Origin of the sequence: Massilibacillus massiliensis (assembly GCF_900086705.1) — a bacterium.
Classification (GTDB): Bacteria; Bacillota; Negativicutes; order FLKF01; family FLKF01; genus Massilibacillus; species Massilibacillus massiliensis.
The window spans coordinates 1,768,788-1,826,458 of record NZ_LT575483.1 but is presented as its reverse complement, the minus strand read 5'-3'; the positions used below and the strand labels follow the sequence as shown (position 1 = coordinate 1,826,458).

General features: G+C 39.6%; 52 protein-coding genes and 1 other annotated feature (2 of these 53 cut by a window edge). Of the genes, 46 read left to right on the top strand and 6 right to left on the bottom strand.

Annotated features, from left to right (window positions below):
* Positions 1-950: the 5' portion of a C4-dicarboxylate transporter DcuC gene (gene dcuC / locus BN6559_RS08820; protein WP_110954375.1), read on the bottom strand. 433 nt of this gene lie to the left of the window's left edge; the window shows 950 of its 1,383 coding nt (coding positions 1-950); it begins with the start codon at positions 948-950; its stop codon lies off the left edge, out of view.
* Between the two features lie 722 nt (positions 951-1,672).
* Here dcuC and BN6559_RS08815 point away from each other — a divergent pair.
* The 27 genes from BN6559_RS08815 to BN6559_RS08685 all read left to right on the top strand — a co-directional run bounded on the left by BN6559_RS08815 (position 1,673) and on the right by BN6559_RS08685 (position 32,015).
* Complete coding sequence (locus BN6559_RS08815; protein WP_110954374.1) at positions 1,673-2,536, top strand: LysR family transcriptional regulator; 864 nt, start codon at positions 1,673-1,675, stop codon at positions 2,534-2,536.
* A 433-nt stretch (positions 2,537-2,969) separates the two neighbouring features.
* Positions 2,970-4,010: a 2-hydroxyacid dehydrogenase gene (locus BN6559_RS08810; protein WP_110954373.1), complete on the top strand. Its 1,041-nt coding sequence runs from the start codon at positions 2,970-2,972 to the stop codon at positions 4,008-4,010.
* A 134-nt stretch (positions 4,011-4,144) separates the two neighbouring features.
* Entirely contained in the window at positions 4,145-4,711 is a 567-nt protein-coding gene (locus tag BN6559_RS08805; RefSeq protein WP_110954372.1) for a glycerol-3-phosphate responsive antiterminator, read from the top strand.
* 152 nt (positions 4,712-4,863) lie between these two features.
* Positions 4,864-5,757, top strand: coding sequence for a class II fructose-bisphosphate aldolase (locus BN6559_RS08800; RefSeq protein WP_110954371.1), 894 nt, complete (start codon positions 4,864-4,866; stop codon positions 5,755-5,757).
* Between the two features lie 185 nt (positions 5,758-5,942).
* Positions 5,943-6,239, top strand: coding sequence for a PTS sugar transporter subunit IIB (locus BN6559_RS08795; protein WP_110954370.1), 297 nt, complete (start codon positions 5,943-5,945; stop codon positions 6,237-6,239).
* A gap of 90 nt (positions 6,240-6,329) precedes the next feature.
* Positions 6,330-7,604, top strand: a complete 1,275-nt coding sequence (locus BN6559_RS08790) for a PTS transporter subunit IIC (RefSeq protein ID WP_110954369.1) — start codon at positions 6,330-6,332, stop codon at positions 7,602-7,604.
* Positions 7,605-7,628: 24 nt separating this feature from the next.
* Positions 7,629-8,102 carry a PTS sugar transporter subunit IIA gene (locus tag BN6559_RS08785; protein WP_110954368.1) on the top strand — a complete coding sequence of 158 codons (474 nt, stop codon included), beginning with the start codon at positions 7,629-7,631 and terminating at the stop codon, positions 8,100-8,102.
* A gap of 185 nt (positions 8,103-8,287) precedes the next feature.
* On the top strand, positions 8,288-11,257 hold the full coding sequence (locus BN6559_RS08780) for a sigma 54-interacting transcriptional regulator (RefSeq protein ID WP_110954367.1): 2,970 nt from the start codon (positions 8,288-8,290) through the stop codon (positions 11,255-11,257).
* A 131-nt stretch (positions 11,258-11,388) separates the two neighbouring features.
* Positions 11,389-12,417 (top strand): 2-hydroxyacid dehydrogenase, encoded by a 1,029-nt coding sequence (locus tag BN6559_RS08775; RefSeq protein ID WP_110954366.1) that lies wholly within the window; start codon positions 11,389-11,391, stop codon positions 12,415-12,417.
* A gap of 15 nt (positions 12,418-12,432) precedes the next feature.
* Entirely contained in the window at positions 12,433-13,191 is a 759-nt protein-coding gene (locus tag BN6559_RS08770; RefSeq protein WP_110954365.1) for an SDR family NAD(P)-dependent oxidoreductase, read from the top strand.
* An 82-nt stretch (positions 13,192-13,273) separates the two neighbouring features.
* Positions 13,274-14,794: an FGGY-family carbohydrate kinase gene (locus BN6559_RS08765; RefSeq protein WP_110954364.1), complete on the top strand. Its 1,521-nt coding sequence runs from the start codon at positions 13,274-13,276 to the stop codon at positions 14,792-14,794.
* Between the two features lie 137 nt (positions 14,795-14,931).
* Entirely contained in the window at positions 14,932-16,629 is a 1,698-nt protein-coding gene (gene ilvB / locus BN6559_RS08760) for a biosynthetic-type acetolactate synthase large subunit (protein WP_110954363.1), read from the top strand.
* Positions 16,626-17,123: an acetolactate synthase small subunit gene (gene ilvN / locus BN6559_RS08755; RefSeq protein WP_110954362.1), complete on the top strand. Its 498-nt coding sequence runs from the start codon at positions 16,626-16,628 to the stop codon at positions 17,121-17,123. Before ilvB ends, ilvN begins: the two co-directional genes overlap by 4 nt.
* A 221-nt stretch (positions 17,124-17,344) precedes the next feature.
* Positions 17,345-18,706 carry a TrkH family potassium uptake protein gene (locus tag BN6559_RS08750; protein ID WP_199883868.1) on the top strand — a complete coding sequence of 454 codons (1,362 nt, stop codon included), beginning with the start codon at positions 17,345-17,347 and terminating at the stop codon, positions 18,704-18,706.
* A 125-nt stretch (positions 18,707-18,831) separates the two neighbouring features.
* Positions 18,832-19,821: a UDP-glucose 4-epimerase GalE gene (gene galE, locus BN6559_RS08745; RefSeq protein ID WP_110954361.1), complete on the top strand. Its 990-nt coding sequence runs from the start codon at positions 18,832-18,834 to the stop codon at positions 19,819-19,821.
* A gap of 227 nt (positions 19,822-20,048) precedes the next feature.
* Positions 20,049-22,076, top strand: coding sequence for a proton-conducting transporter transmembrane domain-containing protein (locus tag BN6559_RS08740; RefSeq protein WP_110954360.1), 2,028 nt, complete (start codon positions 20,049-20,051; stop codon positions 22,074-22,076).
* A gap of 4 nt (positions 22,077-22,080) precedes the next feature.
* The gene (locus BN6559_RS08735) at positions 22,081-23,022 is read left to right on the top strand and encodes a respiratory chain complex I subunit 1 family protein (protein ID WP_110954359.1); all 942 of its coding nucleotides are present in this window, start codon (positions 22,081-22,083) and stop codon (positions 23,020-23,022) included.
* 10 nt (positions 23,023-23,032) lie between these two features.
* Positions 23,033-23,668, top strand: a complete 636-nt coding sequence (locus BN6559_RS08730) for a hydrogenase (RefSeq protein WP_110954358.1) — start codon at positions 23,033-23,035, stop codon at positions 23,666-23,668.
* Between the two features lie 2 nt (positions 23,669-23,670).
* Positions 23,671-25,140, top strand: a complete 1,470-nt coding sequence (locus tag BN6559_RS08725) for a hydrogenase 4 subunit F (protein WP_110954357.1) — start codon at positions 23,671-23,673, stop codon at positions 25,138-25,140.
* Positions 25,141-26,724: a hydrogenase large subunit gene (locus tag BN6559_RS08720; RefSeq protein WP_110954356.1), complete on the top strand. Its 1,584-nt coding sequence runs from the start codon at positions 25,141-25,143 to the stop codon at positions 26,722-26,724.
* Between the two features lie 24 nt (positions 26,725-26,748).
* Positions 26,749-27,075: a 4Fe-4S binding protein gene (locus BN6559_RS08715; protein ID WP_110954355.1), complete on the top strand. Its 327-nt coding sequence runs from the start codon at positions 26,749-26,751 to the stop codon at positions 27,073-27,075.
* A gap of 15 nt (positions 27,076-27,090) precedes the next feature.
* A complete protein-coding gene (locus tag BN6559_RS08710; protein ID WP_110954354.1) occupies positions 27,091-27,558 on the top strand; it encodes an NADH-quinone oxidoreductase subunit B family protein in 468 nt (155 codons plus the stop codon).
* Position 27,559: 1 nt separating this feature from the next.
* The gene (locus tag BN6559_RS08705) at positions 27,560-27,889 is read left to right on the top strand and encodes an ArsR/SmtB family transcription factor (protein WP_110954353.1); all 330 of its coding nucleotides are present in this window, start codon (positions 27,560-27,562) and stop codon (positions 27,887-27,889) included.
* A gap of 225 nt (positions 27,890-28,114) precedes the next feature.
* A complete protein-coding gene (locus tag BN6559_RS08700; protein ID WP_110954352.1) occupies positions 28,115-28,792 on the top strand; it encodes a DUF2225 domain-containing protein in 678 nt (225 codons plus the stop codon).
* 99 nt (positions 28,793-28,891) lie between these two features.
* Positions 28,892-29,569, top strand: coding sequence for a hypothetical protein (locus BN6559_RS08695; RefSeq protein ID WP_199883867.1), 678 nt, complete (start codon positions 28,892-28,894; stop codon positions 29,567-29,569).
* Between the two features lie 18 nt (positions 29,570-29,587).
* Positions 29,588-31,156 (top strand): DUF4127 family protein, encoded by a 1,569-nt coding sequence (locus BN6559_RS08690; RefSeq protein ID WP_199883866.1) that lies wholly within the window; start codon positions 29,588-29,590, stop codon positions 31,154-31,156.
* Between the two features lie 235 nt (positions 31,157-31,391).
* Complete coding sequence (locus tag BN6559_RS08685; RefSeq protein ID WP_110954351.1) at positions 31,392-32,015, top strand: hypothetical protein; 624 nt, start codon at positions 31,392-31,394, stop codon at positions 32,013-32,015.
* Positions 32,016-32,055: 40 nt separating this feature from the next.
* Here BN6559_RS08685 and BN6559_RS08680 read toward each other — a convergent pair whose 3' ends face one another.
* From BN6559_RS08680 to BN6559_RS08665, 4 genes are all read right to left on the bottom strand, one after another.
* The gene (locus tag BN6559_RS08680) at positions 32,056-32,661 is read right to left on the bottom strand and encodes a hypothetical protein (protein ID WP_110954350.1); all 606 of its coding nucleotides are present in this window, start codon (positions 32,659-32,661) and stop codon (positions 32,056-32,058) included.
* A gap of 115 nt (positions 32,662-32,776) precedes the next feature.
* A complete protein-coding gene (locus BN6559_RS08675) occupies positions 32,777-33,457 on the bottom strand; it encodes a fructose-6-phosphate aldolase (RefSeq protein WP_110954349.1) in 681 nt (226 codons plus the stop codon).
* Positions 33,458-33,511: 54 nt separating this feature from the next.
* Positions 33,512-34,273, bottom strand: a complete 762-nt coding sequence (locus tag BN6559_RS08670) for a DeoR/GlpR family DNA-binding transcription regulator (protein WP_234407819.1) — start codon at positions 34,271-34,273, stop codon at positions 33,512-33,514.
* Positions 34,274-34,641: 368 nt separating this feature from the next.
* The gene (locus BN6559_RS08665; RefSeq protein WP_110954347.1) at positions 34,642-35,142 is read right to left on the bottom strand and encodes a flavin reductase family protein; all 501 of its coding nucleotides are present in this window, start codon (positions 35,140-35,142) and stop codon (positions 34,642-34,644) included.
* Positions 35,143-35,282: 140 nt separating this feature from the next.
* Here BN6559_RS08665 and BN6559_RS08660 point away from each other — a divergent pair, with 140 nt between their 5' ends.
* Entirely contained in the window at positions 35,283-35,501 is a 219-nt protein-coding gene (locus tag BN6559_RS08660; protein WP_110954346.1) for a hypothetical protein, read from the top strand.
* Between the two features lie 51 nt (positions 35,502-35,552).
* Here BN6559_RS08660 and serC read toward each other — a convergent pair whose 3' ends face one another.
* A complete protein-coding gene (gene serC, locus BN6559_RS08655; protein WP_456060588.1) occupies positions 35,553-36,641 on the bottom strand; it encodes a 3-phosphoserine/phosphohydroxythreonine transaminase in 1,089 nt (362 codons plus the stop codon).
* A 218-nt stretch (positions 36,642-36,859) separates the two neighbouring features.
* Positions 36,860-37,061: a binding site (T-box leader), on the top strand.
* 89 nt (positions 37,062-37,150) lie between these two features.
* On the opposite strand from serC, the gene serA reads away from it, so the two are divergent.
* From serA to BN6559_RS08560, 18 genes are all read left to right on the top strand, one after another.
* On the top strand, positions 37,151-38,737 hold the full coding sequence (serA, locus tag BN6559_RS08645; RefSeq protein WP_110954344.1) for a phosphoglycerate dehydrogenase: 1,587 nt from the start codon (positions 37,151-37,153) through the stop codon (positions 38,735-38,737).
* Positions 38,738-39,168: 431 nt separating this feature from the next.
* Positions 39,169-40,467 (top strand): hypothetical protein, encoded by a 1,299-nt coding sequence (locus BN6559_RS08640; protein WP_110954343.1) that lies wholly within the window; start codon positions 39,169-39,171, stop codon positions 40,465-40,467.
* Positions 40,468-40,500: 33 nt separating this feature from the next.
* The gene (locus tag BN6559_RS08635; protein WP_110954342.1) at positions 40,501-41,937 is read left to right on the top strand and encodes a hypothetical protein; all 1,437 of its coding nucleotides are present in this window, start codon (positions 40,501-40,503) and stop codon (positions 41,935-41,937) included.
* A 24-nt stretch (positions 41,938-41,961) separates the two neighbouring features.
* Positions 41,962-42,690 (top strand): hypothetical protein, encoded by a 729-nt coding sequence (locus tag BN6559_RS08630; protein ID WP_110954341.1) that lies wholly within the window; start codon positions 41,962-41,964, stop codon positions 42,688-42,690.
* A gap of 23 nt (positions 42,691-42,713) precedes the next feature.
* Complete coding sequence (locus BN6559_RS19665) at positions 42,714-43,442, top strand: peptidoglycan-binding protein (protein WP_199883865.1); 729 nt, start codon at positions 42,714-42,716, stop codon at positions 43,440-43,442.
* Between the two features lie 87 nt (positions 43,443-43,529).
* Positions 43,530-44,258 (top strand): hypothetical protein, encoded by a 729-nt coding sequence (locus BN6559_RS08620; RefSeq protein ID WP_110954340.1) that lies wholly within the window; start codon positions 43,530-43,532, stop codon positions 44,256-44,258.
* A gap of 24 nt (positions 44,259-44,282) precedes the next feature.
* Positions 44,283-44,999: a peptidoglycan-binding protein gene (locus BN6559_RS08615; protein ID WP_110954339.1), complete on the top strand. Its 717-nt coding sequence runs from the start codon at positions 44,283-44,285 to the stop codon at positions 44,997-44,999.
* A gap of 106 nt (positions 45,000-45,105) precedes the next feature.
* Positions 45,106-45,837 carry a hypothetical protein gene (locus BN6559_RS08610; RefSeq protein WP_110954338.1) on the top strand — a complete coding sequence of 244 codons (732 nt, stop codon included), beginning with the start codon at positions 45,106-45,108 and terminating at the stop codon, positions 45,835-45,837.
* A gap of 295 nt (positions 45,838-46,132) precedes the next feature.
* On the top strand, positions 46,133-46,483 hold the full coding sequence (locus BN6559_RS08605) for a DUF4280 domain-containing protein (RefSeq protein WP_199883864.1): 351 nt from the start codon (positions 46,133-46,135) through the stop codon (positions 46,481-46,483).
* A gap of 208 nt (positions 46,484-46,691) precedes the next feature.
* Positions 46,692-47,882, top strand: coding sequence for a pentapeptide repeat-containing protein (locus BN6559_RS08600; protein ID WP_110954336.1), 1,191 nt, complete (start codon positions 46,692-46,694; stop codon positions 47,880-47,882).
* A gap of 4 nt (positions 47,883-47,886) precedes the next feature.
* Positions 47,887-48,390, top strand: coding sequence for a hypothetical protein (locus BN6559_RS08595; RefSeq protein ID WP_110954335.1), 504 nt, complete (start codon positions 47,887-47,889; stop codon positions 48,388-48,390).
* A gap of 236 nt (positions 48,391-48,626) precedes the next feature.
* Entirely contained in the window at positions 48,627-50,501 is a 1,875-nt protein-coding gene (locus tag BN6559_RS08590; RefSeq protein ID WP_110954334.1) for a sigma 54-interacting transcriptional regulator, read from the top strand.
* Positions 50,502-50,661: 160 nt separating this feature from the next.
* Entirely contained in the window at positions 50,662-51,963 is a 1,302-nt protein-coding gene (locus BN6559_RS08585; RefSeq protein ID WP_110954333.1) for a four-carbon acid sugar kinase family protein, read from the top strand.
* 20 nt (positions 51,964-51,983) lie between these two features.
* Positions 51,984-52,994, top strand: a complete 1,011-nt coding sequence (gene pdxA, locus BN6559_RS08580; protein ID WP_110954332.1) for a 4-hydroxythreonine-4-phosphate dehydrogenase PdxA — start codon at positions 51,984-51,986, stop codon at positions 52,992-52,994.
* A 33-nt stretch (positions 52,995-53,027) separates the two neighbouring features.
* Positions 53,028-53,903: a 4-hydroxy-tetrahydrodipicolinate synthase gene (gene dapA, locus BN6559_RS08575; RefSeq protein ID WP_110954331.1), complete on the top strand. Its 876-nt coding sequence runs from the start codon at positions 53,028-53,030 to the stop codon at positions 53,901-53,903.
* 122 nt (positions 53,904-54,025) lie between these two features.
* Positions 54,026-55,003, top strand: a complete 978-nt coding sequence (locus BN6559_RS08570) for a hydroxyacid dehydrogenase (RefSeq protein ID WP_110954330.1) — start codon at positions 54,026-54,028, stop codon at positions 55,001-55,003.
* A 34-nt stretch (positions 55,004-55,037) separates the two neighbouring features.
* Positions 55,038-56,198, top strand: a complete 1,161-nt coding sequence (locus tag BN6559_RS08565; RefSeq protein ID WP_110954329.1) for an iron-containing alcohol dehydrogenase — start codon at positions 55,038-55,040, stop codon at positions 56,196-56,198.
* A 305-nt stretch (positions 56,199-56,503) separates the two neighbouring features.
* On the top strand, positions 56,504-57,671 hold the 5' portion of the coding sequence (locus BN6559_RS08560) for an MFS transporter (protein WP_110954328.1). 122 nt of this gene lie beyond the right edge of the window; only the first 1,168 of its 1,290 coding nucleotides appear in the window; its start codon is at positions 56,504-56,506; its stop codon lies off the right edge, out of view.

Below are 57,671 nucleotides of genomic sequence, written 5' to 3'. Positions count from 1 at the left end.
TCACCCATGCCTTTAAAGAAGATTTGAATACTTGCACAAACCTTTTTAAAGTCCCAGAGTCTAATAAATTCGCAAAGCATACTGATAAATAAACTTAAAAACATAGCTAATACAACATTCATTTTTATTGTTGCAATGGCATATTCACTAAAACCAAGTAAGAATACGAGTGGTAATAGTGGTAAAATAACATAATAAACAGGACCGGGCGGCGCCATGCCTTTCATTTGATTTTCTGAAATGACGGCCTCAAAATTCTGATCTCCGGAGTATTTTTCACTTTCTTTGCGATCTAAATATTTCTGCCAGAAATAGTGAGCCAAAGCAGCACAGATGCCAGTCGTGATATAGACGGGAATTTGATAGTCGGCAAAATATTGATTCACACTGATATCAGAGGTTTTAGCAATTAATAGACTGGTGGCTGAAGCAGGCCCAATATCCAATAGATGCCCTGTACTTACGATAGAAGCAGCTGCTATACGGCTGATACCTACCTTTACCAGGATGGGAAATACCGTAACCATCATCAACATCGCTAAGCCAGAAGCACTTGGAATAAATAATGCCATGAACATGCATAGCAAAAAACTCAAAGACATGACAAGATAAGGTGCATTGAGACGTCCTAAGGGTTTCATTGCAAGGTATACCAATGATGAACTCGCACCAATGTGATCCATGTATTTAGCAAAGCCGGTAACAGACATAATCATTAAGCCCAGCCCGGCAACATCTTTAGTAGCTAACTGATTAATGTGCTCAAACATGTCAAAAAAGAAAAAGCCTGTAGCAAATTTATCTGGTACGAATTTCGTTGTGTAGCCCATAACATATGCTAGCAGCATTAAGATAATGCCGCCTAGCAGTAACACAGTTTGGGGTTTATATTTTTTTATAACCAGCCAGCCAATTAAACCGATAACTGCAATTGCAAGTAATACATTCATAGAGCAACTTCTCCTTCTTTTTCTTTCTGAAAGTAAATACGTGTAAGGCATTCTATACAGCGATCATGATAGCCACGCCCCTTTACAGTAAAACGCTATATAATAAGTGAAATTATCTTATTATTGATTAAAATTATAGTATGGTTATTTCAAGAAAAAGAAATAGAAGATTTAAAAAGGGGGGGCATAAATTTATTCTATATGCGCTAAGTGACGTGAAGAGCAATTGGTAAAGTTGTACGCTATTTTAGAAAAATAACTATGGAGACAGAATTTGTAGATCGTTGTATTTGTTTCAGCGGTGATTAGCATTTAAATAAATTTATAGAAATAAAGTTAATTTGTGATGAATTCTATTGACAGTATTTTTAGCACAAATTAAAATATAGTTTATAAATAGTTAACAGTTGTTCGATTGGATTGAACATGCGTGTTTAATTTGGCAAAGGGGCCGTATAGTTTTTATACGACCCCTTTGTCATTGAAAGAGGAACTTTCACAAGAGTAAGTTGTTGTTTCGATATAATCTAGATGTTCAAACCTTTATCGCTAAACAGTGTAAATAAATTACAAAATAATGAAATTTAACGTATATTTTATAAGGTGTAAAAATTTCTTGGTGAATGCGATGATTTATAGTAGTATAATTAATTATTATAGAAGAATGGTGATTTCCAAAAAGGCTGTAGAGTTATTTTATATCGATTGGAGGAGCAAGAGGAATGAATACCAATGATCTAATCGCTTTAAAAATGGTTTATGAAGAAGGCAGCATCACAAAAGCAGCTGCTCGTCTTTACATTTCACAGCCATCGCTTACTTATCGGTTGAAAAGGCTAGAAACAGATTTTGGAGTTAAAATATTAAATCGACATTCTGACGGGTCGGTTTTAACTGCACAAGGTGAATATATACACCAATGCGCAGAGAAAATGCTGGATATGATTGCTTTGACAAAAGATTATGTCGGAAGTATGGAAGCCACCGTCCATGGAACTTTGCAGCTGGGGGTTTCTCACATATTTGCGCAATACAAACTTTCGCCTTTAATCAGAAAATTTAAAGAGCGTTTTCCTGGAATTGAAATTAATTTAAAAACGGAGCTAAGTTCGCAACTCGTTTCTCTCTTGGAAAAAGATGAAGTTGATGTGGCAATTTTGCGAGAAAAAAGGTCTTGGTTGGGTAAAGTGCATTTTCTTCAAAAAGAGCCTGTTTGTCTTGTTTCTTTACAACCCATTCGTATGGATGATTTGCCGTCGCAGCCGTGGATTCAATATAATGCAAGTATAGAAGCAAAGCTGGAATGGGAAAATTGGTGGAAGGAGCATTTTTCTTGTTCTCCTAGAGTTATAAAGGTTCATAATCGAGAAACTTGTCTGCAAATGGTATCCAATGGATTAGGATGGGCGCTGATTCCGGAAATCTGCTTAAAAAATCAGCGTGCTTTATTCAGTTGTTTAGCGACAGGGAAAAATGGAAGTATTATCTCAAGAAATACCTGCTTAATTTATAAAGATAGCTCGTTGGAACACCCAACAGTGGATACTTTTGTTAAATATATTTTAGATGAATATAAATGTGAATAATTTATATTTTTAAGATGGGATGGTTTCACATAGGTGCATTTACATGAGATATTATAGCGGTTGTTCCCGTATAAAAAGGCAAAGCGGAAGAAATGGAATTTCACGAAATTACAATTTGGAAAAATGGTGTGACGATGTAACAATTGGAATTTTCAGAATTCATATTGACAGGAATAAGGAAAAGCATATATAATCAAAGCATAATCAATGACAACAAAATAGTATGCATTTAAAATTACAACAAAATATCGTAATACGTTGAATTGAGATATGAATTCGACTAGAGGCTATTCGTTTCGAATAGCTTTTAGTCGAATTTTTTTTATTCGTAAATATAAAAGTAGTTGCTTTGCAGGTGCTTTTTATATAAAATTTGCAGTCAATATATGTGGGCGGCAAATAAAATTATGCGGTTAAGAGGGAGAGGGAGAAGATGAAAAAAACAAAAATCTTACTTGTGGCTGATGGTGGTATTACTCCGGAATTGATGCAGAAAATGTATGAACTAGAGCAATATGGTGCTGAGGTCAGTATGATCGAAGATCAAGATATGTATGCAATGGGTCCGATTACGGATCGTATGCTGCAAATTGAATTGGGTGGTGTTGATGCAGCACCTACGTACAAACCTCTGCTGGACGTTTGTAAAGACAAGGATATTATTGTGGTTCACGTTGCTTCGATTAATCGGGAAGTCATTGCTGCTTGTGAAAATTTGAAAGTAGCTGCAGTATTGCGTGGTGGGTATGAAAATGCAGATGTGGAAGAATTAACGAAACGTGGGATTAAGTTAATTAATGCACCGTGGCGCAGTGCGCATGCAGTAGCGGATTTTACCGTCGGTATGATGATCGCTGAAAACAAAAATATTGCGCGTGCGCATAAGTTGATCGCAGAGGGAAAATGGTGTAAAAAATTCGCCAATCAGGAATATATCCATGATATGAGAGCTTGTACGGTGGGCATAATCGGGTTTGGTTATATCGGCCGACGCGTGATTGAACGGTTACAAGGATTTGGCTCGAATGTAATTGTATATGATCCGTTCATGGATAAGAAAGTAATAGAGGATGCAGGGTATAAAGCAGTCACCTTCGAAGAGCTACTGGCGCAATCGGATTTTGTATCGGTACACATTCGCCTTTCGGAAAAGACTGCAAAGTTCATTGGGAAAAAAGAATTTGACCAGATGAAACCTACTGCATATCTCATAAATACAGCACGTGCTGGTATTGTAGATACGGCGGCTTTGATTGAGGCATTGCAAACGAAATCTATTGGCGGGGCGGCAATTGATGTATTTGATGAAGAACCTCTGCCAAAAGACAGCCCATTCCTTCAATTGGATAACGTTACGCTTACCTCACATTTAGCAGGTACTTCTTGTGATACGATGCGTAATTCTGTTGAAATCGGCTATGAAGATCTTAAAAATTATTTGCAAGGTTTACCGATGCAAAACGTAAGAAATTAAGGCTTTTTTAATCCATAGAGTTTGTTGCGGCACGATACCTTGCATGTTATAATTTACACGAATAGGCGGCTAAAAAATCCGTTTGTTTATGACCATAAGTGAAAGAATCTTGTGAAAAATGGTGGAATGTTTTTATGAATATGAAAAACGATAAATTTATCGTAATTCCTTCTATTCGAATGGTGAAAGATTTATCGTATGCATTGACACTTCATAATGATTATGTATTATTGAGTGAAATTCATATTGGAAATTTAAAATCATTTGTAGATATGTGCCATAAAGCAAATAAGAAAGTAGTGGTAAATGCTGAATTGATCGGCGGTTTGAATTTGGACAAGATCGGTATACATCTGTTGAAAAATTTGTATTCTGTCGATATGGTGATTTGTTCGAGTACGGCAAAACTGAATATGATCAAGGGCATTGGACTAGAGACTATGCATCGGGTTACGTTAATGGATTCTAAGTCTCTAGATGATTCGTTAAAAGCATTGGCTGATTCAAAGTGTGATTTTATAGAGGTACGTCCGGGATTCTATGGATTAAAATTTATTGAACAAATCAAAAAAGCAAAAAATGTGCCTGTATTTTTAGGCGGTTTCGTAGAAAATATAGAAATGATAGCAGCTGCGAAAAAGGCGGGTGTTATTGGAATTACCACAAGTTCTAAGGAATTGTGGCGATTAACAACAAAATAAACAAGTTGAATCGTGGCATAGAATTCGACGAACAGGCAGGAGGAATATATCCCTCCAGCTTGTTTTCGTCGAATTTTTTTATGGCGGCTAGACAGCTGAAGATCATAAAAAGATAAAGATTGAAGGAAAAATAAAGTTTGGAGGCGTTTAAAATGGCTTTGGTAAATTTGAAGACGATCTTAGAGGATGCAAGAAAAAATAAATATGCAGTTGGGGCCTTTGACGTAAGCAATCTGGATATGGCAATGGCGGTTGTAGAAGTAGCAGAGGAATTGAAAGCGCCGGTTATTTTAATGGGATTAAAGGTAGATTTAGAAGGAGACCGGTTAACCTATTGGACGAAAACTTTAAGTGCTATGGCAAAAAAAGCACAAGTTCCAGTTTGTTTGCATCTAGATCATGCAACAGATCTTGATTTTATAAAAAAATGCATAGATAATGGATTTACCTCAGTTATGTTTGATGGCTCGATTTTGCCATTGGAAAAGAATATAGAATTGACAAAAAAAGTTGTAGAATATGCCCACAAATTTGATGTGTCGGTAGAGGCAGAGCTTGGACATGTTGGAGACGGGATTGTTGGAAATTCTGAGACGGGGATTAAAAAAGAGAAGACGGATGTATTTGACAATCCGGATGACTTTTTGACGGATCCGAGTGAAATGGAATATTTCATTCAAAAGACAGGTGTGGATGCTCTGGCGGTTGCGGTTGGTACGGCACATGGAATTTATGTGAAGGAGCCAAAACTGCACTTTGACAGATTGGCTGTTTTAAATGAAAAATCAAGTGTACCAATGGTTATGCATGGAGGATCGGGAACACCGGATGAGGCAATTAAAAAATCCGTTGCTTTGGGTATTTGTAAATTAAATATATTCTCGGAAATGCTCACAGCTTTTTTCACGACGTTAAAAGAAGAATTGAATCAAAAGGAGCATATGGCGGTGTGGCCTTGTACAGCGTATGCAGAACCTTTAAAAGCGATGAAACAGGTGGTTAGAGAGAAAATGCTACTATTAAGTTCGGATGGCAAAGCGAAATAATTGTAGGAACTGAGTTTGTTAAAATTACAAAAAAGTTTTTTATTGTAATTTTACAGAGGAATTTGTGGCAGTTTGTAATTTTAGCAAACCGGTTTGATGTAGCGCTAGTATTTAAGCGGGGAAAAATCCTTTGAGTGTAATTGGCACGGTATTTGCAATTATAAATAGGCAGAGGGGGTGAAGGAATGAAAGACAATATTACGATATTATGTTGCTGCGGAGCAGGTATCTGTACGTCAAATTATTTAAAAGAAGAAATTGAAGACAGAATGAAAGCGGAGAACATCAAAAATGTGAAAGTTTTGATCTGCCGTGTTACAGATCTTGAAGAACAGATTGGTAAAGCAGACTTGGTTGTGACGACGGTCGAAATTAAGGCTGTGGAAGGAACGCCTATGGTAAGAGCTTTGGGTATCATGTTAGATGATGCTGCTGCGGAAAAAGCATTGAGTGAGATTGTATCTGTTGTAAAAAGTTTATAATTTATAAATTCAGTTTAATAGCGCTATTAAATGAATAGAGTCATGTACAAGGTGAGGCTAAGTATGTATTGCTAAGAGGGGAGTAAAAAAATGAATATAGTAAATGAAGTAACTGATATTCTATCCGCTTTTTTTGGATTCGATTCTTCGGTAACCATCATTGGTCTTTTTCTTATCATCGCTGCAATTGTAAAGGTACCGTTTAAAAAGGCGGTGCTTGGTGCGATCAAAGTTTCCATCGGGCTGCAGGGGATTATGCTGATCGTTAGTTTAATCCAGCAGGCGATGATCGGTCCTGTAAACAATATCATTCAAGTATATGGATTTAGTAAAAGTGTGATTGATATCGGGTGGGGCTGTTTAAGTTATGCATTTGGTAATACCTATGGATATTTTGGTGTACTGTTATTTTTGATATTGAATGTATTTTTGGTTTATATAAGATTTACCGATACTTTATATGTAGATGTGTTTAATACTTGGCGGGCGATGTTGTTAGGCGGCTTGATTGGCGTCGCATCCAACAATTTCTGGATTGCTACTTTAGCGGTTATTATATTTTTAGTAATTGATTTAAAAGCAGCCGATATTGCTGCACCGTATATTGAAAAAATCAATGGATTTCCACCAGGTGGATCGTGGCCGCATGGTAGTCATTTCTCATTTCAAGCCTGTATCGCCATTCCTTTAGTTTGGTTGTTGAGAAGAACTCCCGTGCTGAAAGATATTAATTTAAATGCAGAAACAATAGAGGGAAAATTCGGAATATTAGGAGAAAGTACAGTCATGGGGGCTGTCGTCGGAATCTTTATCGGAGCCTTAAGTCAAATCGGCGTTATGGGATCACTTTTATTGGGTGTTAAAATGGCAGCGGCATTTTTACTTTTGCCTAAAATGGCATCCATTCTTGTCGAAGGCTGGTTCCCGGTAATTCGAGTTGCGAAAAAGGCACTTACGAGCAGATTAAAACGCGATGACGTTCGGATTGCCCTGGATTGTTCAACGGTAATTGGTCATGCAGCCGTTACGCCGACAACTTTAATTATGTATCCAATCGCATTATTGATTTCTCTTGCGCTTCCGGGTAATCAAATGATTGCCACCGTGAGTCTCATCATCGTTCTTTGGGAAAGTGCCGCAGTAAACGCAATTACAGAGGGCAATATTTTTCATAATATCATCGTAGAATCCATTATTATTTGTTTATTCTGCTGGGGTGCAAGTTTGATGGCTGCACCAATGACGGCTTTGGCTGGAACGATGAAATATGATGTTGCGCAAGGTACAATCTCTGCTTGGGACGCAACTGGAACTCCGTTAGTCGTACTTGTATATCAAGCGTTTGGTTTTGTATTTGGATTTTAACGTATTTTTCAAGGGGGGAATCTTATGAATCGCGTAGTGGATGGAATTTATTATGATGTATTAATCGCCGAAAATTTAAATACACAAGAAGAAGTAATTGCGCATATTGCGGACTATTTGAAAGAAAAAGATTTTGTAAATGATCAATATGCTGCGGCTACGATTGCTAGAGAGCGTGTGTTTCCTACGGGTTTGAATACAAAGCCGATTGGCATTGCTGTGCCGCATTCGGAAGCTGAAAATGTATTGCGTCCAGCTGTTATTTTGTGTATCTGCAAAAATCCAGTCGAGTTTTATACAATGGAAAATAATCAGACGAAAATAGAGGCAGGCGTTATTTTTTTGCTGGCCTTGAAAGGCGAGAATAAGCATCTAAATTATTTAAAAAATATCGTGAATTATTGTAAGTATGAAGAAAATTTAGAAGCTTTATATCATGTTGCATCTAAGGAAGAAGCGCAGCAAATTTTCATGTCGAAGATCTTGCAGTTAGGTTGATGTTAAAAGAGCTGATACAGTGAAGAGACGGTGAGTGCAACGGAATTTTTAGGCTTTGATTGGAGAAAATATAAAAATTCGGATGCACTTAGCCGTTATTGTGCTTGTAGGTAAAACTATGGATGGATTGGCAGCAAATATTTGATAGCTGGGTTGTATAAGGTATAGTATAATTACAATCAGAAATGACGTCGGGATACTTTTTCAATTCGGACAAGGTACGCGTGGATTCAAGATATAGTAGGGATGGTGGAAATACCATGAATGCAAATACCTTAAATAAAATCAAAGAAATTATTGAACGTGAAGATATTACGCAACCCTTGAGCGATGAAGAAATCGCTCGGAAAATTTCTGTATTACGAGAGACGGTGACCAATGTTCGAAATGAATTGCAAATTCCCAATTCAAGAGAGCGAAAGAAAATCGCAATTTTTCATATTATAGAGGCTTTAAAGCAGAAAAACAGCAAAATAAATGCCAAACAAGTAAGCATGGAACTTGCTAAGCATGGTTTTGATGTTTCCATCTCGTATATTCATAGAGCACTTACAAACTATGAGACTGAATGCAAATTGCAAAAAGCTCCAATTGGTCAGTTGCAAGCAGAAAAACCGGATATCTTTCATCATCTGGTTGGCTATGATAGAAGTCTGAAAAATTGTATTAAGCAGGCAAAAGCTTCGGTACGATATCCACCGTTTGGCTTGCCGACACTCATTATAGGAGAAAGCGGAACGGGAAAAACACTGTTTGTTGAATATATGCATAAATATGCCATGCAAGAAAAAATCATTGCTGAAAATAGTCCATTTATCGCATTGAATTGCGCCGATTATGCAGATAATCCACAGTTATTACTTTCTATTTTATATGGTTATAAAAAAGGTGCCTTTACTGGTGCAGATACAGATACAGAAGGATTGGTAGAAAAAGCGGATCATAATATACTTTTTTTGGATGAAATACACAGACTGCCGCCCAAAGGGCAAGAAATTCTTTTTTCACTCTTAGATAAGGGGACATTTAGAAGACTAGGAGAAACCTCTGGAGAAAGAAAAGTTCGCGTTTTTTTCATCGGAGCAACTACGGAGGATATAGAATCAACTTTGCTTACGAGTTTTCGGCGTAGAATTCCGATGATTATTTCAATGCCGGCGCTCGAACATCGTTCTGTCAGTGAGAAGGTACAGTTGATTTATTCTTTTTTTCAGGCAGAGGCAAATCGAATTAATTCTAAAATTTTTTTAAGCAAGAAAATTATCAAATCCTTTGTATTAAAAAACTATCAGGGAAATATCGGTCAGATTAAAAGTGAAATACAAGTCACCTGTGCGAATGCGTATATTGATAAGATCAATTCAGAAAAAAATGAAATTGATATCGGGCTTAATGAAATTTTGTACAATAATTTTTTTAGTGAAGATGTCAGCGTTGATACGTATGATATTTCGGAATTAAATAGCCTAATCAAAGATAAACTTTTAATTCCACAAAACGATCCTAATGACAAAATCGTAGAATATCCGATGGTAAAAGAAACAAAATACGCTATGCCGGAGGATATTTATCAAAAAATAGAAAAAAAATATCAAGAACTTAAAAATTTAGATTTAACAAACAACGAAATTGAAAAAATTATGTGGACGTTTATTATTAAAAATTTTAATATGATAGATTTTGATGGCAATGCGAAATATGATGTAAACTGCCTGGATAATTTGAAATATGTTGTAAAAGATACCGTGCTTGCGCTTCTTAAAGAATTTGTTTTGGAGTTAAGGGAAAAGTATTCGCAAAGCACGATCAATGGCAATATCATCTTGTACTTGGCGATTCATATCAATGAAGCGATCAAGAGGATACGGTTTAAGGTAGAAATTATCAATCCGAATTCTGTGTATATTAGGGAAAGTATGAAAGAAGAATACGAACTAGCCTGTCAGTTGGCTTTAAAAATTGAAGATAGAGAAAAGATTCAGATTCCAGATGATGAAATAAGTTTCATGGCGATGTATATTAAAAAGTTGCTTGAAGCCAAACAAAAAAACAATAAAATAGGAATTATCGTGATGTGTCATGGAAAAATAGCGACAGAGATGGTAAAAGTAGTACATGAACTCATGAATGTGGACTTCCCAGTGGCCATTGATATGCCTCTCGCGGTAAATCCTTCTAAAATATTTGAAAAAACAATCGAGATTGCGAAGATTCTTGATACTGGAAAAGGCATTTTATTCTTAGTAGATATGGGCTCTTTGGTAAATGTCGGCGACGTGATTTATAAAAGAACTGGAATAAAGACGCGTACGATAGATCGTATTGACATTCTCACTGTATTAGAAGCAGTGAGAAAGGTTTATGTAGAAGAGAAAGATCTGGACGATATTTATTATGAGCTGGTGAATTTAAAATATAAGTTTCAAATTGTGCCGGAGCGCAAGTCACATAAGCCGTCGGCAGTTGTTACCATGTGTTTGACGGGGCGGGGAATGGCAGAGAACATTCAGCGTGTTCTGACCGCAAAATACAATAACTTAAAAATTTTTACGCTGGGCATGGTCGAGGAGAATTTAAATAAAAAAATTGCTGATTTGAAGCAGCAATATCATATTGTGGCGATCGTTGGGACAATAAATCCCGGGATCGGAGGAATTAAATTTATTCCGTTTGAAAATGATTTTATCAATCATAATAAGATTTTTCTCGATTATATCTTGAAACCTGACACTGCAATGGGGATTGGCAATATTATAACAGCGGAGTTTGTTTTACTGGATTTTGATCTAACGTCGAAACAACAAATTTTAGAACGAATGTGTGTGATGGCATTTAATAATGGCTACGTGAAAAAGGGATATCTCGAATCTGTAGAAGAACGTGAAAAAATGAATACCACTTATTTTAAAGGTGAGATCGCGATTCCCCATGGGATGTCTGCTTATGTCAATCATTCCTGTATTGTATTTTTACGATTGAAAGAGCCCATTGTCTGGGATACAGATGGTCGAAAAGTGAAGCTCATCTGCATGCTGGCGATCGAGGATCATGATGCCAATATTGTGACAGAATTATTTCGCGTGTTAAAGCAGGAAAAAAAGGTAGAAGCTTTGTTAACCGCGCAGACACCAGAAGCCTTTATGGAGGTTTTTTGAAATTAGGAATGAAGTGCAACAAAATAGTAAATATCGAAAGGCGGTTGGATTTCGGTAATAAATTGTAGGTTTAACTACAGTTTATTACCGTTTTTTTATGTACCGTATGAAATAAGATGGGAGAGAGCAAGATGAAGCTTTTGGCAATTGGAGATCTGCTGCTGTCAGCAGAGTTGATTCAAAAAGGATTTAAAAGTTTTGCCGATAGAGGTATTACGGTAGAGACGATAGATTGGCGGCAAGATTCTTATGAAGAATTGCAGCAGATTAATTTACAAGTGGAGACGAACGGCAGTGAAGTTTATGATGTGCCGGATGAAATCATTGCCGCAGTGCAAGACGCAGATATCATTATCACACAATTTTGCCCGATTTCACGCAAGGTCATCGATGCTTGTAAAAATCTGAAAGCGATCGGCATTTTACGGAGCGGCTATGAAAATGTCAATGTCGACTATGCAACGGAAAAAAGGATCGTTGTGTATCATACGCCGGGAAGAAATGCAACGGCAGTTGCAGATTTTACTGTGGGTATGTTGATCTGTGAATGCCGCAATATCGCTAAAAGCCATATGAATATCAAGCAGGGATACTGGGTAAGGGATTATACAAATGCAGCAACTGTGCCGGATCTGAGTGAAAAGACTGTAGGTATCATTGGGTTAGGCCAGGTGGGACAAAAAGTGGCAAAGCGGCTGCATGGATTTGAAATGCATATTTTGGGATATGACCCCTATGTCAAAGAAGTTCCCACTTATATTAAATTGGCATCGCTAGAGGAAGTTGCTGAAAATGCTGATTTTTTGACGGTGCATATGCGACTGCATAAAGAGACGGAACGGATGATTGATGCTGCATTTTTACGGCAGGTCAAGCCAGGGGCATATTTTATTAACACGGCGCGTTCCGGGCTTGTAGATGAACAGGCGTTATATGAAGCTTTACAGTCTAAGCGATTGACTGGCGCAGCACTTGATGTGTTTGATGTGGAACCACCGCCAAAAGATTATCCGTTGTTAACTTTGCCGAATGTCACGGCAACGCCGCATTTGGCAGGCGGCACGGTAGATGCATTTTTAAATTCTCCCAAGCTCTTGGCAAAAGAAATGCTTCATTATTTGGATGGAACAACGTCACGTTTTCATATCAATCATGTTTGAAGTGGAGGATGACCTATGGATTTTGGCTTACGAGGGAAAAATGTGCTGGTAACCGGTGGAACAAAAGGACTGGGGCGCGCAATTTGTGAGGTTATGGCAGGGGAAGGCGCCAATGTAATTGTGGTAAGCAGAAATCAGCAAGAAGCGGTCGAATATGCAGCCTGCTTACGAGCGCAATACGCGGTGGATGCCATAGGAATCGCAGCCGACTTAACGCAGAGGAAAGCCATCGATGCAATATTTTCGTTGGCATTGTCGCATTATCAGACGCTGGATATTTTGATTAATAACGCTGCGATTTGGCCGCAGGCTTATGTTGTAGATATGGAAGAAGCGGATTTTACAACTACGCTTCATATGAATTTAGTTGTGCCTTTTGTAATGTGTAAACTTTTTGTACAGCATTTGTTGGCAAATCAAAAGAAAGGCAAGATTGTGAATCTTGTTTCGCAGGCTGCATTTCATGGTTCGACGACTGGACATGCGCATTATGCAGCATCAAAGGGTGGTTTAGTTTCATTTACACTTTCTTTGGCACGTGAAATGGCGGCGTTCGGGATTCAGGTTAACGCTGTAGCACCGGGAATTATGGATACACCGATGGTTGGAGCTGCAATCAAAGAAAAACGTGCCTATTATGAAAAACGCATTCCGCTCGGACGGGTGGCGAAACCAGAGGAAATTGCCTATAGTGTCGCATTTTTATCGTCTGACAAAGCGGACTATCTTACGGGAATTACACTTGATGCAACTGGCGGTATGCTCATGCGCTAAAAAACTCGTGTGAAGCATGGTGGTTGTACGGTACATGATGCAGAGATAGATATACGGTAATTGGAAAGGGGCGACGCAGAAAATGAAAAGATATTTGATGGGGATAGATGCAGGATGTACTTCAAGTAAGGTTGTTATTTTTACAAAACATGGTCGTGTTGTAGCAACAGCATCAACTCCGAGTATGCGAAGTATACACGTGGATCGAGGCGCTGGCTTTGAGGAATTTGATGTAGATGAATTGTGGCGTCTGATTTCGAACTGTATAGGAGAGGCGATCCGACAAGCGGGCATACATGCAGACGCAATAGCTGGCATTGGGGTTACTTCTTTCGGCAATGGTATAACATTTTTAGATAAAGACGGTCGATCAATTGCGCCGGGCTGTTTCTCACAGGATTATCGTGCCAATGAAATTATTGAACTTTATAAGCAAGACGGAAGTTACGAAAAAATTAACAAAATCGTCAAAGGGACATTATTTGCAGGTGAACCGGGTCCAATTTTACGCTGGTATAAAGAACATCGGCGGGATATCTATGATGCAATCGGCGGTATTTTGATGTTTAAAGATTATATTATGTATAGATTGACCAATGTGTTTGCTACAGATTTGAATGTATTTGGCGGCTCTTTCATGGTGGATATGGATACGATGGAATATTCGAAAGAGTTGATGGCGCTTTACGGGATTTCAGAAATGTTTGATAAACTCCCGAAAATGGCGGCTAAGCCAGAGGAAGTCGTCGGATCTGTCAGTGCAAAGGCGGCTGCAGAGACAGGATTAGGTGAGGGAATTCCTGTTGTTGCTGGAATGATGGATATTTTGGCATGTTTAGTAGGGGCAGGGGCTGTGCAGGATGGGGTGGTTACTTCGATTGCAGGGTCGTGGTGTATCAATGAAACGCATTCATCAAACATTATACCGGATGCTTCATCTAATATGCCGTATATTAAAAAAGGTGAATATTTAAATTGTTCATATACTGGGGCTTCGGCTTCAAATTACGAATGGTTTACAGCGACGTTATGCGATCGCGCAAAAAAAATTGCTGCAGAAAAAGGCATTTCGATGTTTGATGTATTAAACGAAAAAATTGAAAGTGTTTCGCCAGAGCAAGTAAGCGTATTTTTCTTACCGTACGTTGCTTCGCCAAGTTTGCATGTAAACGCAAAGGCTGCTTTTCTTCAAATGGATGCGCATACTTCGTTTGCCGAAATGTGTTATGCCGTTGTAGAAGGGATTGCCTTTATCCATAAATATCATATCGATTTTTTAAAAACTGCTGGTTTGCCGGTGCATTTGATTCGTTTAACAGGCGGTATGTCAAAAAGCAGAACTTGGACGCAAATCTTTACGGATGTTATGCAGATTCCGGTTGAGATTGTTGACTGTGATGAAACCGGTGCCTTAGGTGCAGCTCTTGTTGCCGGAATTGGTGCTGGCTTGTATAAAAATTATGAAGAAGCCTTTGCGTGTGCGGTAAAAATTAAAACTCCAATGCAGCCAAATCCAAATTTGGCAAGGTCCTATGGTAAGCGTTATGAAGCATGGCGACGGTTAAATAAGGCTATGGAATCTCATTGGGATAATGCTATATAAAACCACCTTCTTTATGAATGATACTGTCTTTTCGTATACAATATTATTTTCTACAAAAACAGCTGGTGACAGAAGTGCACAGTCTGGTATATAATATGGTGAAAAGACTGTAATGTGTAATAAAGGGGCGAGTTTTTTTGAAGATCAATGGCGCGCAAGCTGTAATAGAGAGTTTAAAAAATGAAAATGTAGATGTCGTGTTTGGCTATCCTGGTGGAGCTGTACTAACGTTGTATGATGCCTTGTATCAATCGAAATTTCCGCATGTTCTAACGAAGCATGAACAAGGGGCGGTACATGCTGCAGACGGATATGCACGTGTGACGGGCAAAGTTGGTGTATGTATTGCGACTTCAGGGCCTGGTGGCACAAATTTAGTCACGGGTATTGCAACTGCCAACATGGATTCGATTCCGCTGGTTTGTATTACAGGGCAAGTGGGCACAGGCTTAATTGGGAAAGATTCTTTTCAGGAGGCTGATATATGCGGAATTACGGCACCGATTACAAAGCATAATTACCTGGTAAAAAAGGTAGCGGATTTGCCGCGTGTTTTAAAAGAAGCTTTTCATATTGCGCGTTCCGGCAGACCAGGACCGGTACTGATTGATATAGCAAAAGATGTTTTTGCAGCAGAAGTTGCGTATCTGTATCCAGAAACGATTCACTTGAAAGGTTATGCAGGCGAAGTACAGGGATCAATGGAAGCCCTTGATGCGGTAATGGATGCTTTGCAGGCAGCAAAAAAACCGGTGCTCTTTATTGGTGGCGGAGCAATTTTGTCCGATACGGCGGAAAGTTTGCAAAGCATCATAGAAAAAACCGGTATTCCGGTCGTGTCTAGTTTAATGGGGCTCGGCTGCATACCGGCAACTTATGATGGAAATCTGGGCATGGTAGGTATGCATGGCAGTTATGCGGCAAATATGGCGGTGATGAGCTGTGATCTATTAATTGGTATTGGTGTCCGCTTTGATGATCGTGTAACGGGTGTGGTGGATCAATTTGCACCGAAGGCAAAAATTGTTCAGTTTGATATTGATGCAGCGGAATTTAACAAAAATGTTCGTGTAGACTATAAAGTGTTGGGCGATTTAAGATGGTCTGTACCAAAATTCGTTGATCAGCTCCTGCAAGTGCCGGTTGATTTTATCGGGCAATATAAAGGATGGCATGATGAAGTGATTCAAATGCATAAGGAAGTCCCACTCACCTATCATAAGGACGCGGGCTGTATTATGCCGCAGCAGGTGATTGAGGCAGTCAGCGCTTTAACAGATGATGATACCATCGTCGTGACAGATGTAGGGCAGCACCAAATGTGGGCCGCGCAGTTTTATCAATTCTCAAAACCGCGTTCATTCGTAACTTCCGGCGGACTGGGAACGATGGGCTATGGACTGCCGGCAGCGCTGGGGGCGAAGCTTGCTAAGCCGGAAAAAACAGTGGTTTTATTCAGTGGAGATGGCAGTATTATGATGAATTGTCAGGAGCTTTCCACGGCGGCTGATTATGGAATCGCAGTAAAAGTGATTGTGATGAACAATCATGTACTTGGCATGGTATCACAATGGCAGAGAATGTTTTATGGTAAGCGCTATAGTCATTCACAGTTACAGGGGAAAACGGATTATGTAAAATTAGCTGAAGCGATGGGGGTACGCGGGCTGCGTGTCCATCAACCGGAGAAGCTGGAAGACGTGTTAAAAGAAGCACTTTTGACGGAGGGACCTGTTCTGGTAGATGTTGCTTTGCCTGAGGCAGAGGATGTACTGCCGATGGTACCGGCTGGCGGGCGATTAGATCAGATGGTGATAGGGGCGGATAAGAAATGAAATATACGTTGGCAGTTTTAGTGGATAACAGACCGGGCGTGTTGACGCATGTAGCAGGATTGATCAGTCGTCGAGCTTTTAATATCGAAAGTATTGCAGCCGGGTATACGGAAGAGCCGGATATAACGCGCATTAATATCGTCGTATCTGTCGATCATGAGCTGGAATTAGAACAAGTGGTCAATCAATTGAATAAATTGATTGATGTAATAAAAATCGTGAATTTAACAAGGCTGGATTCTATTCAGCGGGAACTGGTGATGATCAAGGTAAAAGCCAATCCAAAAACGCGATCAGATATCATCAATGTTGTGGAGATTTTCAGAGCAAAAATTGTCGATGTGAATCGTGAAACGATGGTGATTGAACTCACGGGGGAACAGAGTAAAATCGATGCACTTTGTGAAGTCCTGGCGGATTATCAAATTATTGAAATTGCACGTACAGGGGCAATTGCCCTTTCAAGAGGACCGATTCCGGCAAAAAATATATAGAAATAGGAAAAGCATTTTGTTTACCCTTTTGGGCAAAGCAAAATGCTTTTTGTATGAGATTAACACTTTAGAGGAATTTTATAAACAAAAGAAAAATTTACTGGCTTGAAACGGTAAAATGTAGTAATATGTGTAATATTAATTTGTATAAAAGTTTAGGATGAGACTTAATTTGCGTGTGTGATATTAACGTTAAGACGGGATATAGATGGAGTGAAGAGATGAAATCAAAAGTTGTTGCGGATTTTATGGATATTGCAGAGTGGAAATTGACACCATATCAAATTCTTTCACTGGGATTTGCAGGGTTGATTTTATTTGGCACGTTTTTGCTGATGCTGCCGATTGCCAATGTGAAGGGTGAAACGATGTCCTTTGTCGATGCTTTGTTTATGTCAACTTCTGCTGTATGTGTTACAGGATTGAGTATTGTTGATACGGGGACGTACTTTTCTTTATTCGGACAGGTGGTGCTGATCCTTCTGGTACAGGCTGGCGGTTTTGGAATTATGACGATGGCAACGTTGATGGCAGTCATTATGCGGAAACGGTTATTGCTTAAAAACCGTTTGATTATGCAGGAAGCCTTAAATCAATTGACGATGGAAGGCATTGTACGGCTGACACTTTATATCATTAAGTTATCACTGTTTATCGAGTTTCTGGGCGGAACGATATTGGCAATAAAATTTTATCAAGAATTCGGGATGCAGGGTGTTTATTTTGGTTATTGGCATGCGATTTCCGCTTTTTGCAGTGCTGGTTTTGATATTGTTGGCGGGCATAACGGTAATATGTTTCGCTATGTAGATGATATTGTATTTAATTTGGTTGTCACATGCCTGATTATTCTTGGCGGATTAGGTTTTACTGTCATTGCCGATATTGCCGCAAACAGAACGTTTAAGCGTCTTTCCTTACATTCGAAGGTAGTCTTGTCAACGACAGCCTTTCTCATTGTTTTTGGGACCATCGGCATTTTTCTTTTAGAAAGTGCAAATTCTACGGTGTTTGCAAGCTTATCTTTACGAGGGAAAATCTTGGCAAGTTATTTTCAGACGGTTGCCTCTCAAACTGCTGGATTTAACACAGTCATGGTTGATGATTTAGCAAATGCAACCTTGCTGTTTATTTTAATTCTGATGTTTATTGGCGCATCGCCGGGTTCGACCGGCGGTGGGATTAAGACGACGACCTTTGCCGTGATTGTGGCTTCTATTTGGGGGTTGATTCGCGGTCGGAATGAAACGATCTTATTTTATCGTACGATTCATCCGATGATCGTTTATAAAGCATTTGCAATATTTTTTATCGCGGCGATGATGATTGTTACCATTACGATGCTGATTTGTATTGTTGAACCGTTTCCTTTTATTAAAATTTTATTTGAGGTCGTTTCAGCTTTTTGTACAGTGGGTTCGTCGACGGGAATTACGCCAGATTTGACTTCTTACAGTAAAGTTTGGCTTGTGATTGCGATGTTTATCGGTCGTGTTGGACCGGTTACACTGGCATTGGCATTGGCTTTAAGGAATAAAAATGCTGCGATTCAATATCCGGAAGGAAAGATTACAATCGGGTAAAATTAGAATTTAAAATGACCGATTACAAAAGTTTTATAACATAAAAGAAAATTGACGTTGGAGAGATTTTCTTTCATAAATATTGTACAATGGGAAAAAGAGTTAAATTTAGGAGTGGTTCTTGAATGGCAATTTTAGTATGTGGCGGTGCGGGATACATTGGTTCTCATATGGTGCATCAACTGATAGAACATAATGAACGTGTCGTAATTGTGGATAATTTACAGACCGGGCATCAAGAAGCGATACATCCAAAAGCAAAGTTTTATTTAGGGGATATTCGGGACTGTGCGGTTTTAGATAAAATTTTTACGGAAAATGAAATTGAGGCAGTCTTGCATTTTGCGGCGAATTCCTTGGTGGGCGAAAGCATGGTAAGTCCGCTGAAATATTTTCATAATAATGTGTATGGCATGCAGGTGCTGCTAGAGAGCATGGTAAAGCATGGCGTCAAGAAAATCGTATTTTCTTCTACCGCTGCTGTATACGGTGAACCTAAATCCGTGCCGATTCGAGAGGATGATGAGACAAGTCCTACGAATCCATATGGGGAAACGAAATTGGCAATGGAAAAGATGATGAAATGGGTAAGTGCTGCTAACGGCATACAGTATGTATCTTTACGTTATTTTAATGTTGCCGGGGCGTTAGAGGATGGCAGTATCGGCGAGGATCATACACCGGAAACGCATCTAATTCCGCTGATTTTACAGGTTCCGTTGAAAAAACGTCCTTATATTAGCATCTATGGTGATGACTATGCGACGCCGGATGGGACTTGCATTCGTGATTATATTCATGTCATTGATTTAGCGGCTGCACATATGCGTGCATTAGAATATCTGCGGGCGGGAAAGTCGAGTGATATTTTCAATCTTGGCAATGGTACGGGTTTTTCTGTCAAGGAAATGATTACGGCAGCAAAGGCAGCGACGCAGCAAGAGATTCAAGTTGTGGTGGGTGAACGAAGAGCCGGTGATCCGGCACAGTTGATTGCTTCCAGTGAAAAGGCGAAGAAGCTTCTTGGCTGGGAACCCACTTATGTAAAAGTGGAGGAAATTATAAAAACAGCTTGGACATGGCATAAGAATCATCCAAATGGATTTTTAAAATAAAGATAAAAAAGATGAAGAAATCGTAAGTTTTAGCTGATATAGCAGAAATATGTTGAAAAGTGGAGTAAAGAAGCGGGATACCATAGAAGTAGCGTATAAGTTGCTGTGTGTTATGATTTAGATGTTTTATTGCTCGATGTGAGGGAAATTTCACTTTGTGAAATTTCTCTTATTTTAGTATCTTTAAATAATCAGATATTCAATAGTAGTGATATTCGGAGGTTGTAATGGAAGCAACGGTTTTAAATTTGCGTTTATTTCAAGTCGGTTTGGTCTGTTTCATAGCTGGGAGTTTGCTTCCCGTGCTGTTCAATAGAAATCAAAAACTTGCCAGTACTTTTGCGAATGGTTGTTCGTTAGCTGGAGGCAGTTTGATTGCAATTCTTGCAGGGCGATTGCTGTTTTTTCATCAGGAGTTATCTGCTGTGGCTTGGCGGATTATGGGAGGTATTGTACTTAAGGTACAGTTTGATTCATTGGCAGCATTTTTTCTATTGATCATAGGTGTTATGTCGGCAATTTGTGCGTTATATGCGCAGGGGTATGCGACGAAGTATTATGAAAAGCGTGCAGCCGGTTATTTGGGTGCAGGGATGAATGTATTTATTTTATCTTTGGTTGGCGTTGTCGGTGTAGATACTTCGGTTACTTTTCTTATTTTCTGGGAGTTTATGGCGGTATCATCTTTTTTCTTGGTGATGTTCGAGCATGAAAAGCAAAAGGTTCGTTCAGGCGGTTATATGTATTTAATCATGACACATGTTTGTGGTGTGTGCTTGAGTTTTGCTTTTCTTATTCTATATTTATATACTGGTAGTTTAGAGTTTGCTGCTTATAAAAATATTGGACATGTTTTGCCCACACATATGCAAAGTATTGTGTTTTTTTGTTTCTTGATTGGGTTTGGCGCAAAAATGGGTCTATTCCCGATGAATGTTTGGCTGCCGCGCGCGTATCCGGTAGCACCTACGAGTGCAACGGCGCTGATGTCTTCGGCTATGATTAAAACAGCGGTGTATGCATTTTTGCGTGTTAGTTTTGATTTCTTTGGTACTGGGCCTGCTTGGTGGGGCATTACTGTTATGGCAGTCGGTGCACTTTCCGCAATGGTTGGGATTCTGCTTGGTGTGATACAAAATGATACGAAACGTTTTCTCGCCTATAGCAGTGTGGAGAATATGGGAATGATTTGTGTCGGAATTGGTGCGGGTTTGTATTTTCAAGCAACCGGACAAGGGGTTCTGGGTGCCTTGGCACTTACGGCAACGTTGTATCATGTGTTGAATCATTCTGTATTTAAAAGTTTAATGTTTATGGGTGCCGGGGCTGTATTAAAGGCTACCGGAACTTGTAATGTGGGACAACTCGGCGGTTTGATTCACCGAATGCCTTGGACGGCAGCGGCATTTCTTATTGGGGGCATGTCGCTTGCTTCATTGCCGCCGCTCGGTGGTTTCATGAGTGAATGGGCGCTCCTGCAAACAGTTTTGCATATGGCTTTTGACGGTGGCACAAGTATGGTGAAATTTTTTGCGGCGATGGTTGTCGCTGTTTTAGGGTTTAGCGGTGCGCTCTCGATGGTTGCTGTAGTGAAACATTTTGGTACGGCATTTCTGGCAAAACCACGCAGTCAAGTGGCACAGCAGGCTGCGGAAGTTAATATTAGTATGCGAATTGGGATGGGATTACTTGCAGTGTTGTCCTTGGTTTTGGGTCTCTTTCCAGGTGGGGCAATCACATTGATCCATGAGGTCACATTGCGTTATTTTACAGCGCAAATCAGTGGGAATTTGCTACTGGCGATTCCATTTGCTTCGCAGGATGTGCAGATGATATCCGTAGGTGTTATAGGCGTAATTTTTGCTCTTATTCTTTTAGGCGTATTGCTGTGGCTTCGGTTACGTTATGGTAAAAGCCGTTATGTGCTGGAAGATACTTGGACTTGTGGTTATCAGCATGCTGCGAAAATGGAGTACACGGCGACTTCTTATTCGCATCCGGTTTTAAGGATTTTTCATCAGGTTTTTGGTTTGTCACGGCAGGTGAAAATGGAAGAACAATATGCATATTATCCGAAAAAAATTCATCATGCGATTGATATCAATGCCAGAGTCGGTGATAAAGTATATAAACCGATGATTTGGATTATGGTGAAATTATTTAAACGGATCAGAATTATACAAAATGGAAATTTACAGGCGTATGTGTCTTATATGGTAGTGGCGTTAATTTTAACGTTGCTTTGGAGTAGGTGAGGATATGATAGAGCATTTTATGTTTGGTTTAGGACAGATTGTAGGTTTGCTAGTGTTAGCGCCCTTGGTGCAGGGCATCATAAAAAAAACGAAAGCACGCTTGCAAAATCGCATAGGCGCGGATATTGTGCAGCCGTATCGTGATATTTTTAAGTATTTAAAAAAAGATGCGGTACTTGCAAAAGATGCTTCATGGCTTACGCGGGCAACGCCGTATATTTGTTTTGCGGTGGTGCTTTGCGTGGGAGCCTTGATTCCAACCGTATGGATTGAAGCACCGCTCGCTTTTACAGGTGATATCATATTGATTGTGTATTTGTTTGCTGTTATGAGATTTTTCTTGGCGATTACAGCATTGGATGCAGGCAGTGCGTTTGGGGGAATGGGATCCAGCCGTGAGATGGTGATGGCCGCGATTTGTGAGCCGGCGCTTTTATTGGCAGTGATTGCCGTGCTTCTCAATGTTGGAACAACCAATGTCGGTGATGTGGTTCGAACGCTGATTCAATTGGATTGGGATTTATTTGACTATGGACATTGGCTTTCCTGTATTGCTTTTTTGATTGTGGTGATTGCAGAGACGGGGCGGATTCCTTATGACAATCCGGATACGCATTTAGAACTGACAATGCTGCATGAGGCGATGATGTTAGAGTATTCGGGACGGTATTGGGGTATTTTGCAATGGGCGGTTCTTGTAAAACAGACGATTTTATTTAGTATGTTTGTAAATTTATTTTTTCCTTGGGGCATTGCGGTTGATTTTGCACCTTCGTCACTTATTTTAGGATTGGGTTTTTATGTGCTAAAAATAATTGCTGTAGGAATATTACTTGCTTGTATTGAAACGATGTATGCAAAAATTCGTATTTTTAAGATACCGAAGTTATTGGCTTCTTCAATGGCATTGTCAATTTTGGCGATCGTTTTACAAATCGCAAAATAGGAGGATCAGAATGGAGAGTTTGGTTACAGCAGTATTGCTGCTGAGTACTTTATTACTTTTTAGAACGAAAAAAACGATGGATGCTGTGATCATTGTTGCTGTGCAATCGACGGGATTGGCGGTGATTGCTCTGTTGATGTGGCAGAAAACGGGGATGGTGCATTTATTGATTGCGGCGGTTATGACGATGGTTGTTAAGGCGCTGATCATTCCTTATATTTTGTTTTATACAGTGAAAAAAACAAGGGCGAAACGAAATGTTGAAAGAACGATGGGGCAGTTTGGATCTTTATTGATTGCCCTGGTACTTGTTGTCACAGGACAGTATGTGGCCTCACATTTAAGTTTGCCGGGAGCAGAGCATGGTATGCGGTATTTAGGGGCAGCAATTATTTTGGTGTTTTTAGGTACGTTTACGATTATTAATAATAAACAGATTCTCATGCAGGGGATTGGTGTTATTGTGATTGAAAATGGCTTGTTTTTAGTCACGCAGTCTATTAGTTATGGAATGCCACTGGCGGTTGAACTGGGAATTTTCTTTGATTTGTTTGTGGCAGTTGTTATTATCGCGAGTTTGTCGTTTAGGATTCATTCGGTTTTCCATAGTTTAAATACAGAAAAAATGCAAGATTTAAGGGGATAGATATGTTAGTTTTAGGATTGCTTGCCCTGCCGTTACTGACAGGTGTGTGTGCAGGTCTGTTATGTAAACATAAATTTGCTGATCTTTTGCAGGTGATTGGATCTTTGGTTACCCTTTGCATTTCTGTGAAGATTGCTTGGCAAGTATATGCAGGACAGGTTTTGCAAAGTTTTGGTTGGTTTTATGTCGATGCGTTAGGCGCTTTTCATATTGTATTAATTGCAGCAGTTGGATTTGCAGCATCGCTTTATTCTGTGGGGTATATGCGTTATGAAGTGAAAGAAGGACTGATTTCCAGAAATCAGCTTGGGCGATATTATTTCTTTTTCCATTTTTTCATTTTGACGATGTTGTTTGTCAGCTCGGTAGATAATTTAGGCTTGTTATGGGTCGGAATTGAGCTTACAACTTTAGTTTCGGCGATGTTGGTTGCCTTTTATGGTACAAGGCATGCCTTGGAAGCTGCTTGGAAATATTTGATTATGGGCGTAGTCGGGATTGCATTTGCTTTACTTGGCATTGTGTTTTTATATCTATCAGGTTTGAATAGTATTGGTGAACACTCCACTTCGGCACTGCAATGGACACAGCTCTTTCGATTAGCAGAGGGGCTAAATCCTCGCTGGGTTGAAATCGGCTTTATTTTCATCTTAATTGGTTTTGGGACGAAAGCAGGAATCGCACCGATGCATTTTTGGCTTCCGGATGCGCATAGTCAAGCACCTGCGCCGGTAAGTGCAGTATTATCCGGTGTTTTATTAAATACAGCGTTGTATGGATTGTTTCGTGTTTATGCAATTGCAAATGTTACCCTGCAGGGCAGTGCCGGTGATTATCTCATTGCTTTTGGCTTGTTTTCGATTGGTGTGACGGTACCGTTTATTATGGTGCAGCATGATTTAAAACGTATGCTGGCATTTTCTAGTGTCGAACATATGGGAATTATAACACTTGCAGTAGGGCTTGGAGGAACAATCGGTCTTTACGGTGCTTTTTTGCATATGATGAATCACTCTATGACGAAGTCCGTATTGTTTTTTTCTGCCGGAAATATCGCACAGAAATATCATTCTAAGTATATGGATCGTATTACAGGGGTAGTGAAGGTGATGCCGTTTACAGGTGGCGTCTTTTTGCTCGCCGGTTTAGCGATAGCAGGTGCACCGCCATTTAGTATTTTTCTCAGTGAGTTTACGATTATGATCGCAGGTGTCCTCGCCGGTAAGATTTGGGCTTCCTGTATTTTTGCGCTGTTGATCGTTTTAATTTTTGCGGGCATGAGTTATTATGTGGTAAAAATGAGTTTTGGCGAACTGCCGGCTCGTATAGGTAAAAAAAGGACAGACTGGTGGATGCGCATAGCGATGCTTCTTCCCTTGTCATTGGTTATACTGTTTGGTTTGTATGTACCGGAGTTTATTGAACGCGCAGTGTATATGGCAGCGGCTGTTTTGCAAGGAGGGGTGAAGTAATTGGATGCGAAGAGAAGAGCGATAAAAAAATTGTTGCAGCATTTAGGCGGCGCTGTTTTACAGGTGCAGGAGAAGGAACGAGAAACGAGTATTAGGCTGGATAAAAAAGACCTGCCGGAGGCTTGTTTATATATTTGTCAGGAAAAGCAATGGAGATTGTTTACGATGGTGGGCAATGATGAGCGGCAAATCAATGGGTATTTTGCACTTTATTATGTGTTTGCCGTGGATGCATTTGATCATTTCATATCGATTAAAATTTATATAACTGAAGATGATCCTACGTTTCCATCACTTGCTGCGTATTTACCGGTATTGAACTGGTATGAACGTGAGGTCAATGATTTGTTTGGGCTTCGTGCAATCGGTCATCCGAATCGTAGTCCATTAATTTTTCATGGAAATTGGCCGGAAGATGTGTATCCGCTTCGCAAGGATTATGTGGAGTCTAAATTTGTTCCAAGTGAACAAGAAAGCGAGGCGTTTACGCAGTATGTTGGCGAGGATGTAACTGAAATTCCCGTAGGGCCGATTCATGCGGGCATTATCGAACCCGGTCATTTTCGTTTTGGGGCAGTTGGTGACACGGTGCTGCACTTAGATGCTCGTCTTTTTTATACGCATCGCGGAATCGAAAAACAGTTGGAAGGCAAAACCTTTACGCAAGCGATGTTTTTAATTGAACGTGTTTGCTGCGTTTGTAATGTTTCTCATGCAGTAGCTTTTGCGCAAGCGGTAGAACGTGCTGCGCAGATGAAAATTCCTGTAAGAGCAAGGTATATCAGAACGTTATATTTAGAGCTGGAACGTTTATATAATCATGTGGGTGATGTTGGCAATATCTGTGCGGGGTATGGATTTGCAATTGGCAAGAGTCAAGGTGCGCGTATGCGAGAACTGTTGCTGCACTTAAATGAAGAATTGACGGGGCATCGCTATTTGCGTGGTATGATTGTCCCTGGCGGAGTAAAACAAGATCTTAGAAAAGACGAAATGGATAGGATTGCGCAGGCGATGAATACGCTCGATCCTGATTTTCAAGATTTGGCGGATATTTTACTCAATCATGAAATCGCCGTGGATCGGATGGAAACTACAGGGCGATTAAACTTGAAACAAGTCACGGATTTAGGGGCTGTTGGCGTTGCGGCACGTGCGTCGGGGCGCGATATAGATTGTCGTCGCGATTTACCTTATGCGGCGTATGATCAACTGGATTTTGCTGTGGTGTTACAGAAAGAAGGCGATGTACTGGACAGAATTAAAGTTCGGATTCTAGAGGTATTTAATTCGATCTTACTGATCCGGCAAATTTTGCAGGCATTGCCCGAAGGTGATATTTTTCAGGAAATTCCGGCAATCCCAGCGTATGAGACCAGCTTTGGCTGGACAGAATCTGCACGCGGAGAAAATTGTCACTGGCTTATGGTAGATGAGAAGCAAAAAATCTACCGATATCGCATCCGCTCTGCTTCGTACAGCAATTGGCCAGTTGTGCCGATCGCGGTACCGGGCAATATTGTGGCAGATTTTCCGCTCATCAATAAAAGTTTTGAACTGTGCTATTCTTGTTGTGATCGATAGAGATAGGTGAAAGAGGCGAATACAATGTTTGATATGTTTAGAAAGGTTTGGAAAATCGGAACGGTTACACAAAAGCAGCCGTTTGATTCTGCGCCGAAAAAATATAGAGGAAAACTCGTGCTTACAGCCGTACCGAATACCGATTGGGAGGCATGTATCGCCGCGTGTCCGACGGGGGCACTTTATAAGCAGGGTGATAAAATCTGCTTGTTTCATGGCAATTGTATTATGTGTGGTCAGTGTGTAAAGGTTTGTCAGACGGATGCGATTGTGCAAACAACAGATTGTTATTTGGCGGCAAGGTCAACAACAGATTTATTGGTCTCTGTGGATAAAGATCCAGTGCAATAGGAAGGAGATAGCAAAGTGAATGAAGAAGAATTAGGAAATGACTTAAAGAAACGGATTCAAGAAGTTTTAAATGGGTCACTTCATATTCGGCACGTTGATACGGGATCTTGCAATGGGTGCGATTTTGAAATGTCAACTTTGTCGAATCCAATTTATGATATAAGCCGTTTTGGTGTTAGTTTTGTTCCTTCACCACGTCAAGCGGATCTGTTGATGGTAACTGGCGGTGTAACACGTAATCTTGAAAAAGCATTGAAGAGAACTTATGAAGCAGTACCGAATCCGAAAATGGTACTGGCAGTTGGCGCATGTGCTTGTGGCGGCGGCGTTTTTGGTGAAACGTATGCCAATGCGGGCGGTGTGGATCAATTTGTGCCGGTGTATGCTTATGTTCCGGGGTGTCCGCCAAGACCGCAGGCATTGATACAAGGAATTCTACTTGCGCTTGGTCAATATGAAAAAATTCTTAAACGGGGTGAATAGAGTGAATTTAGAATTACAACAGTTTAAAGCAGAATTTTTCAAGGCTTTGGCGCATCCACTTCGAATTCGTATTTTGGAACTGTTGGCGCAAGGGGATAAGAATGTAAATGAGCTGCAATCCTTGCTGGGCAGTGAAGGTAGCGCGGTTTCACAGCAATTGGCGATATTGCGCAATAAAAATATTGTGCACGGGACAAAAGATGGAAACAAAGTGACCTATTCCTTACGTGATCCGATGATTCTCGAATTGCTTGAAGTTGCTAAGCAGATTTTTAACAATCATCTGGTGGATACAATTTCTATGTTGGATCGATTTAAGGAAGAAGAATAATCATTGGTGGGAAAGTTTTACTTTCTGATGGTTTTATCAGGATAAAAGCAGTCTTTTTTGCATTTGCAGAGTTTTGATATGGTAAGGTCTTTATGAAATTGCGGATTTATTCGATATATAGAATGATAGTAAAATCTATGGTGTATTTTATTGCGGCATACGATGTGATTGTGTATTAGATAAAATAAGCGGATAGCGTATATGCAAGATAAGGGGATGAATACGATGGCAGTGGGATTTACTTATTCAGTAGAAAGAGATTGTCCAATTTGCGGAGAGAAGATGCAGGTAACAAAAACACGGTCGCGCTTGATTAAGGTCAAACAAGACAGTGATTTTTGTGTGCATTATAAAGATTTTAATCCATATTATTATGATATTTGGGTGTGTTCAAATTGTGGATATGCTTCGGATGAAAAGCATTTTAATACATTACGGGAAAAAGAAAAAGTTAAAATTAGTGAATTTCTAAAGGATCGCAAGGTAAAAATTCAATATAGTGAAGTTCGAACACGTGAAGAAGCGGTCAATGCTTTTAAACTAGCGATTTATTTCGCGGATCTGATTGAGGCACCGTCGAGCAGGATGGCAGGATTGTATTTAAAACTGAGCTGGTTGTATCGTGAAGCCGGCGAAGAGGAAAAAGAACAGGAAGTTTTAAAGAGAGCATTAGAAGCGTATGATAAGGCTTTGACTACAGAACGTTTTCCGATCGGCAGCATGACGGATACGATGGTCACGTATTTAATTGGTGAACTTTATAGACGAACCGGGAATAAGGAAAAGGCAGTGCAATATTTGAGCCGGGTCATTGGTGATCAACGTTCACGGATGGAGCCAGCAATTTATAATTTGGCACGTGATTTATGGCAGGATATGCGTAAAGAAGAGGAAGCAGAATAAAATAACTGTAAAATAAGGAAATGGAATTTACCTCACAGTTGATGTATAATTGATTAACATATAGATGTTAATAGAAGTATTACTTAGGAGGCTGTGAGTATGATAGATATGCCGATTGATATACCAAGTCAGATGCTTGGTGATATCGATGTGCGTGCAGTGAGCGGCCGAGTTGAAGACTTTACACCTGTGATTCAGGTTGTACGTGAGACTTGGGATACGCAGACATTTGAACAATTGAGAGATGGAAGAGTATCAGTTCCTGATGATGTAGTGAATGAATCTATCGCAAAAGGAATTGAAAATAATACAGGCATTCAGGCTCTTAACATAACCTCTGTCGGTGAGGGCAAACTGAAATTATCCGCAGAAACGAAGAAATTTGGCAGAGTTGTATTATTATGCCGCATAGATCAATTTGTGCATAATAAAGAGACTTCTACATTAAAATTTAAGGTGTTAGAAAAAGACCTGCCGGATCATGGAACGATGTCCTGGATTTTTTCGCGCATTAGTTTGTCTATGGCAGAAAAACTCGTTGGCAAGGTGGATCTAGGGTCGACGATAAAAACTAAAATTTCCGGAAATACAGTTACGGTTGATTTTCAGCAGGCTGTGAAGGAGTCGGCTGCCGGTCAAACGAGCTTTTTTGGTTATGCACTGAGTGATGTAATCGTGGTTGAAGAAGCGATTCCAAAAGATGGGTATATAGAATTTAAAACTTCTCTAGATGTACCTGATACAGTTAAAAATATGTTGCTTAATATTCTTAAATGAGGAAGGGAGCGCTAGTTGGTGGATAGAAAACTAAGGATTTTATTTAGTGTTTGTTTGTTGATGGTTTTTATGTCTGTACCTGCGTTTGCAGGGATACGGCCGCAGGTTATTTTCATCCCGCATGATGATCGGCCGATATCGTTTGAGCAAACGATTGATACGATAAAAAAACTTGACTATGATGTTCTTGTGCCGCCTAAGGAATTATTGGGGAATAGAACATCACTAGGAATGTCTGAAGAACTATGGCAGTGGTTATTTGAAAATGCAAAGCAATCGGATGCGGTGGTTTTATCTTCAGATTCTTTGTTGTATGGAAGTTTAGTCGCTTCACGAAAACATACGCTGGATCTTGATACGGTTGTAGATCGTGTGGGACGATTTGAAAAATTGCATGCGGATAATCCACGTTTAAAAATCTACGCTTTTGGATCGATTATGCGTTCACCGCGAAGTAGTTCCGGTGGTGAGGAACCTGGTTATTACGCAAAGTATGGACCGGATATTTTTACATTAACTTCGTTGCAAGACAAAGCGGAAAGCGATAAGCTGACAAGGTCAGAAAAGAAACAAGTTGAGAAATTGAAAAAGATGATACCGGAAGCGGCAATGGAAGACTGGATGGAAAGACGCGGTAAGAATTTCACTGCGAATGAAAAATTAGTTGAACTTGCCAAGAAAGATGTGTTTGCATATTTGGCTTTAGGTCGTGATGATAATGCGCCTTATTCGCAGACACATAAAGAGAGCCGGCTGCTGAGCGAGCAAGCTGGGGATTTGGGTGTCTCGAAGTTCCAGACGTTAGCTGGGATTGATGAAATGGGTATGGTGATGTTAACCAGAGCGATTAATGATATGAGCTGGCATATTCCGCTGGTTGCTGTGCATTACGCAGATGGTGTGGGTGCAGACACTGTACCTACTTATTCTGACGAAGCAATTGGAAAGTCAATTCGGTCTCATTTATTTGCTGCCGGAGCGGTTCCCGTGGCTACAAGCAAACGAGCTGATTTGATTTTGATGGTAAATACAGCACAGGATGGCAGCACCTCAGAAGCAAATTATCCTGATAATACAGCAAGTTTACGTTCGAATACGAAAAAATTTGTAAAACAGGTGAAAGCGTATTTGGATGCCGGATATCCGGTTGCTGTTGCTGATATTTCTTTTGCCAATGGTGCAGATAATGCCTTACTGGCAGCGCTTGAGCAAGAAGGTTTGCTGAGTAAATTATCATCGTATTCCGGATGGAATACAGCCAACAACAGTGCTGGTTTTGCAATTGGGCAAGGGATCTTAGCGGATAAAATGAAAGTGGAAGATAAGAATCAATTGCTTAGTGTTCGTTTTATGGACGATTGGGCGTATCAAGCGAATATCAGACAAACGCTTGCTGCCCAGCTACAAGGCATGCAAGGGGGCACATACAGCCAGCTTGATGCGGTAAAACCTGCAATCGTAAAATCGGCAAATGAAAAAATGAATGCATTTGCTGCGCAGCATTTAGAGGAGTTCACGGTGAAGAAAGTCGATGTTGATTTTCCTTGGAATAGAATGTTTGAAGCAAGTGTGAAAATAGAAGAATAACCAAAAAAGGTCTGTCGTATTAAGATTTTGATTGATAAAATCTTTAAGGCGACAGACCTTTTGTTCCATATGCTGTAAAGAAGAAGCATAGAGGGCTATTTCTATGTCGAAAAAGATCAATTTTTATCGAATAAAATTCTTTAACATAGGAAGTTGCGAGCGAAAATATGTTATAATATAAGTCGCAATGCATAAAGATCATTGGTTTGGTTAGAGAATTTGAGGTGGAAGAGGTTTGATCGTTAGTTTAAGTTTGGCGGCATATGTTGTGATTGCCGGAGTTTTATATTATAGAGAAAGAAAAGATATGGCAGTGTTAGAGCATTACCTAAACTCTCAGGTGCCAGTGAATGATAGAATGCTAAAAGTTGCATTTTTAATTATGTTTTTCAGTTTACCGGTTTTGCAGGCAGTAAGCTGGGTGCAGGGCTTATTCGGGAATAAAAATGAAGTTGAAAAGTATGAAGATGATCCAGATATGCGTGCATTCATCGAGGAATATTATCCAGAAAAGATGTATGAGGTAGAACGCGCAACGATTGTGTTGGATTCTTTAATTGAAATCGAAGGATTTATGGAGCAGTTAAATTGCATTTTTGACAAGGCGCTTGATCCCTTAGAACAGGAGCGCGTTTTAGATACAGCACGCAATGCTGAAAAAGATATAGAGAAAAATTGTCAAGCGAATGTGACCTATGAAGGAACAAAAGTTCCGCTGATTTTTAAAATATCGAGAAATGATGATGAAGATCAGAATTTTAAAATTGATATTTTTACGCGAAGTTTTGTTATGGACAAGATTGATACAGTCATGAACGATTATATCGCTGGATTAGAGCAATCGAAGTCGGTTGAATAAAAAGATGCTGCTGCACTGGAAATCCGTGCAGCAGCATCTTTTATTCATGTAGATTTTTCGTTGGGGTGATAGGGAAAACATCTTTTTTGAAATCTACTTTATTTAGTAATTTAGTGAGTGCTTCGCGCGTAAGTGCAGGGAGCGTGCCAGCTAGAGAGTAGTCATCTGTATAGGATTTTTGTGATTTTATGTTCAACAATTCATTCTTTCTTTTGTCGTAACCAATGAGATGAAGTGTAACATTGCTGTCTAAAAGAGTGTCCTCTAGATGCGGATATTGACGCTCGTAGAGCGATGTTATGCAAATGCCGACTACTAAATCGGCAGATAATTCATCGGCGGCTGTTTTCAGGCGACTGCTATCGAAAGTTTTAAGCTTTTTGTCGGATAGTTCCGGTAGAACCTTTAAAATTTCCTCTTGCGGAATGTATTCGTAGATATTTAATATAGCATTTAAGGGAATATGAAGTTTATCTTCGAGTTCAGCTTTAATATAAGATTCAATTTCAGGTTGGACATTGCCAGTTTGATTAATCACTGGGAGTATGGCAATACGTTTTGGTTGTTTTTCAGCAGCAAAGCAGGTCGTTGTGAAAAGAACAAGCAAAGAAAAAATTATGTAAGTAACAAAGCTCTTTCTAAACATAAAATCATCTCCTTGATGAATGGTTTTTATTTATAGTATAACAGAAAATCCATGATATGCAGTAGAGATCTACTGCTATACCATGGATTTTTATTTATGCTGTATTGTTCCCGGTTTATTTCAATTTAGTGATTGAAATATCCCCAAAGGTTTTTCCCCAATCCGCAGAAAAATCATCAATTGCTTTTTGAATTGACGGCATTTTAAAGGCATCGATCAGAAGGGAAGGTGGAATTGTGACTGTTTGGGCACCATATTCAAAGGCTGCGTTGACTTGATGCATATTTTTAAAGCTGGCTGCTACAATTTTTGCAGGGTAATGATATTGCTCAATCATTTTTGCAAACGTTTGAATGACTTCATATGCATTAATATCTAGATTTTGCATGCGGTTTACATAAGGAGCAATAAAATCTGCCCCAGCCTCTAGGGCTAATAAACCTTGCATTTTTGTATAAATTGCAGTTGCCGTAATATGAACACCGTCTGCTTTTAAAAGACGCATTGCTTTTAAACCTTGTGGTGTGACAGGAATTTTGATGAAGATTTGGTCATCAATTTTACTGAGAAGCGTATTTGCTTCGGCAATGATATCTTCAGCGTTTTCGGCTAAAATCTGGATGTGTAGTGTTTTATCAAAGCCGATGATTTGACGAATTTCTTTGAAATGTTGAAAAAATTCGATTTTACCTTCTAATTTTACAATGCTAGGGTTACTGGTAATCCCGGTGATAGGAAAAATTTCGCTGTATTTTCTTATGTCCTCAAGGTTCGCTGTGTCAAATAAATATTCCATGATTCAATCTCTCCTTTATTATCTGATAATATAACCAGTTTTGCTAGTTCTGATTTATGATTCAACAGGGACAAGCTGTACATTGACTTTTTTGTCTTGAAGATAGGTCAATGCTTTTTGCGGAATGTCACTGTCGGTAAACACATAGTCTACTTTTGCAGCTTCGAATTGCGCGACTACACCTTGCTGCATAAACTTTGCGGATTCAGTGAGGATAATAATTTTGTTCGCTCGCTCTGCCATCGCTTTTATTGTTTCTACACGCATATAATTGTTACCGGTAAAGCCGAATTTTGGATTGAAGCCATCCGTACCAACAAAAATTTTGTCTACGTAAAAATTCTCAATGCATTGCTTTGTAATAGGGCCTACCATAACTTGTGATTCATTTTGGTATTCTCCGCCCAACAAAATAATTTTTACAAATGGAATCTTACGGATGTAAGCGGCGATAAAAGCGGAATTTGTAATAATGGTGATATCGCGTTTTTGTTTTGCGATTTCTTCGGCCAAGAGTGCGCAAGATGCACCAGATTCTATCATAACCGTTTCTCCGTCGTTGACGAGCAATGCGGCTTTGACGGCAATTTCGTGTTTAAGATTATAATTGAAAGCTAGGTGATGATTGATGTCATCACTGGCAACCATCACTGCAAAGCCATGTTCACGTTTTAAAAGCCCTTTTTCTTCTAAGGCAATTAAATCTTTACGAATGGTAACTTGTGAAACCTGTAGTGCGTCAGAAAGTTTTGCAACCTCAATTTTTCTATTTGTATTTACGAGATTGAGTATTTTGTTATGTCTCTCTATCATCATGATCATCCTTGCATAATTATTTTTATGCCTATTATAACATAATCATATTTTAAAACAAAACGAATAACTTTCGAATGAATTTATGATGTGTTTCATTTACAATATATATTATAAAATGAATTATGAAAAAGTCAATAAAAAGTTTCATTCGAAAGTTTATTATATATGAATGAATTAAAAATATTTACGAATTTGGGTTTCATATGAGCTATAGAAATGGAGAATGCGTTGGACAAAAAAATATTCCTTGCTAAGCAAGGAATATTTATGTAAAGATCTTAAATCGTTGCATGAAGAAGATCTTAAAGTATATTAGAATGCATTTTTATAAAAATTTTTCCGTGTTATTTTTAATTTGAGAGATAGATTTAGTCTTCTAAATACGCAGAAACAATTTCACCATAATAAAGCGTATGCCAATCTTTATCAGCGTACCATTTATCAGCAGCAGCTTTTTGCAAATGATCATCACTCATGACTTGTTTATAAACAACTTTACATTCAAAGTGTAATCCGGCACCTTTGATCGCAGGGGTGGAAATTTTTTGACCTGCTAATTTTTCGAGCTTGGCAACGGCAAATTTATCTGTATCCCGACCGGATTTTGATCCGCAGATGCCGAGCGCAGATTTCATATCGTTTAGTGGAATGCTTACCGTAAATTCGGGATTTTTTTCAAGCAGTTCGAAGGTATGACGAGATTTTCTTACCATAACTGTAAAAATTGGTTTTCCCCACATAAAGCCAATCGAACCCCAAGCAATTGTCATCGTGTTATCTATACCTTCAGCGGTCGTATTTAAAAATGCGCCTTTGCTTAGAATTTCAACTGCTTTTGTAGCGTAGTCAGCATAATGAATATCTTTCATTTGTTAAAGCCTCCTAAAAATAAATTTCGTATTTATTATACTCCATTTTATTACGTTATGCATAGCGTATTCTTTCAATGGTACCAGGATGGAAAATGAAACATATTATGTAACATAGATGTTTCATGGAGGTGAAAAAAGTGCAAGAATTTGAGCGTGCTGAAATTGTTGAAGTTGTAAGTTCTACGGTTGGTAAATGTATGAATAATTGGATCCTCTGGGGTGCGGTTATTATTTTGGCGTTTGTTCTGCTGATGGGCAGTACGTTTTCGTTTTGGCTAGGTCTCCTTGTAGGTTTGGCAATCCCATATTATATTATTCCAAATTATTTTTGTGAGATAGATGAGGTTGATGAATAGAAAAAAGCTTATCGCTTTTGCGATAAGCTTTTTCTTTACATCATGGTTGACTCAAGCGTTATTTCGTTGAAATTCGGCCATGAAATCAGCGAGTTTTTGACAGCCTTCTTTTGGCATTGCATTGTAGATGGAAGCTCGAAGTCCGCCAACGGAACGGTGTCCTTTCAAGCCGCCGAGTCCTGCCGCCGATGCTTCAGCAATGAATTGTTTTTCTAAAGCTTCATTTGGTAAGCGGAAGGTTACATTCATATTAGAGCGACTGTCTTTTTGTGCATGTCCGCGGTAAAAGCCATTGCTGTGATCTATTGCATCATAGACAAGCGTAGCTTTTTCTTTATTGCGTTTTTCCATTGCAGTAAGACCGCCGTTATGCTTAATCCAGTCTAAAACTTTACTCACGATGTAAATACTGAAAGCTGGCGGCGTATTGTAAAGAGAATTATTGTTTGCATACGTATCATAGCGAAGCATGGTCGACAAGTGATCTGGCAGATTTTCCAGCATGGATTTGCGGATAACGACAAGTGTTACACCAGCTGGGCCGAGATTTTTTTGAACACCTGCGTAGATCATGGAAAACTTTGAGAAATCTATTGGCCTGGAAAGTATATCAGAAGACATATCGGCAATGAGCGGCACATCATTTGTTTCTGGAATGTAGTTCCATTCAGTACCGAAGATTGTATTGTTATAGCAAATATGAAGGTAGGCTGCGTTTTCACTAAGTTTGATATCTTCTGCTTTCGGAATATAGGCGAAATTAGCTGATTCACTTGTTGCAGCTACATGCGTGGCGCCAATGATTTTACCTTCTTTTAGAGCCTTTTTGGCAAAGGAACCCGTTACTACATAATTGCCGATTTTTCCGCTCTTTAAGAAATTCATCGGAACCATATTAAACTGCATACTAGCGCCGCCTTGGATGAAAAGAACTTCATAATCGTCGCCTAATCCCATAAGTTCTTTTACCGTAGCAACAGCGTTATTGTGTACGTTTTCATAAGGTTTTGAACGATGGCTGATTTCCAAAATTGACATACCCGTATTGTCAAAGTTTAAGAATTCCGCTTGCGCTTCTTTTAATACATCAAGTGGTAATACAGCAGGTCCTGCATTGAAGTTAAAAATACGATTTTCCAAAATCATAGCCTCCTAAAATTTCCGTAATGGATATAAAAGTTTTTTACTGGATCATGTACACTGTAATTGTGTTATATTCTAACGCTGAATTTTGTCAAACGTCAAGGAAAATTTTAAAAATGTTTTTTTGTAAAATACACTTGACGTTTGAAGATGGATAAAATATAATCTATTACAGTAACATGACAAATGATAAATTGACCTGTAAAGAGGTCGAAGTAAATGTGATGATAGGGAAGCAGGATGTTTTTATCTTCCAGAGAGTCGGCGGTTGGTGTGAGTCGATAGAAGAAATGCTTTGTTCCGCCCTTGAGTATCTGATGATGAATTATGACGGGATCGCCCGATACAGCGAACGAGAGTTGGCGCATAAGCGCACAAACTTGGGTGGTACCGCGAAATAAAAGTTTCGCCCCAATTGATTTTGGGGCGAAACTTTTTTATTTGTCTGTTGATGTATAGTTTGTACAAGATTTTAACATTTTAAAATAAAAAGGGGCGAACGATTGATGAAGGTTTTAATTGCTGATGGTGTATCGCAAGAAGGAATTGATATTTTAAGTAAGGATTTTGAAGTTGTTGTAAAACCTAAATTGCCTGCGGATGAATTGCTGGAAATTATACCGCAGTTTGATGGACTTATCGTACGCAGTGCGAGTAAGGTGACAAAAGAAGTATTAGCAGCTGCAGCAAATTTAAAAGTCATCGGTCGGGCTGGCGTCGGCGTGGATAATATTGATGTGCAGGCTGCAACCGATAAAGGTGTGATTGTATTGAATGCACCTGAGGGGAATACGATTGCGGCAACGGAGCATACGATGGCAATGATGCTTGCTATGTCAAGAAATATTCCGATTGCAAATGAAACTTTGCAAAAGGGAGAATGGAATCGCAGCAAATATGTTGGGGTTGAGCTTAGAGAAAAAACACTTGGAGTTATTGGCTTAGGGCGCATTGGCAGTGGAGTTGCAAAACGTGCACAAGCTTTTGATATGAATATAATCGGCTATGATCCATATATCAATGAAGAACGAGCAAAAAATCTGGGGATTGAAGTTGTCTCTTTAGATGAAATTTATGAAAGAGCAGATTTTATTACGGTGCATATGCCGCTGACACCACAAACAAAAGGCATGATTAATAAAGAAATCATGGCAAAAATGAAGAAGGGTGTTCGTTTGGTAAATTGTGCCCGCGGCGGAATTATTGATGAAAAAGATCTTGCAGAAGCGGTAAAGGAAGGGATTGTGGCAGGTGCTGCAATTGATGTATTTACAAGTGAACCACTTGGCCTAGAACATCCATTGGTTGGTGTAGATCACATTGTTTTAACGCCGCATCTCGGTGCCTCTACGATGGAAGCGCAAGTTGGTGTTGCAGTTGATGTTGCGCACGGTGTTGCTGGAGCACTTAAAGGCGAACCAGTATTGACAGCGGTGAATATGGCGCCGGTTTCTGCACAAGTGATGAAGTTAATTAAACCTTATTTTACCTTGGCAGAGCGTATGGGGTGTACCGCACGTTCATTGGCAAATGGAGCAATTCATGAGGTGGAGGTCGAATATAAAGGAGAAATCTCTGAACTCGATACCAAAATGGTTACGACCGCGGTATTAAAAGGAATATTGAATCCGATTTTACAGGAAGTTGTAAATTATGTAAATGCGCCAAGTATTGCAAAATCACGTAATATTAAAGTAAAGGAAGTAAAATATAAAGAAGCTGAGAATTTTGCCAATTTACTTACGGTTCGTATCAAAGCAAAAAAAGATGAAGTGATTTCGATACAAGGCACATTATTTGGAGAAGAAGCGCGTATCGTTTCGATTAACGGTTATAGAGTTGACGTTGATCCACATGCGAGAATTTTGATCTGCCCGCATATTAACTGCCCTGGTATTATTGGTAAAGTTGGTTCTGTTATGGGCGCAGCTGGTATTAATATTTCTAGTATGCAGGTCGGTAAGACAGACGTTTCGGGTACAAACATTATGGTATTGAGTGTGGATAATGATATTCCGAGTCATGTGTTGGATGAGGTAGTTGCAATTGAAGGAATTTTTGGCGCAAAATTAGTAAATTTTTACGCAATATAATATAATAGAAGAAAGTTGCATTTTAGAAGCAGAAAAACAACAGTCAAATAGGAAATATTTAATTTTTTAGGATATGCTTATTAGGTGAATTTAGGGCAGGTAATCTCAACTGAGAGATTGCCTGCTCTTTCTATTTTTAAGTGTAAAATAGTAAAAATTACCCATGTAAAAAAAGAGTATTTAGGAATATATTTGGCGAATTTTATATATTATACAAATTTAGTTTAAATTTATAATGAAGTATAAATTTTAAAAACATGCAAAACAATGGTGGTGACGAACGGCACTATGTCAAGAAAGAACAAATTGAATGAATTTCTCAATTTCTCGGCTAAGCTGGGGAGAACAGAGTCAGTGGAAGGGTGAAACCACCATTTGAAGTGGTGGTCGTGGCTAAGGGATATTGTTTTGTTGTATGGAGGTTATGCAATTTGAATGAAACGAAATGGAGAAAATTAGTTCGAGACAGAATTATGAGTATAAACAATCTCGAGGTGCGGAGTATCGTAAAAGAAGTCTTACAAGGTCTTTTTATGGATATTGTACAGTACCAATTGAACGCGGATAGAGCATTAGAAGAAAGAGTAATGAAAGAGTTACCTTTAGATCATACAAAATGTGCAATTTATACAACAGTGTGTAATAGAAGTGACTATCTGCAAGATAATGCAGGCTTGTTTCCTATGATTCCGGGAGAGCTTAGAAGAGGTATTGATGATGTTGATTGGATGAAAGAAAAAATTAAACAAGATGGAAAAGCAGTCCTGTGCAATATTTTCATGGAATGTGAAGGAAAAATCATTCAGCAGATGCTCGACGAACAAACGGAATGTAACTATCACGTTGAAATAGTGACGGACAGAAATCATACATACATAACAAATATCGAACTATCTCCAAGTAGTAAATATTTGAAACCAATTGAAAAAGTCTATAAGCTTTTTCAGTTTAATAATATTGAATGGAAAACTGTTAACAACCCTTATGCGTATAAATTTGTCAGCGTAGCGATTAAAGAATTGCCTCCCTTTCAACCTAATGAAAAAATCAATGCACTTACAGTACATTTAGGTGCTTATGAGCAGTATAAAAAAGACGATATGATATTGCTCTGGAATGTCCAACAACTGATGATTTCCAAGAACGCTTTTCCTATCCCGCTACCTAAGCAAGGTCTTTTTGAACATCGATTTTTTCTGTCGGAATTAGGAGCTGACCACGGCTACCTGGTCCATCCGTCCAATTCGAATATTGTTTCCGTAAGATATGATGCTGATAAACTCGTGATTATCACGAATATACCAAAAATGCCAAAATGGAGAGTAGTCAAATTTCATATACCTTCAGCTACGGATATACCTTGGCTCAATTACCCAATTATTAACAACCGTCGTAAAGACAGCTTTATTGAGCGCTTTGCGGCAGCGAAAAACAAGCAGTCGATACGAACGAAAGGAGAGTTCATTCGTATAGTCAACAATTTTTACGCGGCAGAGAAAATCAAATTTTATAAGCTCGACAGCCAGGTAACCCAAGACACTGTAGGGGAAACTCGCGATGTAAACTACTTTGTCGCAGATGAGATTCGCGACGAGCACACTAAAGAGATGATGAAAGTTATTTTCGAAGCAGAAAATCCCACATTTATTACCGTAGAACAAATGAGTTTTCTAGTTTCAGAACTCCAGTATCGCTACCCTGAGTACCACTGGATTGGAGAATTAGCCTAGGGTTAAAACTATATTATAGAAGGAGGAACATGTATGAAACTACCAATTATACTATTTAGATTTTTAAAGGTATACCCATATGACCAGATTGTAGGAATCCATGACATCAAGCTTGTCCAGACAATTTCTAACCATGCTATGCTGACGCTTGATGCGATTGTCACAGAGGAAATAAAAGACCTTTATGTAGCAATGACCTCGATAGAAACCATGATAACAGTACAATCGGAAGGAATCGGCGAGGAAGCGCTAGTTTTGTTCCAGGGCATGGTTACGCATATTAAAGTAAAAGTAGTACGAGACGTATATCATCTGTGTATTGAAGCAGCTTCTATGACTTACAAGCTGTCACTTATGAATCGGTCACGTTCTTTTCAGGACGCCAAAATGCCTATAAGTGAAATAGTGAAACAGGTTCTCGCTCCATATGAAGGTGCCGGTGTGATTTTTTACAAAAATGATACGCTGACATTATATAATTTTTTTCTGCAGTTCGTTCAAAACGACTGGGATTTTTTAGTGATGCTGGCGTCAGAATTTCATACAGGCATAATTGCTAGTTGTGAATCGTCTACTCCTAAACTATATTTTGGCATCATGAAAAATATGCCTGCCGTGACATTAACAGAAACAAACTATACAACTGAAAAAAGAATATTACCGGCAGATGCAGGTCCCAGTGCCTATGATGGTGGATACTCTATGGCTTATCGTGTACAAAGCAACATGCTGCTAACCATGGGGCAGCCAGTACTTTTCCAAGGGCAAACCCTCTATGTAGAAAGTATTGATACACATATCGAAAAGGGGGAATTAGTGCACGGATACAGTCTGACTGATGCCGAGGGATTGCAGCAAAAACGTATTTATAATGAAAAAATTGTCGGAACAGCAATGGAAGCAATGGTACTTGCTGTTCAAGGCACAAGGGTAAAATTGCATTTATCCATTGATGAATATCAAGATAAAGAAAAAGCGCGTTGGTTTGAGTATGCCAGTATGTATAGCTCCGGCATTATTTCGGGAATATACATGATGCCTGAAATCGGGGATCGTGTACGATTGTATTTTGCTGACGTACACGAAGCCGGATGTTTTGTAATAAACTCGGTTAACCGGCTATGGCCTTATTATAAAGAACGTGATGAGTCGCAATTTGGGCTGGAACGTGACCGCTGGAAAGACCCGGCAGTTAAAAGCATCAAAGCGCATGGAAAAGAAATCATCCTGGCGCCTGATCGGATTATTATGCAAGCAACAGATGTGTCAATTACCTGGCATGATGAAGATGGGGTGACTATAACGACGAAAAATAATATTAAAATTCGTGCCGATGAACTGATCAATATATCGGCTGCGGAAATTAGGGTAGATGGTGAAGAAAAAGTCCAGATCACTTGCGGTGGCAGCAATATCAATATGACGCCTGGTGGAGTGAGAATCGATGGTTCTGACATTAAGATGGGCTAATCAATGTGAGGAGGTGGTTATGCAATGCGTTTTAAAAAATTAATGCTCGTGTTTTTCCTCGGCTTGTTTGTATTAGCAGCGGTTTGGGCGGTTAACGTGCTTCATAAGGCTGCTGAGAATCGGTCTGGTGATGCGATACATACACCAAGATATACACCAGACGAAATTAAAGTTCTTCTGGATAATGACCCCGATGCCAAAGAGCCTAATGAAATCTTTGGTATATTCCAGAGAAACAGTAAAATTCCCGTGGCGGAAGTTGAAGGATTAAATGATACAGAAATCGTAAGGCAGCTATTGATTCGATATTTAGATCACTTTCGAGCGCTTCCCCCCGAACATTCATTGTACATCAAAGGTTATACAATTGACTGGGTATATAGGGAAAATCTAGCTACTATGATTTTCCCTATGGCTTTTTCAGTTATATTGCCCGAGACAGCCAACAACCATGAAGAAGTATATAGAGCTTACTTTAATATAGTTGGAGCTATTCCACATACAGCCAGTCACAAAGAAGTGTTTAGCGTTCACTATACAGTGATACCCTACAAAGAATTTAATACTATGATAGTTGGTAACCCTCCACGTGATTCGCGGGTGCCTGTTACAAATGTCGAGTTTAATACTGAGTGGACAACAGCAAGTGCTTACGTCAGTAAGGATGGGACAGGCCTAACAAAAGGTTACTATTTATACTTATCTAAAGACCGCAATTTTTATGCAATTGATCGTGAAGTTAGCGGGTTATAAAACTGAAGAAGGTAGGGACATGAATGGAATTTAAATGGAAACTAGCGGTGAATTATGCACTAAGCAATTGGGATGGAGAATACGAGTTTGAAAACGATTGCACCAGCTTCGTATCGTATTGCTGGCGAGCAGCGGGCATTCCTGAAGAAACGGTGGCGTATGACCCGACCGACGGTTGGTATTTTGAAGATAGACGTGCTAACCACCACGCAGCTGCATGGAAAAATGTAGAAATTTTTCACAACTTTATGGTTAATATCAAAGAATACTGTGACGTGTATGAGGATGGTTGGGTTTCATTCCATGAAAACGCTAAGTTAGGTGATGTTATCCAATTTTTGGTGCCTGGTAAGGGGTGGTATCATTCAGCAATTATAACTAGAATTGATGAGGGAGTTTTGGGTAAATCTTTATATTATGCCGCGCATACAGACTCTCACAGATGCAAAAGCCTTGCTCGTTTCTGGGGCGAAGTGAGAATCCTGCATATAAAAGATGAGTATCGATCTGACGACGGTACCCTTGACGACCCTAACCCGGAGTCAGAGGGATTTTTTGACGATGTAGGAGATAATATTATTATTAAAGTTCAAAAAGCGCTTAACAGTGCGGGCTATGACTGTGGCGATCCAGATGGCGTACAGGGACCGGCTACAACAGAGGCGCTTAAAGCATTTCAGAGAGAGAACGGCCTGTATCCGGATGGTATTATTGGTCCTCAAACGCTTAACGCTCTGGGGATTCAAGACTAAAAATAACATCTTTGTGACCGCGGCGGTTCTTAAGACGCAGATAGCGATTACGAATATGGACAATCAAGGTGAGGAGATGGTTATGCAATGCGTTTTAAAAAGTTAATGCTCGTGTTTTTCCTCGGCTTGTTTGCATTATCAGCGGTTTGGGCGGTTAACGTGCTTCATAAGGCGGCTGAGAATCGGTCCGGTGATGCGATACATACACCAAGATATACACCAGACGAAATTAAAGCTCTTCTGGATAATGACCCCAATGCCAAAGAGCCTAATGAAATCTTTGGTATATTCCAGAGAAACAGTAAAATTCCCGTGGCGGAAGTTGAAGGATTAAATGATACAGAAATCGTAAGACAGCTATTGATTCGGTATTTAGATCACTTTCGAGCGCTTCCCCCCGAACATTCATTGTATATAAAAGGTTACACAATTGACTGGGTATATAGGGAAAATCTAGCGACTATGATTATCCCTATAGCTTTTGCAGTTATATTGCCCGAGACAGCCAACGACCATGAAGAAGTATATAGAGCTTACTTTAATATAGTTGGTGCTATTCCACATACAGCCAGCCACAAACAAGTATTTAGCGTTCACTATACAGTGATACCCTACAAAGCATTTAATACTATGATAGTTGGTAACCCTCCACGTGATTCGCGGGTGCCTGTTACAAATGTCGAGTTTAATACTGAGTGGACAACAGCAAGTGCTGGCGTCAGTAAGGATGGGACAGGCCTAACAAAAGGTTACTATTTATACTTATCTAAAGACAGCAATTTTTATGCAATTGATAGTGAAGGTAACGGATTATAAAACTAATGAAAAGAAGGGGAAAAAATGATATTTAAATGGAAACTAGCGGTAAATTATGCGCTAAGAAATTGGGATGGAGGATACGAGTTTAAAGACGATTGCACCAGCTTCGTATCTTATTGCTGGCGTGAAGCGGGCATTCCGGAGGGAAGGGTAACGTATGACCCGACAGACGGATGGTATTTTGATAATAGATTTAATGGCCATCACGCGTCCGCTTGGAAAAATGTAGACACTTTTCATAACTTTATGGTTAATATCAAAGAATACTGTGACGTGTATGAGGATGGTTGGGTTTCATCCCATGAAAAAGCCGAATTAGGCGATGTTGTCCAATTTTGGGGGCCTATTGATGGTTGGTACCATTCAGCGATTATAACTAAAATTGAAGAGGGATGGTTGAGCAATAATTATTTATACTATGCCTGCCATTCATATCCCCACAGATGTAAAGACCTTGCCTGGGCCTTGATGGCAGGCCCCGTGAGATTACTACATATAAAAGACGAGTATCGGTCTGACGACGGTGAACTTGACGACACTAACCCGCCGACAGATGACTTTGGCAACATAGATAATATTATCAAACAGGTTCAGAAAGCGCTTGATTGCGATCCAGATGGTATACAGGGACCGGCTACGACAGAGACGGTTAAAGATTTTCAGAGAGAGAACGGCCTGTATCCAGACGGTGTTGTTGGTCCTCAAACTCTCAACGCTCTAGGGATTACGAGGCGTTAGAATGGAGGTTTAAGGTTGAAAAGACATCTTTGTGACCGCGGAGTTTCTTAAGATGCAGATAGCGATTACGAATATAGGCTAATCAATGTGGGGAGGTGGTTATGCAATGCGTTTTAAAAAATTAATGCTCGTGTTTTTCCTCGGCTTGTTTGCATTATCAGCGGTTTGGGCGGTTAACGTGCTTGATAAGGCGGCTGAGAATCGGTCTGGTGATGCGATACATACACCAAGATATACGACAAGCGAAATTAAAACTCTTCTAGGTAATAATCCCGATGCCGAAGATTCTGGTAAAATCTTTGCTGTTTTCCGGGTAAATACCAAAATTCCTGTGGCGGAAGTTGAAGGGTTAAATGATACAGAAATCGTAAGACAATTATTTAGTAGGTATTTAGATTACTTTCGAGCGCTTCCCCCCGAACATTCATTGTATATAAAAGGTTATACAATTGACTGGGTATATAGGGAAAATCTAGCTACGATGATTATCCCTATAGCATTTGCAGTTATATTGCCCGAGACAGCCAACAACCATGAAGAAATATTTAGAGCTTACTTTAATATAGTTGGCGCTATTCCACATACAGCCAGCCACAAACAAGTATTTAGCGTTCACTATACAGTGATACCCTATAAAGAATTTAATAGCAAGATGTCTGGCAGCCCCCCACATGATGAGCGGGTGCCTATTATAAATTCTGAGTTTAATACTGAGTGGACAACAGCAAGTGCTGGCGTCAGTAAAGATGGTACAGGCCTAACAAAAAGTTGCTCTTTAATCTTAGCTAAAGACAGAAGCAATTTTTATGGAATTGGTCGTCTAGCTAGCCAAATATAAAACTAAAGCAAGTAGGGAAAAAAATGATATTTAACTGGAACTTAGCGGTAAACTATGCGTTAAGGAATTGGGATGGAGAATACGAGTTTGAAAAGGATTGCACCAGAAACCAGATGTTGATAGAAAAAATCCAGGCATTAAAAAGTGAAACACACGGCTGAGCTATTTGGTTGTGCTGCACTTTATGAATCGTGTTTAGTTTTAAATCTGGAGATAATGGAAAAATATTGCGTATAAACCCCGTCGGTAGCAGGCTTAAAAGAATCAAATATGTAAGATGGCAAGGAGGAACCATATGAGCAGTGTAGCAAATGGGCAAGGGGAGAAATATGTAGTAGATGGAGCGACGATCCAATGCAGTGCCGGAACTTCGGTAGGAAAACTGCACCTGCCTTATAGCCATAAAGCGACGATTAACGGTAAAAAGGTATTGACGATACAAGATAATCAATCATTAGCTTGTATCGGCTGTATGGGGCAGTGCAAGAATAGGGACCAGCTTCCGCCGTGTGTGCCTAGTACAAATATGCAATGGCAGCAAGGGAAAGCGACCGTGTGCCTTGGCAGTACTCCGGCATTGTTGAGTACCGCTATTATCGTTTGTTCGCATGGCGGGGTGATCAAAGTCGTTGCTGATGGGCAATAGGCGCAGAAGGGTTTTATTGATTTTCTGAAATAAGTTTACGCTTTTGGGCTTTCCAGCAATTCCTATAGTATTTTTATAGTATTTGACGCCTAAGAAGGAAGAAAAAGTAATGAGAGGTATATAAGTATGACGAATCATGGTATATATTATGACTATTCAGTTACTCTGCGCGAACCCGAGTAAAAATTAACTAAAGGAGGAAATTGCAATGAACCGGGCAGAAGCACTTACCCATTTTCACGAACGGTATTTAAACCCGATGTTGATAGAGAAAATCGAAGAAGCAAATCATTATTTTATAGAAAATAAAACCCGATTAAGCGAAACATTTCTTGAGAATTTTAAGCAGATTTGTAAATACATCGTAAGTCAACAAGAGCAGGAAAAAGGTAGACCTATACACTCGATTAACCTTTCCTTATTACGTACCTCGCTGAATGAAGGCAATGCCTTTTGCCGCTGGGATGTGTTTGACGATGCAGGCCGTTGGGAATGGGAAACAGAGTATCAAACTTATGATATTACCTGGGCCGCACATTACCTTAGTGAAATAATTGAAACCTTGGAGCCGGAGCGGAAAAAATATTTATTCAATTTAATCGGACACGATCTAGCAGGTATCAAACAAACGTACATAGAGAACTTTTTCGTTTATATTAGACAACTTATGTATAATGTTTTGCGATGGTATGACTTGACGAATATCCCAGAATTTCAGGCTATTGAAAAATGTTTCCCCTTTAGCATCCATGTGGGTGAATTTTTAGATACATATAAACCGATATACATGGACAGTGGTCCATCACAGGTCATTCCTAACATGAAAAATCGGCTTAAAAGAAAGCCGTGTCAATGTTTCCAAACATTGAAAAATATAAATGTAACGGATCGTGAATATGCGAATATTAACTTTAGCTGCAGTGATGTGAGTGGCGGCAATTTTAAGGGCAGCAAAATGAGCGGCGGCATGTATGTTAATACACGAATGAAAGAGAGTAACTGTGTTGGCAGTGACTTTAGCAACAGCAATATTTTTGATGCGGACTTTAGAGATAGCAGCTTGGCACAAGCAAATTTTTCCGGTGTAAAAGGTGGTAGAAGGTTAGGGCTTGATATACTAAACATACCGCAAATGCTAAAGGGCTGTACACAAGAAGATGCTGAAATAGAAAGTGACGGTATTCCTTCGTTTCTTGGAGTATCTTTTTATAGAAGCGATCTTACACAAACAAACTTTACCGAGGCGGATTTGCGTTTTGGCGATTTTCGCAAAGCGATTTTTCATAATACTATTTTTACCGGATGCTTGCTCGATGGAGCAATTTTTTTAGAAAAGGATCGTACCAGCTTACAGCTTACGCCAGAACAAATAGCTGAAATTGATTGGGTCGAAGAGTGAAAATATGGATACAGAATATTTCTTGTTATGCGCAGAAACTAATATCTTAAATACAGCCCGCCCTTATGGTCTGGAGCGATACAAAAAGGTATGCGATTTAGGTGAGGTAAACATTGCTCGTGTGAACGAGCCGAACCAGTATTACCTAGATTTCTTTGAATTTCCAAGGCGAATGGTGTCCGATAAAATAAAAAAAATCTTAGAGGAGTCCAATCCCAACACGATTTTCAAACGGGTAGCAATCATTGATCCTTCAAAGACGCAGCAAATGATATATTGGTTATTTGCGCTCAAAGAGATTGACTTTATTGCTGACACATGCAAATGTGAAAAGCTTGATTTTAAAAATATCATGATCGACCATCAAAAAGTAAAAAAGCATGGCTATGATTTTTTTATAATAATGAGTGTTTTTGAACCATTTTTAATTGTAAACCTGGAAATAGCGGAAAAAATATTGCGAACAAATCCCGTTGGCATTCGGTTTGAAAGAATCAAAGCAATATGAAATGGGAAGAAAGTTGCATTTTAAAAGCAGAAAAACAACAGTGCTGTAGAAGAAAATAGACCGTTTTGGGCTTGCAGTATAAGTTGTGAATAGAGCCGGCAATCTTGGTTTGAGAGGTTGTCGGCTCATTCTATTTTAAAATAAAAAATTTACCAGGATTATAAAATGCATTGTATTTATGGTACAATAATTTTTAATAAGAATCAGATATCTTTTTATAAAATTGGGGTGAGCGTATGGATGCACGAATTTTGTTTGTGGCACCGTTTACAGATTTGGTAGAGGTTGCAGAAGATGTAGTAAAAGAACAATTTGCTGATGCTGCAAATCAAATAAAAATCGTGAAGGGTGATTTGCACGAATGTATTGCGATGGTAAAGCAGGAAGTGGAAGACGGGGTAGAAGTGATTGTCAGCCGCGGTGGGACGGCTACCTTGATTGAACAGAATGTTAATATACCCATTGTACCGATTCAAGTTACGGTCATTGATATTTTACGAGCAATGATGCAAAACGGAAAATATCCGGAAAAGGTTGGCGTTGCTGGTTTTAAAAATGTAATTTATGGTTATGAGGATTTAGCTAAGTTATTAGGAATTACCTTTTGTGAAATTACATTGCAGGATGAATCAGAGGCAAAGGAAAGAATTACGGCTGCAATTGAAAATGGTGTAGAATTGATTGTCGGAGATGCAATTTCGATTAAAATTGCAAGAAATTTGGGGGTATCCTGTGTATTGATTCACTCCGGACGCGAGGCGATTTATAAGGCGATGAAAGAAGCTGAGTTGATCGCGAAGATTCGCCGGGAGGAACAAGAAAAAGCAGAACTGCTTAGAACTGTAATTGACCAATCGGCAGAGGGCATTATTGCAACGGATACTGCAGCACAGATTACGATTTTTAATCCAATGGCAGAAAAAATGTTTAAAGTATCGCATTTGGAAGTCATGGGAAAGTCACTCAAACACGTAATTCCTGATTTGGAGCTTTCGAAAAAGCGCGTCGATAACGATGTGCAAAAAATTGGGGATAAGACAGTGACTGTAAAAGAGCGTCATATTAAAGTGAGAGATGAAACAATCGGAAATATTTATACCTTTCAAAATGTATCGCAGTTACAGCAATTAGAACAAAATGTGCGGAAAAAATTGCATGCAAAAGGGTTGATTGCACGTATTAAGATGGAAGATATCATTGGGGCTTCAACGGCGTGTATGACGATGAAACGTAAAGCGACGAAATATGCCCTAACGCAATCGACGATTTTAATTACGGGTGAATCCGGAACAGGTAAGGAAATGTTGGTACAAAGCATTCATAATATCAGCACGCGTTCTGGTGGACCGTTTGTAGCGGTTAACTGTGCAGCATTACCGGAGAATTTACTGGAGAGCGAATTGTTTGGCTATGCAGAAGGTGCATTTACTGGTGCGAAACGAGGCGGCAGACAGGGATTGTTTGAGCTTGCACATGGCGGAACACTTTTTCTGGATGAAATCGGTGAAATGCCAATGTCACTGCAATCAAGGCTGCTCAGAGTTTTGCAGGAAAAGGCGGTGATGCATCTAGGCGGCGATAGTGTAATTCCTGTCGACGTTCGTATTGTAGCGGCAACGAATCAAAATTTAGCCAAGATGGTGGAAGATAAACAATTTCGTCAGGATCTTTATTATCGCTTAAATATTTTGAGAATTCATATGCCGACCTTAGAAGAACGCGTAGAGGATATTCCGTTACTTGCAAAAAGAATGGTGTATCAGATGCAAAGCATGAATGAGAAGATTACAGGGATTGATTTGGAAGCAAGGGAATATCTGAAAACCTGTGCTTGGCCGGGCAATATCAGACAGCTTGCCAATACGATAGAGCGTGTCATGCTGCTCAGCGATGGTCCGGCTATTACGAAACAAGATATTATGGAAGCGCGGGATGAAGAGGGGCAGCTGGTTGAAGTTAAGCAAATTGATGAACAGAAGGATAATTTAGCAAATTTAGAAAAACATACTTTAATGCGTGTTCTGGCAGAGGAAAACTTCAATTATAGCCGTGCGGCTGCGAGATTGGGGATACATCGAACAACGTTGTGGCGGAAATTAAATGCAAAATAATAAATAAGATAAAGTGTTGCAATTTACATTAAAAATATTGTAAATTGCAACACTTTTTTGTTTGAAAAGATAAAAAATTTAGTATATTCGTGCAAAAAAGAGGTTGGCACGCTGCTTGCATTATTAATTGGGCAAGCGGTTGGAAAAGAAGGTGAGATAAATGATAAAGCTAGCGGTGATAGCAGATGATATTACAGGTGCTAATGATACAGCGGTGCAGTTTGCAAAACATCATATTAGCGCATGTGTAAGAATTAATTTCGATCAAACAAATGTAAGCAAAGAAACTGCGGAAGTCATTGTTTTTGATACAGATAGCAGAGATGTTGCATCATCGGATGCTTATGATAAAGTGCAGACTTTATGTAGAGCTCTGCAAAAGAGTGGCGTTACGCATATCTATAAAAAAGTAGACTCTACATTAAGAGGAAATCTGGGTGCTGAGATTGAGGCGATTACAGATGTATTTCAACCGGAAATTACAGTAATTGCGCCAGCGTTTCCCCGCAATAAGAGAATAACAGTTGCTGGAGTTCATCTAGTTGATGGCATACCGATAGAACGGACTGAATTTGCCTATGCCCCGAAAAGTCCGGTCAAGGAATCACGTATCATTGATTTGCTGAAAAAGCAGACACCGAATAAAAATATTGGGCTGGTAACTCTGCCGATCATTGAAAAAGGTGCAGAGGAAATTGAAAAGGCCGTTAAGCAGTGTATTGACAAAGGCCAGAGCTGGATTGTATTTGATAGTACCAAAGACAGCCATTTAGCGGATATTGTTGCAGCAACGAGTTTTTCCAAAGAAGTTTTGCTCGTAGGATCGGCAGCTTTAGCAGAGTGTTTGCCCGATTTTTATCAATGGGAAAAGAAAATGCAGCAAACATCATATGCTGCAGAGGGCTCCATTCTGATCATTGCCGGCAGTGTAAGTAAAACGACACAAGGGCAGATTGATCAGGCGCTAAAGTTAGAGCACATGGATTTGGTAAAAATGAATGTACAGCGTCTGGTCATGCAAAAAAAGATTGAAATCAATCGATGTATCCAAGAAGCAAAACAATTGCTGCAGGAAAAGAAGGATGTATTGATTGCCAGTGCACTTGATGATAAGGATGTAAGACTTGCAATCGAAGCAGGCAAACAAAAAGGCATGAGCGGCGAGAGCGTAAGTGAACAGATTGCTGTCGCGTTAGGTGAAATTGTTGCCGCACTGGCAGATCAAGAATTGGCAGGTATGGTCTTAACGGGCGGAGATACAGCAGTACATGTTTGCAGAGCACTGAAAGCAGAAGCGATCGAAGTGGTCGCAGAAGTGGAACTGGGTATACCGCTGGGAAAACTGGTAGGCGGATTCTGCGACGGGCTTCAGGTTGTGACGAAAGCTGGTGCGTTTGGAACCAAACAGAGTTTTGTACAAGCAGTACAAACAATCAGAAAATTGCCAATAAACAAAAGTTGATCATCAAAGGAGGAACGTAAATGAAACCGATTTTAGGAATTACAATGGGAGATGCAGCAGGGGTTGGCCCGGAGATTATCGTAAAAGCCTTAACCGATAAAAAAATCTATGAGATTGGCAGACCGGTTGTATTTGGAGATAAAAAAATTATGGAACGGGCAGTCAAAATTGTTGGAGCAGATGTAACCTGCAATGTGATTGAACATCCGGGCGTTGGCGGCAACACCTATGGAACAATTGATATCATCGATTTAGATAACCTGCCGGCAGATTTGCCATTTGCAAAGGTAGATGCAAGAGCCGGTAAAGCTGCTTACGAATATATTGAAAAAGCAGTTGGTTACGCCTTGAAACATGAGATTCATGCAATTGTAACAGCACCTCTTAATAAAGAAGCGTTAAATCTTGGCGGTAATCATTATCCCGGACATACCGAAATTTTGGGTGCATTGTCAGGACAGAAAGATTATTCCATGATGTTATCCAGTGAAGCGTTAAAGGTAATTCATGTATCGACCCATGTCCCACTCAGAAAAGCCTGTGACTTAGTGAAAAAAGAACGCGTTTTAAAAGTCATTCATTTGGCCGATGAAACAGTAAGAATGATGGGAATAGAAAAACCTCGCATTGCTGTTGCAGGACTTAATCCGCATTCAGGCGAAAGCGGATTATTTGGCACAGAAGATCAAGAGGAAATTCTGCCGGCAGTAGAAGCTGCGCAAAAAGAAGGACTTGATGTCACAGGACCTGTACCACCGGATACGGTATTTTATCGTGCGGCGATCAAAAAAGAATTTGATATTGTCGTCGTGATGTACCATGATCAAGGCCATATTCCAATTAAAGTATTGGGCTTTGATTCCGGCGTCAATGTAACTGTGGGGTTGCCTTGTATTCGTACTTCTGTTGACCATGGGACAGCCTTCCCGGTTGCAGGACAGGGAATTGCAAGCAGCACAAGCATGACGGAATCTTTAGTTTTGGGTGCACAGATGGCAACTGTTAAATTTGCTGATCTTTTGAATAAATAAAATTTATTATACAATATGAAGGGATGATGCAATATGTTTAAACCACAAGGAATTATTACACCTATTCTAACGACTTTAACAGAGGATGAAAAATTCAACGAAAAAGAATATCGCGTGCAGATCAATCGTTTGATTAACGCTGGAATCAGCGGTATTTTCCCATTAGGCACAAACGGAGAGTTTTATGCTTTCTCCAAAGAAGAAAAAATTGAAATCATCAAAGTGGCAGTAGACGAAGTAAATGGCAGAGTTCCTGTATATGCAGGTACCGGTTGTGTTACGACGAAAGAAACGATTGAATTATCCAAAATTGCCAAAGATTTAGGCGTGGATGTATTATCCGTCATTTCTCCATATTTCGTTGGAATATCACAAGACGATCTTTATCGTCATTACAGTGCAGTAGCTGAAGCTGTTGATTTACCGATTCTGCTTTATAATATTCCGGCGAGAACCGGCAATAACATCGACTATAAAACAGTAGCAAAATTAGCGAAATATAAAAATATCATTGGGATCAAAGACAGCAGCGGAAACTTTGACAACACATTAAAATATATTGAAAATACCGATGAGCGCTTAAGCGTTCTTGCAGGCAGTGACTCTTTGATTCTTTGGACTTTAATGGCAGGTGGCAGTGGCGCAATTTCTGGTTGTTCCAATGTATTCCCTGAACTTATGGTCAGTATTTATAAATTATGGTCAGAAGGAAAAATTGCTGAAGCAAACGAAGCACAAAAGAAAATCAGACCATTCCGCAATGTAATGCAAATGGGCAATCCGAATTCCGTTGTAAAACGTGCCGTTAATTTACTTGGCTATCCTGTTGGCCCGGCACGCGAACCATCGAATTGTGCTAAACCTGAAATCGACGCGGCATTGAAAGAAGTTTTCAAATTATATAAATAAAATACTACCCCTAGTTTTTTATAGAGAGCACGGCATGGAGTTTGTACATTCTTTGTATAGCGGATGCGATAAACTCTATGCTTTTGGCTCAAAACTTAAATTTAAGCAAAGGAGCACGCTAAATGAAAAAAGTTGTTATATCGCATAGATTACATGATGATGGCATGGCTGTTTTAGAAAAAGCCAATGTAAAAGTGGCAATTACGAATAATGGTGATCCAAAAGCAATGCTGCCGGAATTATTGGATGCAGAAGGACTGATTATCCGTATCGGTTCAATTGATAGAGAAACGATGCTGGCGGCAAAAAATTTGAAGGTCATTGGACGCCCTGGCGTTGGCGTAGATGATGTTGATGTTGAAGCGGCAACAGAGCTTGGTATTCCTGTCGTTATTGCACCAGGTGCAAATACGCGTTCCGTTGCAGAACATGCATTTGCCTTTATGTTCGCTGCGGCGAAAGATATGCTGCATAGTGATAAAGAACTTCGCAAAGGCAATTTTAACATAAGAAGCAGCTATAAAGCCTTTGAGTTATATGGAAAAACCTTGGGACTCATTGGATATGGAAATATCGGCAGCATTTTAGCGCAGATGTCATCCAGTATTGGAATGAAAGTTGTAGTATATGATCCGTTTGTGAAACCAGAAGTCATTACGGAGAAAGGCTATCAGCATGAAACTGACATCAATGCAGTCTTAAAAGTGGCGGATGTTATTTCACTGCATGTACCTTTAACACCAAAAACGAAAAATCTAATTAGTGAAGCCGAATTGAAATTAATGAAATCAAATGCGATTTTGATTAACTGCGCGCGCGGCGGCATTGTAGATGAGAAAGCATTGGCAAAAGCACTGGAAGAAAATCAAATTCATGCGGCGGCGACAGATGTATTTACAACTGAACCGGTAACTGCAGAAGATCCATTATTTCAATATGAAAACATTATTGTGTCCCCTCATATGGCGGGACAGACAAAAGAAGCGGCATCCGGAGTGGCAACAATGGCGGCAGAAGGCGTAATTGCTGTGATGAACGGACAGCGCTGGCCGAAAGTTTGCAATCCTAAAGCGTATGAACATCCGCGTTGGAATAAATAAGTAGACTATACTATCTTGAAAGAAGCGATGAAAAATGAATAAAACATATTCACTTTTGAATATAGGAAAAATTATAGCTGGTGCAGGCTCTATTGCACAAATCAAAGATGTTGTAGAAAGCTTCGAAGCGAAAAATGTAGTTGTCATCACCGATAAAGGCGTTTGGCAAACAGGTTTGGTTGAAAAACCAAAGAAAATTCTTGAAGATGCCGGCATCAATGTGCATATTATCAATGATACACCGCCGGAACCAGCACTTGAACAAGTCAATGCGATCTTTGATGCCGCAAAGAGTTTTGAATGTCAGATGATTATCGGCATTGGCGGCGGCAGCTCCATGGATACGGCGAAATTAGTATCTTTGCTATTGACCAATGATGTAACGTTATATGATTTGGTAAAAGGCAAGAAACAGTTCAAACGTCGTGGCGTTCCTACGCTAATGATTCCTACAACTGCCGGTACTGGTTCGGAAGCAACGCCAAATGCGATTGTGTTAGTACCTGAAGAAGAACTAAAAGTTGGAATCGTCAGTGAAAAAATGGTTTCTGACTGTGTAATTTTAGATCCGGAAATGACAGTTGGCTTGCCAAAACATATTACGGCAAACACAGGTATGGACGCTTTATGCCATGCAATTGAATGCTATATTTCGAAAAAAGCAAATCCGTTCAGTGATACATTTGCGTTAAAAGCAATCAAACTTATTTCTCGCAGTATTCGGACGGCTTACAACGATGGAAAAAATCTGCAAGCACGTGAAGATATGCTTTTAGGAGCAACTTTTGGCGGGATTTCTATCGCAACATCCAGTACAACGGCAGTCCATGCGTTGTCCTATCCTTTGGGTGGTAAGTATCATATTCCACATGGTCTGTCCAATGCAATTCTATTGCCGGATGTAATGAAGTTCAATTTAGATGTCTGTGAAGACAAATTTAAAGATATCGCAGTTGCCATGGAACTTGATATAGAAAATTGTACAACAAGACAGGCAGCAGAAAAAATGATCGAAAATTTATATTCTATGATCGAAGATATGAATGTAACATGTGATCTGCGCGAAAAAGGTATCAATGAATCCGTTCTGGATGATTTGGTTGATGCGGCTGCGAAGGTTACCAGACTTTTAGATAACAATCCTAAAGTTGTTACGAAAGATGATATGCGGGAGATTTATAAAAAATTAATGTAGTATCTGCGTAGCGCTGGAATACAACTGCTTATTTTACAAAGAGCAATGGTTCTATAGTTCAGATGGAGTTCGTCTCCATCTGAACCTAAATTGAAATGTCCCAAGAGGAGGCGCAGGCGGCTTCTATCTAAAATAAGTAGAAAAGCACTGCAGCCGTTCAATAAAAGTCAGAATAATTTGATTGATAAATGTAGAGAGAAGATTAAAAATATTCTCGATATTTTATAAAAACCCTATATTTATGATAAAAGCACTGGTTTATATTTTATTTATGGAATGAATTTATTAAAAGTGGAGGTATTATCATGGTGAATGAGAAAAAATCAAATGTGCGCTGGGTTGTTGCCGGATTAATGTGGACAGCAATCGCTGTCAATTATATTGACCGTACTGTACTTGCTGCCGCCGCTCCTCATATTACGCAAGAATTTGGAATTACACCGAGTCAGATGGGGATTATCATGTCGGGCTTTTTTTGGACTTATGCCTTATTGCAGATTCCGGCAGGGTGGTTTGCCGATCGCTTGGGACAAAAAATTACGTTGGGATTTGCTGTAGCTTGGTGGTCTATTGCCACTGCTATGACCGGACTTGCGACAGGCTTTAAATCTATTTTGGCCTTTCGTATGGGACTTGGTATTGGGGAGGCCGCTGCGTATCCAAGCAACGCCGGAATTTCATCTAAGTGGTTCCCGGACAAGGAAAGAGCGACGGTTGGCGGTCTTTTCGACAGTGGGTCTAAATTTGGCGGTGCAGTTGCAATGCCGCTCATCGTATGGTTGATTTCAATTTTTGACTGGAGATGGACCTTTGTTATTATCGGACTTGTTGGGGTTGTATGGTCTGTTGTATGGTTCTGGTATTATAAAAATATTCCTGAAGAACATAAGGGTGTAAATGCCGCCGAATTGAAATATATTCGTGATGGACAGGCCAAAAAAGAAGGTCTTGACAACGAACAACCGATGAAATGGTATGAACTCTTGAAATACAGAAATATTTGGGCAATGTGTATTGGTTTCTTTATGATTAATTACACGTCTTATTTCTTCATTACTTGGTTGCCAACGTATCTTGTAAAAGAAAAAGGCATGGGAATGCTCGCAATGGGATTTGCAGCAATGCTGCCGCTCTTAGTTTCCATGGTTGTGGAAGTCGTAGCAGGCTGGGCATCGGATAAAGTATATGCAAAAGGCTGGTTATCTCTAACTGCAACACGTAAAACATTCTTAGTCGGCGGCCTTTTGATGGCATCTACAATCGGTTTAGCGGCGTTTGCAGAATCGCCAATTATGGCAGTGGCACTTTTATGTCTTGCCAAATCCGGCACAACTGTAGCTGCATCTCAGGTGTGGGCGCTTCCGGGTGATGTTGCACCAAAAAATATGACCTCTGTGGTTGCCGGACTGCAAAACTCTGTTTCTAACATGGGCGGGGTTGTAGGCCCTATCGTTACCGGGGCAATTTTACAGG

Coding starts and splice junctions, on each gene's coding strand:
- BN6559_RS08815 (WP_110954374.1), top strand. CDS start 1,673: ATGAATACCAATGATCTAATCGCTTTAAAAATGGTTTATGAAGAAGGC.
- BN6559_RS08810 (WP_110954373.1), top strand. CDS start 2,970: ATGAAAAAAACAAAAATCTTACTTGTGGCTGATGGTGGTATTACTCCG.
- BN6559_RS08805 (WP_110954372.1), top strand. CDS start 4,145: ATGAATATGAAAAACGATAAATTTATCGTAATTCCTTCTATTCGAATG.
- BN6559_RS08800 (WP_110954371.1), top strand. CDS start 4,864: ATGGCTTTGGTAAATTTGAAGACGATCTTAGAGGATGCAAGAAAAAAT.
- BN6559_RS08795 (WP_110954370.1), top strand. CDS start 5,943: ATGAAAGACAATATTACGATATTATGTTGCTGCGGAGCAGGTATCTGT.
- BN6559_RS08790 (WP_110954369.1), top strand. CDS start 6,330: ATGAATATAGTAAATGAAGTAACTGATATTCTATCCGCTTTTTTTGGA.
- BN6559_RS08785 (WP_110954368.1), top strand. CDS start 7,629: ATGAATCGCGTAGTGGATGGAATTTATTATGATGTATTAATCGCCGAA.
- BN6559_RS08780 (WP_110954367.1), top strand. CDS start 8,288: ATGACGTCGGGATACTTTTTCAATTCGGACAAGGTACGCGTGGATTCA.
- BN6559_RS08775 (WP_110954366.1), top strand. CDS start 11,389: ATGAAGCTTTTGGCAATTGGAGATCTGCTGCTGTCAGCAGAGTTGATT.
- BN6559_RS08770 (WP_110954365.1), top strand. CDS start 12,433: ATGGATTTTGGCTTACGAGGGAAAAATGTGCTGGTAACCGGTGGAACA.
- BN6559_RS08765 (WP_110954364.1), top strand. CDS start 13,274: ATGAAAAGATATTTGATGGGGATAGATGCAGGATGTACTTCAAGTAAG.
- ilvN (WP_110954362.1), top strand. CDS start 16,626: ATGAAATATACGTTGGCAGTTTTAGTGGATAACAGACCGGGCGTGTTG.
- BN6559_RS08750 (WP_199883868.1), top strand. CDS start 17,345: ATGAAATCAAAAGTTGTTGCGGATTTTATGGATATTGCAGAGTGGAAA.
- galE (WP_110954361.1), top strand. CDS start 18,832: ATGGCAATTTTAGTATGTGGCGGTGCGGGATACATTGGTTCTCATATG.
- BN6559_RS08740 (WP_110954360.1), top strand. CDS start 20,049: ATGGAAGCAACGGTTTTAAATTTGCGTTTATTTCAAGTCGGTTTGGTC.
- BN6559_RS08735 (WP_110954359.1), top strand. CDS start 22,081: ATGATAGAGCATTTTATGTTTGGTTTAGGACAGATTGTAGGTTTGCTA.
- BN6559_RS08730 (WP_110954358.1), top strand. CDS start 23,033: ATGGAGAGTTTGGTTACAGCAGTATTGCTGCTGAGTACTTTATTACTT.
- BN6559_RS08725 (WP_110954357.1), top strand. CDS start 23,671: ATGTTAGTTTTAGGATTGCTTGCCCTGCCGTTACTGACAGGTGTGTGT.
- BN6559_RS08715 (WP_110954355.1), top strand. CDS start 26,749: ATGTTTGATATGTTTAGAAAGGTTTGGAAAATCGGAACGGTTACACAA.
- BN6559_RS08700 (WP_110954352.1), top strand. CDS start 28,115: ATGGCAGTGGGATTTACTTATTCAGTAGAAAGAGATTGTCCAATTTGC.
- BN6559_RS08695 (WP_199883867.1), top strand. CDS start 28,892: ATGATAGATATGCCGATTGATATACCAAGTCAGATGCTTGGTGATATC.
- BN6559_RS08680 (WP_110954350.1), bottom strand. CDS start 32,661: ATGTTTAGAAAGAGCTTTGTTACTTACATAATTTTTTCTTTGCTTGTT.
- BN6559_RS08675 (WP_110954349.1), bottom strand. CDS start 33,457: ATGGAATATTTATTTGACACAGCGAACCTTGAGGACATAAGAAAATAC.
- BN6559_RS08670 (WP_234407819.1), bottom strand. CDS start 34,273: ATGATGATAGAGAGACATAACAAAATACTCAATCTCGTAAATACAAAT.
- BN6559_RS08665 (WP_110954347.1), bottom strand. CDS start 35,142: ATGAAAGATATTCATTATGCTGACTACGCTACAAAAGCAGTTGAAATT.
- serA (WP_110954344.1), top strand. CDS start 37,151: ATGAAGGTTTTAATTGCTGATGGTGTATCGCAAGAAGGAATTGATATT.
- BN6559_RS08635 (WP_110954342.1), top strand. CDS start 40,501: ATGAAACTACCAATTATACTATTTAGATTTTTAAAGGTATACCCATAT.
- BN6559_RS08630 (WP_110954341.1), top strand. CDS start 41,962: ATGCGTTTTAAAAAATTAATGCTCGTGTTTTTCCTCGGCTTGTTTGTA.
- BN6559_RS19665 (WP_199883865.1), top strand. CDS start 42,714: ATGGAATTTAAATGGAAACTAGCGGTGAATTATGCACTAAGCAATTGG.
- BN6559_RS08620 (WP_110954340.1), top strand. CDS start 43,530: ATGCGTTTTAAAAAGTTAATGCTCGTGTTTTTCCTCGGCTTGTTTGCA.
- BN6559_RS08615 (WP_110954339.1), top strand. CDS start 44,283: ATGATATTTAAATGGAAACTAGCGGTAAATTATGCGCTAAGAAATTGG.
- BN6559_RS08610 (WP_110954338.1), top strand. CDS start 45,106: ATGCGTTTTAAAAAATTAATGCTCGTGTTTTTCCTCGGCTTGTTTGCA.
- BN6559_RS08605 (WP_199883864.1), top strand. CDS start 46,133: ATGAGCAGTGTAGCAAATGGGCAAGGGGAGAAATATGTAGTAGATGGA.
- BN6559_RS08600 (WP_110954336.1), top strand. CDS start 46,692: ATGAACCGGGCAGAAGCACTTACCCATTTTCACGAACGGTATTTAAAC.
- BN6559_RS08595 (WP_110954335.1), top strand. CDS start 47,887: ATGGATACAGAATATTTCTTGTTATGCGCAGAAACTAATATCTTAAAT.
- BN6559_RS08590 (WP_110954334.1), top strand. CDS start 48,627: ATGGATGCACGAATTTTGTTTGTGGCACCGTTTACAGATTTGGTAGAG.
- BN6559_RS08585 (WP_110954333.1), top strand. CDS start 50,662: ATGATAAAGCTAGCGGTGATAGCAGATGATATTACAGGTGCTAATGAT.
- pdxA (WP_110954332.1), top strand. CDS start 51,984: ATGAAACCGATTTTAGGAATTACAATGGGAGATGCAGCAGGGGTTGGC.
- dapA (WP_110954331.1), top strand. CDS start 53,028: ATGTTTAAACCACAAGGAATTATTACACCTATTCTAACGACTTTAACA.
- BN6559_RS08570 (WP_110954330.1), top strand. CDS start 54,026: ATGAAAAAAGTTGTTATATCGCATAGATTACATGATGATGGCATGGCT.
- BN6559_RS08565 (WP_110954329.1), top strand. CDS start 55,038: ATGAATAAAACATATTCACTTTTGAATATAGGAAAAATTATAGCTGGT.